This window comes from Streptomyces sp. NPDC005752 (genome assembly GCF_040630715.1).
Classification (GTDB): Bacteria; Actinomycetota; Actinomycetes; order Streptomycetales; family Streptomycetaceae; genus Streptomyces.
In genome coordinates this window covers 1-47,851 of record NZ_JBEXYB010000050.1, presented here as the reverse complement: position 1 = coordinate 47,851, position 47,851 = coordinate 1, and the positions used below count along the sequence as shown (strand labels likewise).

The 47,851-nt window shown below is 68.9% G+C and carries 38 protein-coding genes and 4 pseudogenes; 19 read left to right on the top strand and 23 right to left on the bottom strand.

Annotation, left to right across the window (positions count from 1 at the left end; all coding sequences use genetic code 11):
* The 6 genes from ABZ441_RS30510 to ABZ441_RS30485 form a co-directional block, all read right to left on the bottom strand.
* On the bottom strand, positions 1–293 hold a 293-nt coding region (locus tag ABZ441_RS30510; protein WP_358980078.1), incomplete at its 3' end, for an aminotransferase class III-fold pyridoxal phosphate-dependent enzyme.
* Positions 290–829 carry a diaminobutyrate acetyltransferase gene (gene ectA, locus ABZ441_RS30505; RefSeq protein WP_358980076.1) on the bottom strand — a complete coding sequence of 180 codons (540 nt, stop codon included), beginning with the start codon at positions 827–829 and terminating at the stop codon, positions 290–292. The genes ectA and ABZ441_RS30510, both read right to left, overlap by 4 nt.
* Before the next feature lie 639 nt (positions 830–1,468).
* Positions 1,469–1,960: a hypothetical protein gene (locus ABZ441_RS30500; RefSeq protein WP_358980074.1), complete on the bottom strand. Its 492-nt coding sequence runs from the start codon at positions 1,958–1,960 to the stop codon at positions 1,469–1,471.
* 229 nt (positions 1,961–2,189) lie between these two features.
* Positions 2,190–4,151, bottom strand: a complete 1,962-nt coding sequence (locus ABZ441_RS30495; RefSeq protein WP_358980071.1) for an acyl-CoA dehydrogenase — start codon at positions 4,149–4,151, stop codon at positions 2,190–2,192.
* A gap of 579 nt (positions 4,152–4,730) precedes the next feature.
* Positions 4,731–5,099 carry a hypothetical protein gene (locus ABZ441_RS30490; protein WP_205023348.1) on the bottom strand — a complete coding sequence of 123 codons (369 nt, stop codon included), beginning with the start codon at positions 5,097–5,099 and terminating at the stop codon, positions 4,731–4,733.
* Positions 5,100–5,329: 230 nt separating this feature from the next.
* On the bottom strand, positions 5,330–5,554 hold the full coding sequence (locus ABZ441_RS30485) for a hypothetical protein (RefSeq protein WP_358980068.1): 225 nt from the start codon (positions 5,552–5,554) through the stop codon (positions 5,330–5,332).
* Between ABZ441_RS30485 and ABZ441_RS30480 the strand changes: the two genes are divergently transcribed.
* Complete coding sequence (locus ABZ441_RS30480) at positions 5,538–5,897, top strand: hypothetical protein (RefSeq protein WP_358980066.1); 360 nt, start codon at positions 5,538–5,540, stop codon at positions 5,895–5,897. The two genes, ABZ441_RS30485 and ABZ441_RS30480, sit on opposite strands and share 17 nt — an antisense overlap.
* 167 nt (positions 5,898–6,064) lie before the next feature.
* On the opposite strand, the gene ABZ441_RS30475 is transcribed toward ABZ441_RS30480, so the two are convergent.
* Positions 6,065–6,907 carry a phosphotransferase gene (locus tag ABZ441_RS30475; protein WP_358980064.1) on the bottom strand — a complete coding sequence of 281 codons (843 nt, stop codon included), beginning with the start codon at positions 6,905–6,907 and terminating at the stop codon, positions 6,065–6,067.
* 329 nt (positions 6,908–7,236) lie between these two features.
* Here ABZ441_RS30475 and ABZ441_RS30470 point away from each other — a divergent pair, with 329 nt between their 5' ends.
* Positions 7,237–7,617: a VOC family protein gene (locus ABZ441_RS30470; RefSeq protein WP_358980062.1), complete on the top strand. Its 381-nt coding sequence runs from the start codon at positions 7,237–7,239 to the stop codon at positions 7,615–7,617.
* Between the two features lie 383 nt (positions 7,618–8,000).
* On the opposite strand, the gene ABZ441_RS30465 is transcribed toward ABZ441_RS30470, so the two are convergent.
* Positions 8,001–8,456, bottom strand: a complete 456-nt coding sequence (locus tag ABZ441_RS30465) for a VOC family protein (protein WP_358980060.1) — start codon at positions 8,454–8,456, stop codon at positions 8,001–8,003.
* Positions 8,457–8,792: 336 nt separating this feature from the next.
* Here ABZ441_RS30465 and ABZ441_RS30460 point away from each other — a divergent pair, with 336 nt between their 5' ends.
* Entirely contained in the window at positions 8,793–9,971 is a 1,179-nt protein-coding gene (locus tag ABZ441_RS30460; RefSeq protein ID WP_358980058.1) for a PP2C family protein-serine/threonine phosphatase, read from the top strand.
* 77 nt (positions 9,972–10,048) lie between these two features.
* Here the strand turns inward: ABZ441_RS30460 and ABZ441_RS30455 are convergent, their stop codons facing one another.
* On the bottom strand, positions 10,049–12,280 hold the full coding sequence (locus ABZ441_RS30455) for a serine/threonine-protein kinase (RefSeq protein ID WP_358980056.1): 2,232 nt from the start codon (positions 12,278–12,280) through the stop codon (positions 10,049–10,051).
* A gap of 733 nt (positions 12,281–13,013) precedes the next feature.
* Here ABZ441_RS30455 and ABZ441_RS30450 point away from each other — a divergent pair.
* Positions 13,014–13,607, top strand: a complete 594-nt coding sequence (locus ABZ441_RS30450) for a hypothetical protein (RefSeq protein ID WP_358980054.1) — start codon at positions 13,014–13,016, stop codon at positions 13,605–13,607.
* Positions 13,608–13,857: 250 nt separating this feature from the next.
* Positions 13,858–14,937: a hypothetical protein gene (locus ABZ441_RS30445; protein WP_358980052.1), complete on the top strand. Its 1,080-nt coding sequence runs from the start codon at positions 13,858–13,860 to the stop codon at positions 14,935–14,937.
* A gap of 192 nt (positions 14,938–15,129) precedes the next feature.
* Here ABZ441_RS30445 and ABZ441_RS30440 read toward each other — a convergent pair.
* The 3 genes and pseudogenes from ABZ441_RS30440 to ABZ441_RS30430 form a co-directional block, all read right to left on the bottom strand.
* Positions 15,130–15,493 (bottom strand): annotated as a pseudogene (locus ABZ441_RS30440) (Imm7 family immunity protein).
* A 385-nt stretch (positions 15,494–15,878) separates the two neighbouring features.
* The gene (locus tag ABZ441_RS30435; protein WP_358980050.1) at positions 15,879–16,283 is read right to left on the bottom strand and encodes an FKBP-type peptidyl-prolyl cis-trans isomerase; all 405 of its coding nucleotides are present in this window, start codon (positions 16,281–16,283) and stop codon (positions 15,879–15,881) included.
* Positions 16,284–16,663: 380 nt separating this feature from the next.
* Positions 16,664–17,113 carry an SRPBCC family protein gene (locus tag ABZ441_RS30430; protein WP_358980047.1) on the bottom strand — a complete coding sequence of 150 codons (450 nt, stop codon included), beginning with the start codon at positions 17,111–17,113 and terminating at the stop codon, positions 16,664–16,666.
* Between the two features lie 395 nt (positions 17,114–17,508).
* Here ABZ441_RS30430 and ABZ441_RS30425 point away from each other — a divergent pair, with 395 nt between their 5' ends.
* Together ABZ441_RS30425 and ABZ441_RS30420 are read left to right on the top strand one after the other, a co-directional pair.
* A complete protein-coding gene (locus ABZ441_RS30425) occupies positions 17,509–17,949 on the top strand; it encodes a hypothetical protein (RefSeq protein ID WP_358980045.1) in 441 nt (146 codons plus the stop codon).
* Between the two features lie 476 nt (positions 17,950–18,425).
* A complete protein-coding gene (locus tag ABZ441_RS30420) occupies positions 18,426–18,908 on the top strand; it encodes a hypothetical protein (RefSeq protein WP_358980043.1) in 483 nt (160 codons plus the stop codon).
* 110 nt (positions 18,909–19,018) lie between these two features.
* On the opposite strand, the gene ABZ441_RS30415 is transcribed toward ABZ441_RS30420, so the two are convergent.
* Positions 19,019–19,456 carry a transposase gene (locus tag ABZ441_RS30415; protein ID WP_358980041.1) on the bottom strand — a complete coding sequence of 146 codons (438 nt, stop codon included), beginning with the start codon at positions 19,454–19,456 and terminating at the stop codon, positions 19,019–19,021.
* Positions 19,457–19,520: 64 nt separating this feature from the next.
* Positions 19,521–20,204, bottom strand: a complete 684-nt coding sequence (locus ABZ441_RS30410; protein ID WP_358980039.1) for an ankyrin repeat domain-containing protein — start codon at positions 20,202–20,204, stop codon at positions 19,521–19,523.
* Positions 20,205–20,704: 500 nt separating this feature from the next.
* On the opposite strand from ABZ441_RS30410, the gene ABZ441_RS30405 reads away from it, so the two are divergent.
* Entirely contained in the window at positions 20,705–21,598 is an 894-nt protein-coding gene (locus ABZ441_RS30405) for a MarR family transcriptional regulator (protein ID WP_358980037.1), read from the top strand.
* A 178-nt stretch (positions 21,599–21,776) separates the two neighbouring features.
* On the opposite strand, the gene ABZ441_RS30400 is transcribed toward ABZ441_RS30405, so the two are convergent.
* Complete coding sequence (locus ABZ441_RS30400) at positions 21,777–22,154, bottom strand: nucleotidyl transferase AbiEii/AbiGii toxin family protein (RefSeq protein WP_358980035.1); 378 nt, start codon at positions 22,152–22,154, stop codon at positions 21,777–21,779.
* A 337-nt stretch (positions 22,155–22,491) separates the two neighbouring features.
* Between ABZ441_RS30400 and ABZ441_RS30395 the strand changes: the two genes are divergently transcribed.
* On the top strand, positions 22,492–24,612 hold the full coding sequence (locus ABZ441_RS30395) for an RNA-directed DNA polymerase (RefSeq protein ID WP_358980033.1): 2,121 nt from the start codon (positions 22,492–22,494) through the stop codon (positions 24,610–24,612).
* A gap of 109 nt (positions 24,613–24,721) precedes the next feature.
* On the opposite strand, the gene ABZ441_RS30390 is transcribed toward ABZ441_RS30395, so the two are convergent.
* Positions 24,722–25,354, bottom strand: a complete 633-nt coding sequence (locus ABZ441_RS30390; protein ID WP_358980030.1) for a TetR/AcrR family transcriptional regulator — start codon at positions 25,352–25,354, stop codon at positions 24,722–24,724.
* Positions 25,355–25,921: 567 nt separating this feature from the next.
* Here ABZ441_RS30390 and ABZ441_RS30385 point away from each other — a divergent pair.
* Complete coding sequence (locus ABZ441_RS30385) at positions 25,922–26,455, top strand: EF-hand domain-containing protein (protein ID WP_358980028.1); 534 nt, start codon at positions 25,922–25,924, stop codon at positions 26,453–26,455.
* Positions 26,456–26,592: 137 nt separating this feature from the next.
* Here ABZ441_RS30385 and ABZ441_RS30380 read toward each other — a convergent pair whose 3' ends face one another.
* From ABZ441_RS30380 to ABZ441_RS30365, 4 genes are read right to left on the bottom strand one after another with little or no spacing between them, the layout of a single operon-like run.
* A complete protein-coding gene (locus ABZ441_RS30380; protein WP_358980080.1) occupies positions 26,593–27,525 on the bottom strand; it encodes a class I SAM-dependent methyltransferase in 933 nt (310 codons plus the stop codon).
* A 50-nt stretch (positions 27,526–27,575) separates the two neighbouring features.
* Positions 27,576–28,682 (bottom strand): NAD(P)-dependent alcohol dehydrogenase, encoded by a 1,107-nt coding sequence (locus ABZ441_RS30375; protein WP_358980026.1) that lies wholly within the window; start codon positions 28,680–28,682, stop codon positions 27,576–27,578.
* Positions 28,679–30,088 carry an aldehyde dehydrogenase family protein gene (locus ABZ441_RS30370; protein ID WP_358980024.1) on the bottom strand — a complete coding sequence of 470 codons (1,410 nt, stop codon included), beginning with the start codon at positions 30,086–30,088 and terminating at the stop codon, positions 28,679–28,681. Before ABZ441_RS30370 ends, ABZ441_RS30375 begins: the two co-directional genes overlap by 4 nt.
* 8 nt (positions 30,089–30,096) lie before the next feature.
* Entirely contained in the window at positions 30,097–30,852 is a 756-nt protein-coding gene (locus ABZ441_RS30365; RefSeq protein WP_358980022.1) for a (5-formylfuran-3-yl)methyl phosphate synthase, read from the bottom strand.
* 428 nt (positions 30,853–31,280) lie between these two features.
* Here ABZ441_RS30365 and ABZ441_RS30360 point away from each other — a divergent pair.
* The 4 genes and pseudogenes from ABZ441_RS30360 to ABZ441_RS30345 form a co-directional block, all read left to right on the top strand.
* Positions 31,281–31,394, top strand: a pseudogene (locus ABZ441_RS30360) (hypothetical protein); the annotation flags it as partial.
* 205 nt (positions 31,395–31,599) lie between these two features.
* Positions 31,600–31,950 (top strand): annotated as a pseudogene (locus tag ABZ441_RS30355) (SMI1/KNR4 family protein); the annotation flags it as partial.
* Positions 31,951–31,961: 11 nt separating this feature from the next.
* Entirely contained in the window at positions 31,962–32,282 is a 321-nt protein-coding gene (locus tag ABZ441_RS30350; protein WP_358980020.1) for a histone-like nucleoid-structuring protein Lsr2, read from the top strand.
* A 106-nt stretch (positions 32,283–32,388) separates the two neighbouring features.
* A pseudogene (locus ABZ441_RS30345) lies at positions 32,389–32,632 on the top strand (hypothetical protein); the annotation flags it as partial.
* Between the two features lie 202 nt (positions 32,633–32,834).
* On the opposite strand, the gene ABZ441_RS30340 reads toward ABZ441_RS30345, so the two are convergent.
* Both ABZ441_RS30340 and ABZ441_RS30335 read right to left on the bottom strand, forming a co-directional pair.
* Entirely contained in the window at positions 32,835–36,086 is a 3,252-nt protein-coding gene (locus ABZ441_RS30340; protein ID WP_358980018.1) for a GH92 family glycosyl hydrolase, read from the bottom strand.
* Between the two features lie 793 nt (positions 36,087–36,879).
* The gene (locus ABZ441_RS30335) at positions 36,880–37,302 is read right to left on the bottom strand and encodes a secondary thiamine-phosphate synthase enzyme YjbQ (RefSeq protein WP_358980016.1); all 423 of its coding nucleotides are present in this window, start codon (positions 37,300–37,302) and stop codon (positions 36,880–36,882) included.
* A 73-nt stretch (positions 37,303–37,375) separates the two neighbouring features.
* Here ABZ441_RS30335 and ABZ441_RS30330 point away from each other — a divergent pair, with 73 nt between their 5' ends.
* The gene (locus ABZ441_RS30330; RefSeq protein WP_358980014.1) at positions 37,376–38,458 is read left to right on the top strand and encodes an FAD-dependent oxidoreductase; all 1,083 of its coding nucleotides are present in this window, start codon (positions 37,376–37,378) and stop codon (positions 38,456–38,458) included.
* 100 nt (positions 38,459–38,558) lie between these two features.
* Here ABZ441_RS30330 and ABZ441_RS30325 read toward each other — a convergent pair whose 3' ends face one another.
* Entirely contained in the window at positions 38,559–40,364 is a 1,806-nt protein-coding gene (locus ABZ441_RS30325; RefSeq protein ID WP_358980012.1) for an ABC transporter ATP-binding protein, read from the bottom strand.
* Positions 40,365–40,541: 177 nt separating this feature from the next.
* Here ABZ441_RS30325 and ABZ441_RS30320 point away from each other — a divergent pair, with 177 nt between their 5' ends.
* The 4 genes from ABZ441_RS30320 to ABZ441_RS30305 all read left to right on the top strand — a co-directional run bounded on the left by ABZ441_RS30320 (position 40,542) and on the right by ABZ441_RS30305 (position 47,740).
* The gene (locus tag ABZ441_RS30320; protein WP_358980010.1) at positions 40,542–40,988 is read left to right on the top strand and encodes a MarR family transcriptional regulator; all 447 of its coding nucleotides are present in this window, start codon (positions 40,542–40,544) and stop codon (positions 40,986–40,988) included.
* Between the two features lie 46 nt (positions 40,989–41,034).
* Entirely contained in the window at positions 41,035–43,983 is a 2,949-nt protein-coding gene (locus tag ABZ441_RS30315) for an FAD-binding and (Fe-S)-binding domain-containing protein (RefSeq protein WP_358980008.1), read from the top strand.
* A gap of 122 nt (positions 43,984–44,105) precedes the next feature.
* Positions 44,106–45,962: an ABC transporter ATP-binding protein gene (locus ABZ441_RS30310; protein WP_358980006.1), complete on the top strand. Its 1,857-nt coding sequence runs from the start codon at positions 44,106–44,108 to the stop codon at positions 45,960–45,962.
* Entirely contained in the window at positions 45,959–47,740 is a 1,782-nt protein-coding gene (locus tag ABZ441_RS30305; RefSeq protein WP_358980004.1) for an ABC transporter ATP-binding protein, read from the top strand. The genes ABZ441_RS30310 and ABZ441_RS30305 overlap by 4 nt, the downstream gene beginning before the upstream one ends.
* The last annotated feature ends 111 nt before the right edge of the window (positions 47,741–47,851 follow it).

Here is a 47,851-nt window from a genome sequence, read left to right as displayed (position 1 = left end):
ACGTTCTCGAACGTCTCCAGGAAGGCCCGCTTGGCCGTCGTGGCCATGTCCAGGCCGTGGGTGATGCCGTCGCGCTCGATGTAGTCGATCAGCGCACGTTTCAGCACCGGGTTGTTGTGCCCGTAGTTCAGCGACCCGGCACCGGCGAAGAAGTCCAGGTACGAGTGGCCGTCCTCGTCCGTGAGCCGGGCGCCCTGCGCACGGTCGAAGACCGCGGGCCAGCTACGGCAGTAACTGCGTACTTCCGACTCAAGACTCTCGAAGACACTCAGGTCGGAGGGGGTCCTCGTCATGATGAAACGCTCCTAGTGCGGCGGGATTCCGAGTACTGGGTTCCTGGCGTCGGAGTGGGAGACTCAGCCAACGGTCCGATGCGGTACAGGTGTTCGGACTCGTGGGCGTCGGGGAAGAGTCGTGCGGGAAACAGCGGCTCGCGTTCCACCGACGCCCCGTGTCGCGCGGCGAACGAGTGGAACAGCCGCTGCGACGCCTCGTTCTCAGCGCTGATCGTCGTCTCCATCCGCTGGAGGACACCACGGGACCGCAGGCGGCCGGTCAGGTGATCCAGCATGGCCCCGCCCAGCCCCCGTCCACGCCGCTTGACGTCCACGGCGATCTGCCAGATCACGAGCGTGCCGGGCTGTTCGGGGCGGAAGTACCCCGTCACGAAGGCGGCTGCCGTGCCGCTTTCGTCGCGGGCGACCACGGAGGTCGCCGCGAAGTCACGGCACCAGAGCAGATAGCTGTAGGAAGAATTAACATCGAGCACGTGGGAATCGCGTGCGATTCGCCATACGGAAGCGCCGTCCTCAACGGTCGGCTCTCCCATATTCCCTTCCGACGTCACCATGGGCCCACACCTCCGTCTCGCCACAGCGCACCAGGCGGGAGGACTCCCGCGCGAATCAGATGAATTTCCTCAGGCTGAACGAACAGAATGATCGCGAAACCACGTGTTCACCGAAAAGATGTTCCTGACGGTTCGCATTCGGAAGAGCGGTCCACGTGCCGGAATCGTCATTCCGCTGCAGCTCGGAAGGGCTGCCCGGATTCATGCTAGGCCGACGCTCCCTCTCCGGCCACAGGAGAACTTCCGTACGGGCGGACAGTCACGCCAGCGCGGCAGCTTCTGCTTACGGAGGACTGCCGTTTCCCTCACACAACCGGACGGGCCGCCGATCGGGTGAGTTCCCGTCTCTGCGTACAGCCGGAGCGGACCGGCATGGAAGCTACAGCCGGAACCGCTGCGCGACGCGCTGTTCAGCGCCCCGGCAACCGCGGCGCCGGCGACGGCAGTGGTAGTGCTGATCGGGGTGGTACACCGCAGATCCGTCGCACGGCGTCCCGCACCGCTTCCCACACACCCCGCCGAATAGAGCGAAGGCGCGGGCACCGGGTACGTGGGGGTGGCGGATACGGCGTCGTGACGTACCCGTCCCACTGCGGGGCGACCGACCGGGACAGCAGGTTATTTGCCCCGGACACCGTCAAGATGGGCGGCGAGCCTCGGCTTCTCGCTTTCGATGCGTTCCAAAATGGCTTCCGCCGTCTCCCTGCGCCGGGTACCGAGCTCGCGATAGACGAGCCACAGGCCGGTGCGCGCCGCTTCTCGGCAGCGGTCGCCCAGGTCGGTGTCGCCCAGTGCCGCCTCGCCCTCGTCGGACTCGCCCGTGACGATCTGCCGGAGGAGTTCCAGGACCATGTCCCGGGCGTCCGCAGACAGTTCTCCGAGCAGGCCCGCCAGGAGAACGGAGACCGTGGGCAGCGCGGCGCTGTGCAACTGCCCCTGCACGACCACGACGTTCTCCAGGTCCCAGTAGGCCGCCAGGGCATCGTCCTCGTCAGCGGCCGCGAGCAGACGGCGCAGCGACCCGGGCACCCCGCCGGACCGGTTGCCGAGTGTACGGAAGTCCTCCCACCGTATGCGGGCGATCTCCGTCTCGGCCGGCTGACTGCTCAACGGACTCCTGCCCTCTCCACGCGCGTCGGTGGTGTCACGTCCCGCCGTGATCGTACGTGGCGTCCGTCGGGACCCGGTACCGCAGGTACCGGGTCCGGCACTCGCAGCACACCGGAATCCAGGCCCGGTTGCCCGGCTGCACGTGCCCGGGAGCCTGCCACTCCCCTGGCCCGTGTGTGGGCGGTCCGGCACCGTACCGGTCGCAGCTGCGCGGAGGTCCGCCTTCGGATCAGCCCACCAGATCCGGCGCGCGCAGCATCTCCGGCGGGATGCCCCAGGCGTCGACGAAGTCGACTGCGAGGGGCCGGACCTTGCGGCAGAGGTCGTTCACCTCGCGGCTGATCGCCTTGGAACGCTGGACGGTCAGCCGACCGTGCTCCATGAACCAGGCCCGGTCAGCCTCGATCGTCGACAGGGCGAACAGGTCGCACAGCAACCCGAGCGCCACCTTGTTACCGCTCTCGGGCAGCGCACGCACCTTGTCGACGAACGCCTCGAGCACCAGCCGCTCGACGTGTGCGTGGGCGACCGCGATGACGTGGTCCTGCACCTGTGAGAAGACGACCCCGGGGCTGCGCTTCTGGTCGACCCCGCGCTTGAGTCTGCGGGCGACGCCGGCGAGCATGTGCTCCTCCCGGTAGCGGAGCATGGCGAGCTGGTACTCCGAGTCGAGCAGGCCGGCTTCCTGGTCCCACTCGTCGCCGCCGGGCAGCAGGTCGCGTACACGCTCGAGCAGCTTGTGGACGGACGTCTTCTCTATCACCGTCTCGACGGCCAGGCCGGTGACGTAACGAACGGTGCCCAGCTGGTCCAGGTCCTCGAACTCGCTCGCGTAGTGGGTGAGCAGGCCCTTGGCCACGAGCTGCAGCAGGACGTGGTTGTCGCCCTCGAAGGTGGTGAAGATGTCACTGTCGGCCTTGAGGGCGGCGAAGCGGTTGACGCTGAGGTATCCGGCGCCACCGCACGCCTCGCGGCACTCCTGGACGACCCGCGTCGCGTGCCAGGTGCCGAGTGCCTTGGTGCCGGCGGCCCGTGACTCGAGCTGGCGCCGCGCGTACGCGTCGTCCTTGATGCCGGAGAAGACCTCGTGCAGCTGTGTGCGCACGACGTCCTGCGCGAAGTGCAGCGCATACGTACGGGCGATGAGCGGCAGCAGCCGACGCTGATGCAGACCGTAGTCGAGGAGCAGTTGCTCCTCCGTGTCCGAGGTCGCTTCGAACTGCCGGCGCCGGACGGCGTACTTCGTCGCGATCGCGAGGGCGATCTTGGCCGCGTTGACCCCCGCGCCGCCGACGCTGACCCGGCCCTGCACCAGTGTCCCGAGCATGGTGAAGAAGCGTCGGTCGGGGTTCTCGATCGAGCTCTCGTAGACGCCCTCGGCGGTGACGTCCGCGAACCGGTTCAGCAGTGCCTCGCGCGGCACCCGCACGCCGTCGAAGCGGATCCGGCCGTTGTCCACGCCGTTGAGGCCCATCTTGCGGCCGTCGTCCTCGATGTGGACGCCGGGCGCCACCTCGCCGTCGACGCGGATCGGCACGACGAACGCGTGCACACCCTCGGACTTCCCGCCGACCTCCAGCTGTGCGAAGACGACCGCGAGCTCGCCGTGGCGGGCCGCGTTGCCGATGTAGTCCTTGTACGCCCCGTCGCCGTCGGTGGTGATGACGAACTGCCGGCTGTCGGCGTCGTACCTCGCGAGGGTGCCGAGCGCCTGGACGTTGGAGCCGTGCCCGGTCTCGGTCATCGCGAAGCATCCCATCAGCTGCCCGGTGATCAGGGCCGGGAGATAGGCCTCGTGGTGACGTTCGGTGCCCAGATGCAGGATCGCGCCGCCGAAGAGCCCGAACTGCACGCCGACCTTCACCAGGACCGACAGGTCGCCGAAGGCAAGCGTCTCGAACGCGGCGATCGAGGCCCCGATGTCGCCACCCCCGCCGTACCGGCTCGGGAAACCCATGCCGGTCTGGCCTGTCGCGGCCATCTCGACCACGAGCTCACGCACCCGCTCGCGAAACGCGTCGACGCCGAGTTCCTCTGCGTCCTCGAGAACGGAGGCGTACGTCACCAGGTTGGTCCGGACGAGGTCGCGGATCTCCGCGTACTCGCCGTCGAGCACCTCGGTCAGTGCCCGGACGTCGACCTCGGGCTGGACGTATCCGCTCGCATCAGTGGCGGTGTTCTCTGTGGCCATGCCAGTTCGCTACCCCGCCCGGGGACGATCAAGCGGTGGAAGGGGCCGCCCGGGGGTGTTCTGAGGGCAGAAGGGTCGACATCGGCGAGCGCTCCGGCCTCGCGGACCTCGGTCGGCCGCGACTTCCACCAGGCATGACACGGCCCGCTCGCGGAGGGCGGCCCACCACCGCCTGGCCGGGTTCCCCGTACAGCCGCAGGCCCGTCCCGCACCGGCCCCGGGTGATCGGGATGCGGCCCGGGCTCGGCTCATCACCCGGGGGCCTCCCCGGCCGACGTGGCTCCGCTCCCCCACCGACGGCGGATCGGGCCAGGCCCGGGGCCTCACTCTTTCTGCCTCATCCTCCCTGCACGCCCCTCCAAGCACCACAACCGGCGAACAGCCCGGGCACGAACGCCCGCTGTCTCGCGCCGGTTCCGCGGTCCTGCGCATCCGCCGGGAGGTGCGTGACGACATCCACGAGCCTGCAGCACCTCGGATGCGCCGCCGGCCGGCGACGCCTGAAGCCGTCCCGACCGGGTCCTCACCCGGCCCCGGGCGGCGGCTGACGTACGGATCAGGACCGGGTGCCCCCCGCGCTCACTCGCCCATGCCCCGCAGGGTCTGCGCCAGACCGCCGTCGATGCGGTCCATCGTGGCGGCGTAAGCCTCCGGCATGTCGACATCGAGTCGGTCGGCGAGCACGAAGACCCACCACAGGCATTCGGCCAGTTTGTGCCGCAGTTCGGCGTCCACATCACCGTCGATGCCCCATGTGCGCTCCGCGGCGAGCACCAGGCGCCCGACGTAGGCGGCATCGTTGGTGAAGCCGACCGCGAGTTCCGGCAGCGTCCATGTCCTGCCCAGTACACGCTGCTCGATCTGCTCGTACCTGGCCCGGACCCTCAGGGCCCTGTCGTCAGCCTCGACGAGTCCGGCCTTGTCCTCGCGCTCCGGCGTCTCGCTCATCCGGGGGTTCCTTTCGGGTGGTACTCCGTGTCATCCACGACGCTAGAGGCAGATGCGGACCGTTTCGGTCCTGGTTCGCCCGCGTGGTGATCGGATCTGTCGGCGAATGGATGACGTGTCGCGGACGCTGCCGACGACTCGGGGTTCTGCTGTGTCGTCGGCAGACGGGTATGAGCAGCCTCGCCCCGGCCCGGATCATGCCGACGGCGACGGTGAGAGGGGGCTGACTGTCAGCGGACGAAGGCCTGGGCGGTCAGGCCGTTGATGGTGGTGTCGCCCTGCTGGAATCCGACCATGGTCCCGATCATGTTGTGCGGGTAGTCGAGGGCGGGCGCCGTGAGGCCGTCGAGTTCGGCGATCTGCCCGTCGGAGAGGGTGACGTCGAGTGCCTCGTTCGACTTCGGCGACGACGGTCCGGAGGAATGCGTGTCCGCGTCCATGGGCGATCTGATCACCAGCCACCTCGCCACGGGCATCCCCTCCATCGAGGTGTACGTACAGGCCGGCCGGCCGCTGCCCATCGACCTGGACCTCTCCACGCTTCCTGACGGACCGACGGCGCAGGAGCGGGAAGTGGGGCGCAGCAAGATCGTCGCCGAGGTCACAGGCCGGGACGGCAGCGTGGCCCTCGCCCTGATCGACACACCCACCGGCTACCGGTTCACGCAGCTGTCGTCCGTGGAGATCGCCCGCCGCGTGCTGACCGGCTCCTACACACCGGGCTTCCAGTCACCCTCCTCCGCGTACGGCCCGGAACTCGCCCTCGCGGTGGCCGACACCCGGATCAAGGACCTCTGAGACCTGCCCTGCCACCCATGCGCCCAGGCGGGCGGCCTCGGTTGGTTGCCATGGGCAGGGGACGAGGGAATGAGACGTCCTGTCCGAGCCGGACGAGTTCGACCGGGCTGCGCCGTGCGCCGTGCACGGCGCACGGAATCAGGGCAGAGCCGCCCCCCGTCTCGGGTTCAGCCAGGGTCGCAGCGGTCGAGTGCGGCACGAACCCGGTCGATCCCCACCGTCCTCCAGTGGTCCCGGTCAGGCATCTGGTCGTCCCGGCGCCAGCGCCAGGCCGAGAACATCGCCCAGTTCAGGGCGCGACACCGGCGGATCAGTCCCTGGTCCGCCCCCGCGTAGTGTTCTGCCACTTCTTCGGGCGCGTGGGCGAGGTCGAACTCGACCGGTCCACGGCAGGCCGTGGCGAGGTCCACGAAAAGCGGGCCTCTTCCGGTGTTGAGGAGGTTGCCCGGATGCGGCTCGCCGTGCAGCAGTTGGTCACCGGCCCTGGCCGTGCCGACTGCGGCGCGCAGTCCATCGAGTGTGTCGCCCAGGAGTTTCCGGTCGGCATCGGGCAGCTCGGGGGACTGCTCCCGGTCGTTCACCTTTCTCAGCGCCGCAGCGACTCGATCGGTGAAATGTGGTGCGCCCAGATCGATCCGGCGCAAGGCGGCATGGTGCCGCCGGAGCACGTCCGCGTAGACGGCCGTTGCGATCGCCGGTCCCACAGGTTCGTAATAGGTCCAGAGCGAGATGGCGAAGGCGTCACGCGAGTGGATCCGGGGCTCCACCCGAGGGTCGAGCCCCGCCACCGGAGCCTCGACGTCGGCAAGACGGCGGGCGACCTCCACTTCGAACGCGGAATCGGCCAGCTGCCCCGGAGGCGCGACCCGAGCCAGGACATCACAAGGGACCAGGCGCAGCGCGACACGGTCCGAGTTGTTGATGACGATCGCATCGTCGACCTGAAGGCCCAGCGCCGAAACGGTCGTTCGTCCTGCGTCAACCGCGCGGCGGAGCATTGACGGCTCCATACGTTCTCCCCCTCGTCGAGTGCACATACCCATCCGTAGACGACAGCGGCGCCCTCGATCTCTAGAAGAACACCGTTCGGCGTCCGGAACCGAGCCCGGTCCGGGGCCCGTCGACAAGCACTCGTCAGCTTCCCTGATCCACGGCCAACTGCCCAACTGCCCAACTGCCCAACAGCCCAACAGCCCGGATGCCCGGACAGGGGCGGCGCCGAAAACACATCGCCCGTGCTCGCCCCCTCCGGTACGGTCTCGGAGTTCCCACTGCCGGGAGCCCATGAGGTTCGCGTGTGGCTTGCCGGGCAGTTCCCGGGCTGAAAGCAGGTTTCGTCATGGCGTGTCGTATCAGTGAGCTCGTGCTCGGTTGCCGCGACCCTGAGGTGCTGGCGCGGTTCTGGTGCGAGGTCCTGGACTTCGTCGTGCTCGATCGCGAGGACGACGGCACGCTGGAGATCGGGCCGCGCGAAGGTTTCGGTGGTCCGCAGCCGACGATCATCCTCAGCCGCCGGGACGAACCGGAGCAGGGGAAGTCCCGGCTGCACATCGACGTCAACGCCACCGACCGCGATCAGGGCGCCGAGCTCGACCGCCTTCTGAAGCTCGGTGCGCGCCCGGCCGACATCGGACAGACAGGACAGGAACAGTGGCATGTCCTGACCGACCCCGAAGGCAATGAGTTCTGCCTGCTCAAGGCCCGCCTCAACCCACTCTGACGCTCATCGGCCACGCTCGGCCCCAGGGATTCGGCAGGGCTTCGGAGCCGGGAAGCAGGAGGACCTGCGAAAAACCACCCGGCGGGGTCTGACCGAGCCCTTTGATCATGAACTGGGAAACTTACGCGGCGGGTTCACCACCCAAGCTGCACGTAGCTTTTGGGCAGGGCAGGCCCGCAACCGCAGGAAGCTCGGCTCCCGTGGCTGCCGATCTCGGCGTTTCGATGCGGTGGACCGCCGGGAGCCGTGCGGCCAAGTGCGGGATAAACAGATCAAAAAAGACAGGCCAGTGGCCGCGAGGCAGCGGGCTCCGTCCACTACGAACGACTCCGCTGGTCGCGGTCGTGAGCGGGCGGCAGCGACCCGCACCGCCCTACCGACCCTCAGACGACGTCGAATTCGTTGCCCTCGGGGTCCTGCATGGCCACGGCATAGAGCGCCATCTCCGGCTCGTCCCTGATCCGCGACACGGTGGCACCGGCTTTGACCAGCCGTTCCACCGTAGCCGTGACCCGCTGTGTGCGGACGTCCAGCGGGATGTCACGCCCCCCACCGACCTTCAGGTCGAAGTGCCACCGGTTCTTGGCGACCTTGGACTCCGGAACCTGCTGGAACCACACCCTCGGTCCGCCTCCCGCGGGATCGATGATCGACTCCGGAACATCCCCGGCACCGACCGGCAACTCCGCCTCGGGCACCCCCACCGACGCCCAGTAGGCCCGCCACGTGTCGTGCCCACCAGGCGGAGGCTCAGGCACGTAGCCCAGGGCCCCGGACCAGAAGGTCACCATGCCCTGCGGGTCGGAGCAGTCGATCGTCAGCTGCACTGTCATCTCCATGCCCGAAGCATCGCAGGCGGGTCTGACAAACGACGCACCGTCCCAACTGGTCGCCGAAGCGCGTTGCAGGAGGTCGTGGGGGGCGGGGGTTCCTCTTGCCGGGCCCACCTCATAATGCGGCAGCTCGGGCCGCTGTTCAGGCCCTCCCCCTTTCGGGAATCACTCCCCCCGCGGCGTGGTGAGCCGCTCCCCCAGGCACCGGCTCAGTGGACTCCCGGGCACCACTTCAGCCCTCACCCGGCCGGCCCAGGAGGGAGATCGTCGCCGGGCGTGACGGACGGATGGGTGAGGTTGACGACCCGGGGCATAAGTGGCGACAGACAACGGGAGGTTGCCATGGATGGCAGAGATCTGGAACTTGGCGAGCTTCTGACCGCAGCAGAGTCCGCGCCGCCCGGGGAGTCCATCAGCGTAATTGCGCACGATCTACGCAAACGCTTCGGGGCGGACTGCGTGTCGTTCCTGTTCCTCGATCTCATGGAGGAACGGCTCCTGCGCCTGACCGCTCCCGCCGAGGGTGACATGGAGGACGCCGCGAGACCTATCGACCTGCAAGGCAGCATCTACGACACGGTCCTCCGCAACCAGCGTCAGCACGTGGAACCCGATGGCCAGGGCGGACAGCGCGTGATCTCGCCGGTGAGCAATCGCGGCGACTGCATCGGTGTGCTGGAGGTGACACTGCGGTACGCCGACGACACCGTGCTCGGACAGATCAACGACGCGGCCCACGCGCTGGCTTACATCATCGTCACGGATCGCCGCTTCACGGACCTGTACCACGCCGGCCGACGCACTACTCGGACCAGCCTGGCCGCGGAGATCCAGCACCAGTTGCTCCCCTCGGCCTCCTGCTGCGAGGCGCCTCAGTTCACCCTCGCCGCAGGTCTTGTCCCGGCCGACGACATCGGCGGCGACACCTACGACTACACCCTCGATCGGGACACGCTGCACGTGTCGATCACCGATGCCATGGGCCACGACACCGACTCCGCCCTGTTGGCCACGCTGGTCACCGCCGCGCTGCGCGGAGCCCGCCGCACAGGCTGCGACGCACTCCAGCAGGCCCATCAAGCCCACGAAGCCCTGCTGACCCACACGCGCGGGCTGGCGACCGGACAACTGCTCTGCATCCGCCTCGAAACGGGCACGTGTGAACTGGTCAACGCCGGACATCCCTGGCCGCTGCGTCTGCGGGACGGTGCTGCCGAAGCCGAGGAGGTCCAGCTCGCCGTCAACCTGCCGTTCGGCGTCGCAGCGCCCACCTCCTACCAGCTGCAGGAACTTCAGCTGCACCCCGGCGACCGTCTGGTCCTGCTCACCGACGGCATGCAGGAACGCGGTGCCCGAGCTGTCGACCTGGCCTCCATCCTGGTCGACACCCGCGCCTGGCATCCCAGGGAGCTCGTGCGAGCCCTGACCAAAGCGGTACTGGATGCCTGCCGGGGCAACCTCAACGACGACGCAACGGTCCTCATCCTGGACTGGCACGGCACCAAAGAGCTCGCTCCTTGACCGGTGGTGCGCCACACACGACTCCTGCGGTGTCCGCCTTGCGGCCTCCCGCGGAAGGCGGCCGGCGCCTCCCCCGGTCAGCCGGACTTCGGAGGCTTCTGCGCGTCGAAGGCGAAAACGGTGTTCTCGGCCGCAGCCACGATCACCGCACGGCCCGCGAGGGCCACGCGCGGGCTTGCGCCCTGCTCGCCCGTCAGACCGTCGGCCTGCGGATCTGTCGACCACAGGAGTTTGCCGTCGGACGGCGAAAGGGCGACCACCCGGCCGGTGGCCGAGCTGAAGTACAGCGCGTCGGCTCCGGCAACGGGACCCGACGCGCCCTCCACGCCCGTCTGCCGCGACCACTTCGTCCGGCCGGTCGCAGGGTCGAGCGCTGTGACCAGGCCCACCTGTCCGCTCACGTACACGGCGCCGTTCGCCATGCCTGGCGTTCCCGCGTATGTCTTGGCGAGTCGGGAGTACGTGACCTTCCGCGAGGCCGGGTCGACGCGCGCCACTCCGTCGTAGCCGGTCAACGCCGCTCCCTCCATGTGGCTCCGCAGGAGTACGAGCCGGCCGTCGGCGACGCCCATCGGCACGGCGGGGCCGTCAACCGCGATGGGTGTGCCCAGTGCCCCCGAGGTGCGGTCGACCGTGTACAAGGTGGGGTGGCGTACCTCCAGGGCATCCACCTCCGCATCCGTCGCGCACATGGCGAAGAGCCGCGGGCCCGCCGGGACGGGAGCACACTGCGTGCCCCCGGGGAACGGCGTCGTCCAGTCGACCTCACCGCTGTGCGCGTCCCGGGCCTCGAAGCGGGAGTTGGAGGCGTCGACCGTCACGGCGGCGGAGCCGACCACCACGGCGTCGTGCGAACGTCCCGTGACGGCCATCGACTGGGCGCCTGACGGCACGGACCACAGCTCCCGGCCGTCGCTCGCGTCGATGGCCACCACCTCGCTGGGAGGGTCCTGCGGTGCGTCCTGGGCGGCGAAGCGGTAACCGAGCACCGTGTCATCGGTGACGCCCACCAGATGCAAGCCCTGAACAGGGACGCCCGGGCTCTTCGCCGTCCACACCGGCGAACCGTCCTGTGCCCTGATACGGGTCGCGACAACACCGCCGCCCCCGCAGAACAGCGCGTCGCCGCGCGCGATACAACGCAGCTCGTCGGGGATGTCCTCGCCACCGCCCTGTACGGTCTTGCGCCACGGCGCGAAGCCGTCCGGAAGTGTGGCACCCGGCACCGCGACGCCGTTGCCCTTGTCTCCGCCGGTGTGCCCCCCGACGCCGCCCGCCTTCAGCGCGGCGGCTCCTCCGCCGATCGCTGCCACCGCGACCGCGGCCGCGAGCACAGGGCGCCACCGGCGACGCAGACGGCGGCCGATCCGGGGGCCGGTTTTCCCTGACCCGGGACCGGCCGGGGCAGTCGGCGCAGGGCTCGCCCCCGTCGCGAAATGATGCTGGGTGATCATGTCGCGGGTGCGACCCGCGCCGACTCCGCTCGCACCGGTCCCGCCGAGGTCGGCCGGCAGGTCCCGCAGCAGCACGAGGAGCTCGTCCGCCGAGGGGCGCCCTTCGGGCTCCTTGTGCAGGCACGACTCGACGACCTCACGCAACGCCACCGGCACGGCACCCAGCGACGGCTCGTCGTGCACCACCTGATAGGCCGTCATGTAGGGGCTGTCCGCGTCGAAGGGCCCGTGGCCCGTCGCCGAGTACACCAGCAGAGTCCCCAGCGAGAAGACATCGGACCGCGGCCCCACACCACGCGGCGTCTGCAACTGCTCCGGCGACATGAAGGGCGGCGTCCCGATGACCCGCCCCGTCATCGTCAGCGTCTGCTGGTCCGCGGCACGCGAAATGCCGAAGTCGATGACACGCGGCCCCTCGGCCGAGAGCACGACGTTCGAGGGCTTCAGATCACGGTGGACGACCCCGACCCGGTGGATGTCGCACAGCGCCTCCGCCAGCCCGATGGCGAGCCTCCTCAGCTCCGCTCCGTTCAGCGGGCCGTTCGCGGCGATGCGCTGGGCGAGCGTGTGCCCCTCGATGTAGGTCGTCGCCATCCACGGCTGCTCGGCCTCCGGGGCGGCATCGACCACGGCGGCGGTGAACGCGCCGCTCACCCGCCTCGCGGCCGCCACCTCCTGCCGGAAACGGATGCGGAACTCGTCGTCCCCCGCGAACTGCTGGTGGATCAGTTTGATCGCGACAGGTCGCCCCGAGCTCGTACGGGCCAGAAAGACCGTGCCCATGCCACCCGAGCCGAGCCGCGCCTCGAGCGGATAACCGCCGATCTCTGCTGGATCACCTCCGCGCAGCGACACTCTTCCCGACCTCCCGTCCCCCGTGCACCTCTGCCACCACGGGTTTGCGTACCTGTCCTGCACACAAACTAGCCGCAGGGCAGTACGACAGAGCGAAGCGGGTGACGAACAGGAAGCCAGAAGGCCTGCTCCTGAGCCGCGCGGTACGAAGCCGGCGCGGGAAGCACGGCGGGGTTTCATCGTGTCGTGGGATTGACGGGGGTGGCTTCGTGGCCTCTCAGACGTGCGTCACCAACAGCGTCGATGCCCTGGACCACAAGGGCCTGACCAGCTCCTACTCACTTCACACGGGCCACCCGGACCGCACAGAACTGCCTGGCGGCTCACCCCTGATCGGCACAGCTCGCGGCTCCGGTCGACGGGTGCAGGCCGGTCCTGGTGCCGGAGGACGGGCCGCCCGGTCCCGACCGCCGGGGCCGGGCAAGCCGGTCCCGGAAAGGCCGTGTGACGCGTTCGGTCAGCGCGTCGTCCCGTTGCACGGACCGACGACGTCCACCGCCCGCGAGCACCGCATCATCCTCCTGCAGGAGGCGCGAACGACGAAAGTGAACAAGCACAGGTGTGTACGTGCTGGTGGGGAACCGCACACCCTCGCCTTTGGTCGCGTAGGGGCGCGACTTTCCGGGGCTGCTTCACGCTGGCGTGATCGCAACGATGGTCCGACAGGCGAACGAAGGCCGCGAGCAGGTGGCAGCCGGGCGGCGCAAGAGATGCGAACAGAGGGAGCCACCCCGTGGACACCACGCACCTGCAGGCGGCCGAGCGGTTCATCGTGAGCCAGAAGACGACCGTGATGACCAACCAGTACGTGGTGAGTTCCGCTCATCTGGACGGATCGGCCGGTGAGGTCGTCGCATTCGCCCAGCAGGATCTGATGGCGTTGAAGGAACAGGTGACCATCTACACCGACGAGTCCCGGCACCACGTCCTGTGCACCTTCGAGGCCGACCAAGTCCTGGACGTCGGCGCCGTCTACACGGTGCGGGACGAGGACGGGAGCCCCATCGGTTCGTTCCGTGAGAAGACCATGGTCTCTCTGCTGCGCTCGACCTGGGTCCTTGAGCAGCCGGGGCTGGCGGAACTCACCGGGCGCGAGCGCAACGCGGCGCTGGCTGTGCTGCGCCGGATCTGGGACTTCCTGCCGGCCACCGAGTTCGTACCGTTCGCATGGCCGCGTCACTTCGACTTCGCCGAAGGTGACAAGCGCTGGATGGCGGTCGAGAGGAAGTTCGGGCTGCGCGACCGCTATCTGGTGGACATCGCGAGTGCAGGCCTCGACCGCCGCCTCGCCATTGCCCAGGCCGTTGCACTGGACGCCTTGCAGTGACGTCGGTGGAGCAGGCACCCCGGGCCGCGCCGCCTGCCCGCGGCCGCTTCGGTCACAGCTGAGCGAGTCCTACCGCGCCAGGACGCATCGGGGCGCCGTACCTCACGCACCACACCGGCCGGCGCGATCTCGCCCACCACGCGGCTGGGACCGGGTCTCCCTCGCCGCTGACGGCCACGCCATCGATTTCGCCGCCGGTGTCCGGACCGCTGTATAACGTCGCCACCGACCGCACTTGGAGGGCTCGCTCATGACCCGCACCACCCCGCCACGTCCCCTGGACGTAGAAGCGGCTTTCCCCGCCCTGGCAGCCCACCGCCGCACCACCACGCGGCTGCACCCCCGTCACGGCCTTCCCGGGGTGGGCGAAAGTTCGGTTGCGGGCCCTCTCCTGTGGCCGGCCGACGAACCGTGGCCGGTGTGCACGGCCGTACACCCGAAAGGCACGGGCCACCTGCTCTCCGACGTGCGGCTGAGCCGCAGGATCCAGGAGGACGCCCGTGGGCGGGAGTACACCGAGGAGGAACGGCGGCTGCTCGACGGCATGAGCAGGGGCAACCACGTCCCGGAACTTCGGGACGACGCCCCGGTGCCGATGCTGGCCGTGGCCCAGTTGTACGCACGAGAGGTTCCGGAGCTTGTGGGTCCCGAGGGCCAGGACCTCCTGCAGGTCTTCTGGTGCCCCTTCGAGGTGCACGGCGACGACCGCACCATCGACGTCGTACTGAACTGGCGTCGGTCCGCCGACGTCGGCGCTGTACTCCTGCCGCAGCCCGAGCCGCCGGTGGCCGGTCGGGAGGAATGCGTGCCGAACATGTGCGTCGTGCACCCTGAGCGCGTCGTGGAGCACGAGTACCTCGGCCTGCTGGAGGAGGAACTGCGGGAGGAGATCGACGAGTGGGAGGAGGAACTCCTCGACGAGGACGATGCGGACGAGGACAGCTCCGCTCCACCAGCAAACTATGCGACGTATGAGGAGTACGCAGCGGCGATGGCCATGGCACGGGCGGAGGAGCCGGAGGAGATCAACTACATGAGCGATCTGTCGATCGCTCCCGGTTGGAAGGTCGGAGGCTTTGCTTCATGGCATCTGACCGATCCCGCTCCGGTCGACTGCCAGGTGTGCGGAACGGCGATGCCACCCCTGCTCACCGTGGACATGTGGGAGTGTGACGGGGCCTCACGCAGTTGGCTTCCGATCGAGGACCGGGACTCCGACAACGACCCACGCGTCATCGACCCGGCCGGCGTCTACCTCGGCCGCGGCCTGATGCGCGTGCACACCTGCCCGACTGATCCGGCACACCCGCACCGGCTCAGCTTCCAGTAGGCAGGGTTCTTCCTCCGACGAATGTCTGCCGGCTTGACGTCACTTCAGGATTCAGTCGTAGGGGACCCGCGTGAGCACTGGGCGTCCGCACCATCGCGCCCCACTGCGACTGTCGGGCCTACGGCCTTCCACGGCATCGTCACGGTGGCTGCGATCCGGCTCCGGCCTCGCGCATGATCCGCCGACGACGCCTCAACCCGCGAAGGGATCCTCCACCGTCGGCACGTACGGAGTCAGCAGCGCCTCCGTGTGGTGTGTGACCTTGCCTCGAAGGAGCCTCAGCACGCGTACTTCGTTCTCGCGATCCGGTTCCTCGTCGTCGTGAACATGGAGGAGTCCGTAGGAACCGGGGGCGGACACGGCAACATGCTCGAACAGTCCGACCGCGTCGGGTGATGAGCGGTGATTGGAGAAGCCACCTGAGGTCGAGCAGGTACGGGCTGTCCATCTGGGCGATGTGACGGCGAAGCCCATCGACGATCTGCCGCAAGCGGGGCTCGTCATCGTCATCGGCTGCGGTGTCCGTGATGGTGATCCACCCGTGGTACTCAAGCATCGGACGATCGTAGCGAGATGACCTGTTCCACCACGGACGATCGCGGCCGCGCCCTGCCCGCGCCGTTCCGGTGATGCGCTACTTCACCGCGCGCCCAGTCGAGGCGGGAAAGAGCACCTCGCGCAACAGCGCGACCGCGATCGGACAACGCGCGACCGCTGGCTTGTCAGCTCGGGCGGTACGAGGCCGGCGGTCGCGCCGACGGACCCGGATGACGCTCGGTACCACGAAGCATCGAACTACCGACGGATTGTCAGGGAACGGAACGCCGCCGATGTGGCTCGGTCATGGCCGCTTCGGTTCCGGACCAATGAAGTCAGGTATGGGGTTCCCGGCCCTTCGCCCGATGCCGCGCGGGCGGACTGCCAGGTTCAGGCCGAGCCGGTCAAGCCGACCTCGCTCCGGCGGGCCCGCCCACCACCGTCAGCAGGTCCACGACGAAGATCAGCGTCGAGCCCGCCGGGATCAATGAAGAGGGCGACTGCCTGCCGTAACCGAGACGCGGGGGAACGATGATCTCGCGCCGGCCGCCGACCTTCATTCCCCTCACCCCCCGGTCCCAGCCCTTGATGACCTTGCCGCCACCCACGGCGAACTTGAACGGTCGGTCCCGCTCCCAGGAGGAGTCGAACTCCCTTCCGGACGCGTACGTGACCCCTACGTAGTGCACCTGCACGACCCTGCCCGGCTGCGCCTCGGGTCCGTCTCCGACCACGAGGTCCCGGACCGTCAACTCGGTGGGCGCGTCACCCCCCGGAACCTCGATTCCCGGCTTCGTCAGTTCGCTCATCACGGTCCCATCGCTCGCCACCGGAATCCCGCGCACGGGCCGACCGGACACATGGACACTCCATGCGGCACGGCCGATGACGCTACGGCACTACCCGTGCCCGAGGGGCACCCCGTGCCATAGAGGCGGGCCAAGGACCGATGGATACGAAGTGAAGCGATGCACGCTGCGACTGGCCCGTCGCCGGTCGACCGGCGGAGACGGGCAGAAAACACCACCTGATCTGCGACGGGGAAGGGCGCTCCGCTGCACGCGATTACCACCGCTGCGAACGTCAACGACATCACCTCGAACACCAAGGGCTGGGGCAAGCTCCGCTACATCGTCGAGGAGGCCCGCTGGAGGCGCCGCCGGGGGGCCCATGAACTTGCGCTGCGCCTCTAGGAGTTACGGCTCACGATTGAGTTGCCGTATGACGCGAGATCGTGCACCCAAACCTGCAGGCGCCGTCTCCTGAGCGTGTCCAAGAGCGGGAGGGTATGCCGGTAGGTCGCCGACCAGGTGATGTCGGTGCCGCCGCCATAGGGAGCTCGGACCAGGTCCACATACCCTCGATGAGACGTGAACAGCCCTGCGGTCTGTTCATAGCTGAACCGCTGGTCGGGAACCATCTCGACGACGCGCTCCCGGCAGCACACACCTCCGGTGCGGGAACGGATAGTGCGCGAGTCATCCACGCGTGCCGGTCGGTCGATCCCCGCAGGTACATCCCACTCGACGTCGGCGTAGGCCGACCACGGGGGCCAGGATTCTGCATCCAGGAGCGCCGCGTAGACGAGGGCCGCAGACGCCGATGAGTACGAAGAGGCGGTAACAGTGAGGGACGGCACCCCGACAAGGGTAGACCGCGTCTCACCACGATCGTGCTACGAGTTCTTAGGGAGGCTCGTTGGCCTTCGAACCGACGGGCGACTGTGCGCACCACTCAGCTGTTCGGGACCTTCGAGGACATCCGCAGCCGATGTGACCGGTCGCTGGACCGCCGAACGCCTGGTCTCCGCGGCCAGCCCGGGCAACCAGGCCACCACCACCGGATGCCACATCGGCCCGCACCTCAACAACTTCGACCGGCTGCCGTACTCTCCCACAGCTCTGCCTGACCGCGCCCCGGCCCGCCGTATCCACCTATCGGTGCTGGTTGCCAGACGTTGCTCTGCCGGCCGGTGTTGAGACCTTGCCCGGACCCTGGTACGCGGGATGGCAGCCGGCAGGCTAGTTTGCTCGGATGAGTCTCCTTGATGATGTGGCCGAGCGTGACGGCTGGCGGTGCTGGGTGTGTGACGAAGCGGTCGACCCCCGCGAGTCGGTGAACGACCCGCGGGGGCCCAGTGTCGACAGCCGGACTGCCGACCGGAAGGCCAAGGTCGCCGAACGGCTCGCGCACCGCGGATGCAACACCCGCAAAGGCGCGGTCAAAGTGGTCATTGCCTGGCCGGACCACCTGTACGTGGTCGAGCCCGCGCCGCTGATCACCGTTGCCGGGAGACTGGAGCGCAAGGGGGGCCGCGAGATGGTGGGCCGTTGTCCGACCAAGTCGGACGCCCAAGAGGCGGCGGATTGGCTGGTGGACCGGTTCTCCCGACTGGTACCGGGGCTGCCGGTGACCGCTGGCATCGAGCCGGGCGGCGGTCAGTTCCTCGTCACCCTGACCGCCGGCCGCCGCTGACCAGAAATCACCAGCACGCACTCGCGTGGAGCTGAAGTCGGTTATGTAGGGGTCCCGCTCGGCAGTGCCGGAGATGTGGGGTGGGGAGACGAGGCGGGTGATCCGCTCCCCGGCGCACCACCAGCCGTCCGCTGCGGCTCGTCCGCCGGGTTCTGTTCGGATCCGTACATGGATCCCGGCTCCCAGCACACCGGTGCCACGGCAGGAATGAGGGCACCCGGATGCCGAGATCAACATGATCTCCTTGCGGGCCTGTACATCCGGTGCGCGGAACCAACGGTCCGCAACAGTCTCACCCGTCGACCTCCGGACCGTGCCGGGCCCTCACTTAGGCCCGGCCTCGAACGCGACTAGTACACGTCCCGTGCCGCCTACCGCTCACGGGACCAAGACGCGTCGTCCGGAGAGTCGCAGCCCGGCCTCGAGCAGCTGAAGGCGTATCACGTGCCCGGCAACGGCATGAGTGGAATGAGTTCATGGCTGCGGTGATCGCAATGCTGGAAGAGTTCCGGGGCCTCGCCCCGCTGACTGCCGAGGGCTCGGCGACGCGGTTCTCGGCCCAGGAGTGGACGCCGGGAGGTAAACCCCGTCACGATGTGGAGACGTCGTGGGACAAGGGGCGTGTTGGGGCCTGGATCCAGACGTTCACCAACGGGACGGTCATTGTCTCGTTCGCCGTCTGGATCCGCGAAGTCGACGAGTCGGGCTACTTCGACGACCTGGAAGCCGTCTACGAGCAGGGGAAGCAAGCGCTGGCCGACTTTCTGCCCGAGATCGCGGAGTCCTCTCTCGTCAGTCACCTCGTTGAGGCCGAACAGACTGCGGCGGACAAGGACGAGTTCATCAGCTTGAAGAAGTGGACCCTCGACGGCCGGACCCTGACCGCTGGTGTGATCCAGCAGGACACCGATCTTCCGGTGATGGTCGTGGTGGCGCTGGAGGAGCCCGGCATCGTGTGACCCACCCGGTACCCGGTGGGTGCCCGGGCGGCCCCTTCCAGGTACCGGGGCGACGCCCTGGCGCGCGGGGAGTTCGGCGGGCTGGCATCCGTTGGTCGGTGTCGCGGCGATCACCGCGAGGGACCAACGCCGAAGTCGAAGTCTGCGCTCTGCGTGGCTCGCGTCTCGGCAGGCGGGTGAACCAGATTGCGGTAGGTCCGCAGGAGTGGCGAGGCCATTTTCGCGTCTCGGTCAATCCATCCTGTGGAACGTGGCGAACCCGGTGCTGGTCGAGGAGATTCCCGTACACCTCCCGCACTTGCCGTCAGGTGGGTAGCACAGCGGCTGATCATAGGACTCGACCACGGGCTCTTAGGACTGTCGCTGGGTGACGTGGGCCCCGGCAGGATTTGCCAGGCTATGTCGTTGTAGAGGACGAACAGGATGCCCTGCAGACAGAGCCGGTCCGGCACCGGCCGCGGACCCGGCGACCGTTCCGGCCACGGCGGCAACAACGGCTCGATCAACGCCCACAACTCATCGTCCACGATCCACGGTCGACTACCCACACCTCACGAACGGCCGAATCGTCACACCGGTCACGGCCAACCAGCACACTTCAACAAGATCGTGTTACGAGCTCCATGAGATGTTCCGTGCTCGCTCGATGACCTCCCTGACCAGGGCGAATTCCTCAATGCTGCCACGGCGATTAAAGGAGTACGTCAATTCGGCTCTGTCCATGCCCCTCGTCACAGATTCCAGCACCTCGTCATCCGGCCTTGCGCCTCTTTCTAGAAGAAGCTGCACTGTTTCGAGATGCCCGCTCTCAGCCGCACTGGACAAAGGGCTGTGCCTTGTTGGGATTCCAAGCTTTTCGGCGATACCTTCAACCAATTGCAGTTCTATAACGAGATTGGGCGAGGCTCCCCGGTCCAGCAGCAGCCTTACCATTCCAACATTGCCTTGCGCGGCAGCAAGTATGAGTGGTGTGGTTTGCTCGGCACTGACTGGCCCCTCGGGGCGCGCACCCGCGTCAAGGAGATGTTGAGCAACCTCGTACATGCTTCGTGGTGCGGCGTATCGGAGCGCATACGTCTCGCGGTATTCGCCCATCTTGGCATCAGGGTCAGCTCCGGCGGCCAAGAGAATACGTACTACGTAGGGATGATTGTTCCAGACGGCCTGATCGAGAGCGGTGCGGCTCCTGTCGGTTTCGCGCAGATCGGGGGGAACGCCCGACGCCAGTACGTCAGCAACCTGCTGCGCGTCCCCAGAAGCAGCGGCCTGACATAGCACATGGGTGACATTATTCACTTCCAATTTGCTCTTTTCTGTAAGTGGCGAGTTGTGCTGATTGCGAAACCGGCAAAGGCAAGGGGCTGCCGCCCTGGTTCTCGGGCGCCCCCCCCGGACCCCTTATGCGTCCAGGCTTATTGTGGTCCCGGATACATTGTGATGACTTCGTTGGTGGGGCCGTCCCCGTATTGTTCGACCACCAGTGTCACCTGAGTGACAGCAGCACCGTTACCGTGCGAAGTGGACAGAGTTCCCGCCCCTTCGTAAGCAAACGTCTTCTCAAAGTAGCCTGTACTGTTGAGCTTCCACTTGTCGGCACTTTTCATCCCTGCCTCCCAGATCTTTTGCAGATCGGCATTGGTCAGGTGTGAGTAGAACCGCCCCTTGCTGCTGTCTACCGCGCTTCCTCCATCGAAGTGAGAATCGCGGATGTTTTTGATTGCTCTCAGTGTCAGGAGAGGAATCCGGCCGGAAGGGGGAAGATTGTAGCAGGGAACACGAAGTCCCTGTACGGGCAGTTGGCCGTCGGCAGCGCCCTCAGGGCCCTGATCGTCGCCGGTGTCACCTGCGGCGCGCACAGTGCCGGACCCGGCGAGGGCGAGAGCCGTTGGGTCACTCTCACGTACTGGTCCCGCACCGCCCGGGACAACGAGTGGTGGAACGCCTTCGCGGCGGCCGAGAACACCCGGGTCGCAGTCCACGAAGCAGCAGCACTCCCGGCCGGGCCGCCACTCCCGTGGACCCCGGTCGACACTCCCGCGGAACAGGTCTCCGCAGGGCCGCCGCCCCCGCAGCTCCCCGCTCCCGAGGCCACCGAGGCACCCCCCGCCACGTCCCCCGGGCTCGCCCCACGCCCGGCCCCACAACCGGCCCCACCACCGGCTCCGCAGCCCTCCCCCGCTCACGCCCCGTCCGTGCCGCGACAGCGCACCCCGGAGCCGGTCACGGACGGCCACCCTTCCCCCGCCTACATCGCCCTGGCCCGACTCGGCCTCACCGACCCCCGCCTGGCCCTCTCCGCCGCCGACTGCGCCGCCCTGGAGGACCTGGCTGCCGCCTGGCTGGACCGGGGCGTGAGCACGGACCACCTCACCCACGCCCTCTCCTCCGGCCTCCCCGCGCAGGTCGATTCCCCGGTCGGCTTCGTACGCCGCCGTCTCCGGGACAAGCTCCCCCCGTACCTGCCCGCCACCCCGGCTCCGGCCGCACCGGACGCTCCCGCACGCCGCCTGCTCGTGGAATGCGCCAACTGCGGCAGGCCCGGCCCCTCCGAAACGCTCCCCGACGGCCTGTGCCGCCCCTGCCGCACCCCGGTACCCGAAAGCGCCCCCGCAGACCCCGTGGACCCGCCCGCCGCACGCGACATCCACGCCCTGGTCGGCAACCTCCGCAACCTGATGGGGACTCCGTGAACCGGCCCCCGCATTCCCATCACGGCGGAATCCGTCACGCTCGTTCAAGGGCTCGCCACTGCGGACTGCTCAAGGCTCTGCACACCGCCTCGACCGGACGCGTCTTCCGGCGTGACATGAGAAGGGCTGCACGGACGCCGCGATACGGCCGCGCCTGGTGGAGAGGGGCACGGACTCGTCAGGCGTTCTCGTCGCGCATCCGCGCCCCCAGGTCCTCCGCCCACTCCAGCGCCCACGCTTTGAGCTCTTCGATCTGCCGGGCGGTGAGCCCGTACGCGGCGTAGTCCTCGTCCTCGTGCCAGTCCGCACCGGTGAGCCGGTCACGGAGGTTACCGAGGTCGAACTCGTCATGGGCGCGGCGGCGGTTCGAGGGACTCGGCTCCAGTCCGGCGGTCGACCGGTGGCGGGAGGCGGCCTGGACGTCGATGAGGTCGCGGGCGATGCCCCGGCCGGCGAGAGCGCGGGCCTTGGTGCCGATCACGTCGTCGAGGGAGAGGACGGGGCCACAGGGAGTCTGGGCAGGCGGGGCCCAGTACGCCTCCTTGAGGACGCCCACATCCCTGTCGGAGGCTCGCGGCCGTCATCCATGCTGCCGAACGGTGTGGTGAGCCCGCTGTTCGGTATGTCACCCGGTGGCCTGAACCAACGGGTTCAGATCAACGGCAGGCTACGATCCACCTCAACGCAGTCGGCCGGTCTCAGGAACCCATCCCTTGCGATGGGCCCTCCGGTCCGGGGCACCTCGGTGGTGATCACATCGGGTGCTGGGGATCGGGCCCTGTGCTTGCACAGGGTGGCGGAGGGATACAGCGGACCGCCCGTGGCGTTGCGGTGGAACGACTCAAGGTGAGGCCCGCCGACTGCGTCTCACAGGTGAGGGACGAGGCGGCTCGGTGACAACGGCAGACAACTTCCTGGACCTCGACCCTGCGCAGTTCCTCAAGGCGGTGGCCAGCGGCTCGATCTTCCCGTACACCGAGCACCGGATCCCCAAACACAGCGGCGGAATACGGACCTTGCACGCTCCGGTCCCGCGGTTGTCCATGTTGCAGCAGGGAATTCTGGCACGTCTGGAAACTCTTCCAGCCAGGTTCCAGCCGCACCCGGCAGCGTTCGCCTACCGAGGTGGCCGCTCGGTCGTGGACTGTGCCGCCGTCCACCTACGTGCCCACACCGTGATCCGTCTGGACATCGCCGACTTCTTCGGGAGCATCCGGGAGCGACATGTCCACGCTGCGCTGAAGGACGCCTGGGCTCGCCCGACGGAGCGGGAGTACCGGATCGATCTTGTGGAGGACGGTGACGGCTGCCGGGAGGTCGGCCTGCGTCGTATCGGCCGCACCCTGAGTACGTACACCACCGCCCGGCTGGTCACCGTGTCTCCTCCCGGGCCGAGTCGGACGTGGACGAACCGTGGCACCGGGCGTCGCAGTGTGTCCCTGGAGTCCACTGGGCAGAAGTTCACCGTCAGCCGGCCCGACTTGCTCTATACGGACACCCGCGAGGGGTTCCTGCCGCAGGGCGCTCCTACCAGCGGATATCTGTCGAACATCGTCATGCGGGACGTCGACGCCGCGATCACGCACCTGGCGGAGTCCTTGGGTCTGCGCTACACGCGCTATAGCGACGACATGTACTTCTCCAGCCGGCGGCTCGTTCACCACGGGAACATCGACCGTCTCGTGAGCGGCGTGAAGAAGGCATTGACCCCGCTGGGCATGAGACTCAACACGAAGAAAACCTACGTGGCCCGTCCCGGTGCACGCCGCAGCGTGCTGGGCATCCTCGTCGACGGCCCCACTCCTCGCCTGACGCGCGAGTACAAGCGCCGCATCACCAAACATGTGCGAGGGGCCGCGTCGTTCGGTATCGAGCAGCACAGCCGTCACCAGGGGTTCAAGGGCCTGGCCGACTTGGACGCCCACGTGACCGGGCTGCTGTCGTTCGCGCACATGGTCGAGCCCAGCTGGGCCGGGGAACAACTCACTGACTGGAAGCGGCTGCGCGAGATCCCGTTCGAGCACGAAGAACCGGTGATCACGCAGCACGGGCTCGATTGGTACCGGGACGAGGAGGTCGAGGTCTCGCAGTCGTCAGACCTGGCCAAGGCATCTATCGACGACCTCGTCCGCGGCGCCCAGCGCTATCGCTCGTCCGCGGACTACCTGCAGATGCTCGAGTTCGTGGGCCGGTTCAAGCGGTACGCCCCGTTCAACGCCATGGTGGTCCACATCCAGAAGCCCGGGGCCCGCCATGTCCTGTCCTCCTCGGAATGGATGTCGAAGTACCGGCGCGTGCTCAAGCCCGGTGCCCAGCCGCTGCTGATCTTCCAGCCGCGCGGGCCCTACATGCTCGTGTACGACGTCGGCGACACCGAAGCCCTTCCCGGGGCTCGGCCTTTGCCCAGGACGATCACCGCCCCCGCGTCGGTGTCCTCTCGCGTCGGCGAGAAGGAACTCGTCGAGGTCTGGCACCACACCGGGACGAACCTCGCACCCATGGGAATCCGGCTCACCCTGGTCAATGACGGGGCCTCCTCCTACGGGCGTGCGTATCGCACCAGGTCCGGCGGGTTCGTCGAGCGTTCCGGCAGCAGGCCCGGGGACCGACCGGAGAGGTACCCGACGCTGTTCGAGATCGAGGTCAACCGGAACCTGCCTCTGCTGGACCGGTACGCCACCCTTGCCCACGAGCTCGGCCACCTGTTGTGCGGGCACCTCGGCGCGGGCCCCGGGGGCTCCTGGCCGGACCGGCAGTTGCGGCCCCTCTCGGACGAGGAACGCGTCACGGCCCATGCCCGCAATGAGGTCGAGGCCGAGTCCATCGCCTACATGGTCCTCAAGCGCCTGGACCCGGATGTCCAGATGGGCGACTACATCATCGGACACCTCGGCCTCGACCAGCAGGTACCGGAGAGCGTTGCCCTCAACCTCACGTTCAAGGCCGCCGGCCTGATCATCGAGATGGGCGGAAAGCGCCTCTCTGCTACCAAGCTCCAGAAGCCCAAGAAGTAAACCGGTCCGCCGCCCGCGCCGGTGAGCCGGTCACGGAAGTCGACGAGGTCGAACTCGTCAAGCATCGAGAAGATGACACGGTCCGCTGTCGCAGAGGTCGGCCGGGTGATCAATCCGGGGTGCGCGCATCGGGCGGAGGCAGAGGCGATCGCCCGAGCGAGGCCAGGAAGTCGTCGAGCATCACGGTCTGTACGTCGGCAGGGAACCGGTCGGGGTCGAAGAGCGCCTGCACGACCAACCCATGCGTGAACGCGACTGCCGCAGCCGCCAGTTGTTCGGCGTCGGCAGCCGCGTCGCCCAACTGTCCCAGTCGGCTGGCCGCTTCGAGATGCGGCCGGACCATCCCCCGCAACCGCGCGTAGCGCCCGGCCTGCTCGCCGGCCAGCCCCTCGTCGGCAAGTGCGAGGTCCCAGGAGCTGACCCAGATGCGGTTGCGGGCGGTGTCGTCCGGCGTCAGCGGCAGGATGCCCAGCAGTATGGCGCGCACCGACGGCAGCCCCTCGGCGGGCCGTGCGCGGCGCGGGCGTTCCGCGGTACGCACCTCCAGCAGGTCCAGCGCGTGCGCGATCAGAGCGCGCTTGGTCGGGAAATAGTGCATGAGCATCCCCGTCGAGCCGTTCATCGCGGCGGCGACGGCTCGCAGGGTCAGCCCGCCGAACCCCTTGTCGGCGAGCACGGCCCACACCGCCTCGGAAACGTCCTTGCGGCGGGCTTCACGGTCTCCGGGTGCGGGTGGCGGCATGCTGCTCGCTTACGTACCGAACGCTCGTTACGTACCCCGCAGCATCGAACCGAGGTCCCCGTGTTCATACTCCCGAAGAGGTCGCAACCAAGCACCCTGAGGTCGTCGTCTCCGTCAGCACCACAAGTCAGCATGCTCTGTTCGCCGAGGCGCCCTGGGCTGACAGCTTGACTGATACTGGGCCGGCCATCCATCCGATGGACTCTGCCGTTTTCGTAGCGAGCCCGCTGGGCGGCCCTCTCCCTGGTACTGCCGGGAACGACCCCTACAGTCGTGTAGCTCCTCGGAGCTACCCAAGGAATCACAGCCGCACCTGCCCTACCTCCCTGGAATCGATTCCGACCCAGCGCACGGCCTCGCCCGTGCGGCGCCCAGGGTGTCACGCAGAATTGCGCCTCGCTCGGATCCCGTAGGCCGGTTCGACCGTACGAACTGGTTGTCGGCGAACTCACTCCTTCTGGTAGCGAAGGTCTGTTCATCGTCACGCTGCTCCCTCTACGCGGTTACGTAGGAGCACTCATTGAGCCGAGTCCGGGATCGACGGACCGTAGGAGACAGGTGACGGACATGCGAACTGAGGCCACCGAGAGGGTCGAGCTGGTCTTCTCCCTCTTCGACGCCAACGGCAACGGAGTCCTCGACTCCAACGACTTCGACCTCATGACGGGACGTGTTCTGGATGCGGCGGTCACGTCGGACGACGGCGCCAGGGAGGCCATCCGGACAGCGTTCCGCCGTTACTGGACCACACTGGCCACGGAGCTGGACGCCAACGGCGACGGTGTGATCTCCCTCGATGAGTTCCGTCCGTTCGTGCTCGACCCCGAGCGCTTCGGTCCCACGATCACCGAGTTCGCCGACGCGCTCGCCGTACTCGGCGACCCCGACGGGGACGGCCTGATCGAGCGCCCGCTTTTCGTATCGCTGATGACGGCGATCGGCTTCACCGAGGCCAACATTCATGCGCTTTTCGACGCGTTCGGCCCGGACGCCGACGACCGCATCACCGTGACCACGTGGGCCAGGGGCATCGAGGACTACTACGCGCCGGACATGGGCGGAATTCCGGCTGACCAGCTGGTGGCTGTCCGGGCCGTTTGACAAGGCCCGGACATGAGCGTTCTGTGAGGGCGCGCTGTCCCAGGACGCCGCCGGTCGGCACGGACCTCGGCTCGCCCCCCACACGAGCGGGCGCCGGCCCCCCGTGAGGTCACGGCGGTGCCGGGCCCGTGCGGACGTCAGGGTCGGAGCTTGTGCGCAAAGACCCACCGGTTCCCCTCCAGCGCGTCGTTCGGCTCGGGAAGGGGACCACGTCCCTGCAGACGGGTGAAGTCGAAGGGCGTGTGCATCGAGGTGGACCAGCCCTTGGCCGCCAGGTCGCCCACGGAGTCGGGGCGCGGCCCCCTGTCGAAGAGGTCGAGCAGATCGATGCCGATCTGTTCCCGCGTTGCCGTGTAGATCGGGCTGTCGCGGTACGCCAGCAGGTCCTTCTCCAACTTGGCCTCGAAGGCCAGGGCGCTGCCCCCGGCAGTAAGCCGATCCACCGTGTCGATGAGGTATGTCTCGGCGGGGCCAGGCAGGTAGAAGAGCAGTCCTTCGGCCAGCCAGACACTCGGGGCGGCCGGGTCGAAGCCGACAGAGGTCAGCGCGGTGACCCAGTCAGCGCGCAGGTCGACCGGTACCGGGACCCGCTTCGTCTTCGGGGCGGCCGACAGATCCGTAAGAACCTGTTGCTTGAAGGCCAGCACGCCCTCTCTGTCGATCTCGAAGACGACGCAGTCGGCCGGCAGGTCCAGCCGGAAGGCGCGGGTGTCCAATCCCGCCCCCAGCAGAACCACTTGGCGGACGCCTGTAGCGACCGACCGGTGGAGGAAGTCGTCGAGGACTCTCGTCCGCAGACCGAAGTAGCGGGCGAACCTCCCCCACAACGGGTTGCCGTCCCCGTCCGGGACCTGTTGGATCCTCACCGGCCAGTCCGTGCAGGCGGGGGCAGCGCGCACGAAGTGCTCCGCGTAGACGTCCCGGGCCAGGCTGTCGTGGCGGTGGGTCTCGATCGCCCGTGCGGCGGCGACAAGGAGGGCGGTCAGTCCCACGCCTGCGTCCACACCTTCCGCGCCGGTCCGCCGCGTCGCTGTGGTGGTCGTGTCACCTTCGGTTGGAGCGAAGAACATGGAAGGGTCGCTGGTGGGATGGCGGGGGTCTCCGGTGGTGGACGTTTCACTCATCGGTCTCTTCTTTCCGGCAGCAGCACGGGCTTGATAACGCGTCCGGCGTCACAGTCGCGTTCGGCCTCGTTGATGTCGGCCAACGGATAGGTTCGGATCAGTTGGTCGAAGGGGAAGCGACCGGCCTGCCACAGACCGATCAGCCGGGGTATCAGCAGTTCGGGTACGGCGTCCCCCTCGCAGATGTGCCGGATGCTGCGGCCCCCGTCGAGCGTGCCCGGTTCGAGCGGCAGTGCGGTGTGGAGGCGTGCCACGAGACCGAGGGTGCCGGTGGGGCGCAGCGCGCGGAGTGTGTCGTTGATGAGCAGGGCGGAGGCCGTGGTGTCCAGGGCGTACTGCGCGCCGCCGTCGGTGTGCCGACGGATGCGCTCGGCCAGTCCGGCCGTCACAGCGGGTAGCGGGACCGCGCCGTACCGCTCGGCCAGGTCCAGGCGCCCGGGATGCCGGTCGACAGCCACGGTCCGTACGCCGGCGGCAGTGGCCGCCATGACCGCGGCCAGGCCCACCGCTCCCGCACCGAGTACGACGAGGGTGTCACCGGGACCGGCACGAAAGGTGTTCAGTACGGCTCCGGCACCGGTGAGGGCGCCGCAGCCGAGCGGACCGAGCAGTTCGAGCGGCAGGGCGGGGTCGACCCGGACGGCGTTGCGCGCCGGGACGAGGGCGTATTCGGCGAAGGAGGACTGGCCGAACCACCGAAAGGCCAGCGCTCCCCCGACGGCGTCGGTGAGCCTTGACGCACCCTCCTCGCGTCCCCCGAAGAGGTTGAGTGAGGCGAAGGAGTCGCAGTAGGCGGGGGCCGCGCCGCGGCAGTTCCGGCAGTCTCCGCAGGAGTCGAAGCTCAGCACGACGTGGTCACCGACGCCGATCGCACCGTCCGGGCCATCGCCCGACGCCACCACGACTCCGGTCCCCTCGTGGCCGAGGATCGCCGGCAGCGGGGTGCGACCGGCGGATCGCCGGACCGCGAGATCGGTCCGGCACATTCCGCATCCGGCAATCTCGACGAGGATCTCACCGGCGGCCGGGCCGGTGCTCAGGACGACCTCCTCGATCGCGAACGGGGTCTCGTTCGAACGCAGCACGGCGGCACGGAACCTCATCGCTCTTCCTCTCGCGGCCGGTGCACGACGAACGGACGGAGGTTGCCGTAGAGGCCCCACGGGCCACCCGCGACACCGACCCCGCTGTCCTTGATGCCTGCGAAGGGTTGGGCAAGGGAGAGTTCGGCGTGGTGGTTGATCCAGGCCGTGCCGCATTCGAGCCGGTCGGCGGTCGCCGTCGCCCGGTCGAGATCGGTGCCCCACACGGAGCCGCCCAGCCCGAAGCCGGTGCCGTTGGCCGCTTCGATGGCTTCGTCGAGGTTTCGGTACGGCAGCACCGGCAGGACCGGTCCGAACTGTTCCCCGGTCACCACCGGGTCCTCGGGAGGGACGTCCGTGAGGATCGTGGGAGCAAAGAAGTAGCCCGGTCCGTCGAGCCGGTGACCGCCGGTCGCCGCCCGGGCGCCGGCCGCCAGAGCCCGCTGCGTGACCCGCTCGACCCGGGCCAGCTGGGGGGCGTTGTTGACCGGCCCGAGCCGGGTGCCCGAGTCCAGGCCTGGCCCGACGACGACGGTCTTCGCGCGGTGTGCGAGGGCCTCGACGACCTCGGCGTGGAGCCGGGCCGGTGCGTAAACGCGTTTGACCGCCATGCAGACCTGCCCGCAGTTGCGGAAGGCGGCCCAGAACAGCCGGTCCGCGATCCGCTCCACGTCGACGTCGTCCAGGAGGACGGCTGCGTCGTTGCCGCCCAGTTCCAGGGTGACACGGGCGAGGGAGTCCGCCGCGGCTCCGGCGACGGCCCGCCCGGTCGGCACCGAGCCGGTGAAGGTGACGTGGCGGATGGCCGGGTGGGAGACGAGGCGGGCACCGAGGGGTTCCCGGCCGGTGACGACGGTCAGGACATCCTCGGGAAGGGCCGTGGCGAGGACGGCACCGAGCAGCCGGGTGGCGAGCGGGGTGTATGGGGACGGTTTGAGGACCACGGTGTTGCCGGCCGCGAGTGCGGGCGCGAACTTCGCCGATGCGAGCTGGAGGGGGAAGTTCCACGGCACGATCGCGGCAACGGGTCCGAGAGGGCGCCAGCGGATCTCGCTGTGCACGGGTCGGCCGTCGTCGATCCGGCGGGTGTGGGGAGCCAGACCGGCGAAGTACCGCAGCCGGGCCGCGGTACGGGCGACCTCGGCGTACGACTCAGCCAGGGGCTTGCCCTGCTCCCGGGTGAGCAACGGAGCGAGGTCGTCTCCGGCAGCCTCCACGGCGTCGGCGGCGGCGTTCAGTCCGGTGGTGCGGGCGGCCGGGTCGGCGCGCCATCCGGTCCAGGCGCGCCGGGCCCGGTCGATCGCGTCGTCCAGTTCGTCCGCCTGCTCGTCTGGGATCTTGTCGAAAGTCTCCCCGGTGGCCGGGTCGATGACACCGAGGCAGGGGGTACGGTGCCCGGGGGCGCAGCTGGCTTCCGGTGTCGGCATCCCGGTAGTCAGTTCAGGGCCGGGACGTCGGCAGCGTGCTCCCGGGCCTGCCGGTCCATCTCCGCCCGGAAGGCGGCGACCAGGTGCGGCTGGATCCTTCCGGCATTGCGGTCACCGCCCGAGCAGACCGCTCCCCGCACGCCCACGATGTCCGTGCCGATACGGGTCAGCGGACCGAGGTCGGCCTGCTTGATACTGCCCGCGAGGGCGGCGAGCAGACCGGACGCGTGGGCGCGGCGGACGAACTCGGCGCAGACGTCCGACGGAACGTGGTCGAACAGCCGCGTGCCGTCCTTGATCGCGGTGTCCAGCATGGCCGCGTCGGCACCGGCGCGGGCTGCGATGTCGGGCAGGGCGAGCGGATTGACACAGCCGACGCGGTGCGCGTCGGCGTAGCCCGAAGCGACGACGAACGCGTCCGGCCGGTGGTCCTTCACCGCCCGGACCACCGCCCGCATGACCTCGACGCCCTGCTCAGGAGTCGTGCATCCGTACAAGCCCACCTTGATGTACGTGGCGCCGGAGACGGCCGCGCCAAGCGCAGCCTGCGCCACGGTGCCGGGCTTGTACGGCACGTCGCCCACGGTGGCGGACACCGGTTTGTCCGCCGGTACCGCGTCGCGGATCTCCCGGATGACCCAAGGGAAGTTGGCACCGAGAGAGCCCTCATCGGGCTTCTTGACGTCGACGATGTCGAGGTGCTCCGCCGCTTTCGCGCAGGCCAGCGCTTCCTCGACGCCGTCCGGGGAGATGAGAAGCAACACCGTGAACTCCTTCCGCCGCGAGTCCGCCCGGCCGGGGGACGGGGAACTGCGGATCACTGGTTCATGTGCGGTGTGCTCATCTTTTCCATTGCCCGCGCGCACCGGTAGGGCGTGCGGAGTTCCCCGGGCGGCGCGTGTACGCACGCGTATGACTCCGTGTGTACCGGCGCGAATCAGATCCTGTTGAGTCGCGCCGAAACCGACCGCCCTCATGGGTGCGCCCGGCGCGCTTGCGTGCTCCGGTGCTCGTGTCCGTACCTTCGCAGGGTTCGTGAAGCGCCCGTCCGTTGGACCCTCGATGAACATGACCGTCCGTATGAGATGAACGCAATCGTGGCCCCGGAACATGCTCGATGAGGGCACCGATGCACGGAACACCATCATCCCGCCGGGCTACCAAATAGGGTGTGGGACAGGCCTGCGGGCACATGCTGGCCAATCAACTCGGCAGTTCTGGGGATGAATGGAAGAATCTGTTCACCATCTCGCAGAACCCGACGAACACGCCGTGGATGAGCCTGTTCGAAAAAAGGGTGTATGACGCTGTCGATGATGGTGACGTTGTCACATACAGCGTCTACCTGGAATACGCGAATGATGCCCCGGACTCACCGCCGAAGACAATTCATCTCAAGGCTTTCGGCCACCGGAAGGGGACCGGATGGCAAGCTCGGGTTCGACGAAGAAGACATCCGCCCCAACCCAGCTCACGACGAGCCTCGCCCCTGACACTCCCACGGAGTCACCATGACCGCCCTGACCAAAATCTGCCCACCCCCCGCGCCCCTCCCCTCGGCCCCCGACTGGAGCCGAGTCGAGACCGACCTCGGCATGCGGCTGCCCCAGGACTACAGGCAACTCATGGCCACATATGGTCCTGGCGAGTTCTGCAACTTCCTCTCTCTGTACTATCCGCACGCCCCTCGCGCAGGGGCAGATCTCACCGGGCCTATGCCCGCCCGACTTCGGCAGCAGATCGTAGAAGTCAGGCACAACGCCCGGCAGTCCTGGCCTCTGCCCCACCCCCCGGAGCAACTCTTCGCCATGGGGGTCACCGGGAACGGTGACCACCTCTTCTGGGTCACCCAGCCCTCGAACAAGCCAGACGGGTGGGATGTCGCGGTCAACCAGGCTCTGCGCGCGCCCTGTTACACCTTCACCGGAACGCTCACCGAGTTCCTCCTCGCAGTCGTCGGCGGCCGACGCACGTCCCCTTCTTTCCCGAAGACCTCCTCGACAACGGGACTACGTTCGCCCCCGCCCGCCCAACCGTTGAGCCGACCACCCCAGCCGACCATCAGGGCTCCATGAATCCAGCCGAGATCCGCGCATGGGCCCGCGCGAAAGGCCATCCCCTTCCCGACCGCGGCCGCATCGCCATCGAGATCATCGAGGCATGGAAGCGGGCCAACTCTGTCTCCGACTACTGAACCGACTGCCACCCGTACCAGCGAATCTAGTCACACGCACATGTCCATGAAACCCCTCGAACACGACCGCCGGTACGGCGAACTGGACCAGGTGATGCACGCGTAACTGGGACAGCCGGCCGCAGACACCCAGGAGCGGCGCAGCCGCGCCCTGAGCGCGTATCTCCGTCACACCTGGCACACTCGCCCCTCGCCCCTCGGCCATCGCGGAGGCGGAGCGGCAGCTGCGCGAGTACAGCCGCAACCCTCCGGGCCGCATCCGTCAGGACCTGGGCGAGTTCTACGCGGTCCCGGACACCGGGAAGCCGCAGTCGGAAATCGGCGGCTGGCTGTTGCTGCTGGCCGACCACTCGTACCCGGAGATGCCGACGGCACGGCAGCCGTGACCGCCCCGTTCGGGCAGGCGTCGGCGCCCATTGGACGGTTGGCCGGATCCCGGGGTGGGCGAGTACGCGAAGGGCCCCGGCGCTTTCGCGCCGGGGCCCTGATGAGAGGGGTGCGTCGATCCGGAATGACGCACCGCCGGCTGGGTTTCGGCGGTCCGCCGTCCCTCTAAACGAGCGTCATAGCATAGATCTCGACGCGGGAGTCGTCCGGCAGGGAGACCGAACGGACCGTCTTGCCCCCATCGAGCTCGGCGGCCGTGCCGAAGAGCCGAATGGACGGCCCGTCGACACCGGTGCCCCGCTTGATGCGGTGCGGCATGTCGAGGAGGACCGTGCTGCCGTTCGGCGCGGAGCCCGCCCAGTCGCCGAACGTCACCGGTGCCTCCGTGCTGCTGCCGTCCGTGTAGTGCACGGTCAGTGTGGTGGTCACAGGACCGTTGTGCGCCGATCCGACCAGCCGCAGCGCACTGTGCTGTCCGGCGGGCAGCAGGAGGGCCTGCCCGCTTGCTTCGAGGAAGTTGTTCGCCGTGCCGGTGGGGTCCGGCGCGTCGTACGTCACCCCGTCCCAGGTGACCGGCCCCGCCTTGGGCAGGAGGTCGCCGTCATAGCTCCAGCCATGCCCGTCGAAGTCGCCCTCGTCGGAGTTCGCCACCGTGGCCGTGCCGTCATGGCCGAGGTCTGCGCGCAGGTCCACTGCGCACTGCCCGTTCGCCTCACTCGCGCAGGTCGTGGCGGCTCCCACCGTGACGGTGGCCTTGCGGGTGACCGAGTTCGTCCCTCGGCCCGCGACCTTCACCTCCACCGGGTAGGACCCGGCCGCGACGCCCGGGGGCACGGTGATGTCGAGCGACACCTTCTTCTGGACCGGGAAATGACCGGAATCGATCACGAGTGGTGAACGCTGTGCCGTCGTGGCCTTCCAGCCGCTGGGCACCTTCGCCGTGACCGACACGGTCAGCTTGCCGGGAGCCTGCCCGAGGACGTCCAGCGTGAACTTCGCGGTCTGTGCGGCGTCACCCGTGGGGACGACCGCCGAGGCGGGACGCAACGACGCGTCGACGTGCTTACGGCTGTCGGGGGATGCCTGGTTGACGGAAGGCGGCTGGGCGCCCTTGCCCGTGCCCCAGGAGGAGGGGGAGGTCCCGAGCCGGTGGGCAAGGGTTCCGCCGTGCGCGAGCTTGTTCCAGCTCAGCCAGGTCTGGGGTACGTCCCGGCCGTTCAGGGCCACGCTCTGCACGTACCGCTTCGTGTCGCTCGCTCCGGGTGCTTCGATCGTCAGCGTGCCGCCCTGGCCCTTGGTGCCGGACGCCTTGGGATAGCTGCCGATCCGGACGGTCGCCGATTCGAACTGCGGGCTGGACACGGCCAGGAAGTCGCCGCCGCTCATCGTCGGGTAGAGGCCGAGGGAGGAGAAGACGTACCAGGCCGACATGGTGCCCAGGTCGTCGTTGCCCGTCATCCCGTCCGGCCCGTTGGTGAACAGCGTCATCGCCGCACGCACCACGGTCGCGGTCTTCGCCGGGGCGCCGACCCAGTTGTACATGTACGGGGCGTGCAGGTCCGGCTCGTTGTTCGGGTTGTACGTCGGCTTGCCGTAGTAGTCGTACGGCTGCGAGATCCAGTCATTCCGGGCGGTGCCCGCCGGGTCGGTGAGCAGCTTGTCGTGGACGAAGAAGGAGTCGAGCCGCTTCTCGGTGGCGCTCCGACCGCCCATCAGGCTGACGAGGCCGGCCGGGTCCTGCGGTACCAGCCACTGGTACTGGTACGCGCCGCCCTCATGGAACTGGTGCGCCGCCTCGACCGGGTCGTAGGGCGTGAGCCAGGTGCCGTCGGCCGTCCGCGGCCGGAACTGCTGGATCGAGGAGTCCCACAGGTTCCGGTACCACTGGCCGCGCGCGGCGAACATCTTGGCGTCCGACTTGTGTCCGAGCCGGTCGGCCATCAGCGCAAGCGACGCATCGGCGGCGGAGTACTCCATCGTCGCCGACGCCGGGTGCTTGCAGTCGTTGTCGCCGCCCTTGTCCGCGCAGTCCTTGCCGAGCTCGAGACCTGACGGGATGTAGCCGCGCTCGGTGTAGTGGTCCGATCCCGAGCGTCCGTTGTACGGCGAGTCGGCGGGCGGGGTGCTGGTCGCGTTCTTCTTCAGCAACGCGTAGGTCTCTGCCTCGTGTCCGGCGAGCAGACCCTTTGACCAGGCCTCTACGAGGAAGGGCGTGACCGGGTCACCGGTCATGATGTTGGTCTCGCTGTTGGCGAGCGCCCAGCGGGGCAGCCAGCCGCCGTCCCGGCCGGCCGCGACGACCGACAGCGCGACATCCCGGGCGACTTTCGGCTCCAGCATCTGCAGAAGCTGGTTCTGCGGCCGGTAAGTGTCCCAGAGCGAGAAGTTCTGATACGGCGTGTAGTCCTTTGCCGTGTGCGTCTTGTTGTCGAACCCCTGGTACATGCCGTCGACGTCACCGGCGAGGTTCGGGTGCAACTGGCTGTGGTAGAGCGCGGTGTAGAAGGCCTTCTGCCGGTCCGCCGCGCCTCCGCCGACCCGGATGGAATTCAGCTGCTTCTTCCAGGTGTCCTGCAACGCCACACGCGTGGCGTCGAAGTCGAAGGACTCCTTGGTCTCCGCGGCCAGGTTCTTACGGGCGCCCTCCACACCGGTGTAGGACAGCCCCACCTTCAGGACGGCGTCCCGGTCGGTGGTCGCGTCGAAGGTCACCCAGGCGCCGTTCTGGCCGCCTCCCTCCGCGTCGCGGGTGCCGGGCTCGGGGTCTGCGCCGTCCCACGTGCCGTAGGCCTTGAAGGGCCGGTCGAAGGTGGCGCTGAAGTACACCGTGTGCTCGTCGTGTCCGGCACAGAAGCCCCCGGCGTGCACCCGGCCCTCGATGGTGCGGTCACCGACGACGTGCACCTCGGAGTCCAGCACGGACTGGTTGGCCTTGCCTGTGTTGAACAGGACGTTGGCCGAACCGGTGGAGGGGAAGGTGTAGCGCTGCCACCCGGTGCGCTCGGTGGCGGTGAGTTCCGCGTCGACGTCGTACTTCTTCAGCCCCACCCGGTAGTAGCCGGGACTGGCCTGCTCGTCGTCGTGGCTGTACGGGGAACGGTAGGCGTTCGGGTCCACGGAGTCGACTGCACCCGTGGTCGGCATGATGGGCAGCTCGCCCATGACGCCGCAGCCGACGCCGGACAGGTGCGTCTGACTGAATCCGTAGATCGAATCCTGCTTGTAGTCGTAGCCGCCCTGGCCGCCGGTGTCCGGACTGACCTGGACCATGCCGAACGGCGCGCTCGCCCCGGGGAAGGTGTTGCCGAAGTTCTGGGTTCCGACGAACGGATTGACCAGATCGATCGGTTCCGCGCCCGCGGCGGCGGCGGGCTCGGCGATGCCGACCACTCCGCCACTCACGAGTACGGCGGCCATCAGACCGGCTGTTATACCGGAAGCACGGGGACGGAACGGTCTGAAAGCAAACCGCATGGGGTATTTCCCTTCGAGTCCTGCACTGACAACGTTGTCACTCTGTTCGTTCGCACCATAATCCCCGGCCGCCCCGGATGTCACTGGGTGAGCGGTGGCCAATTCTGACGCGCTGCATCGATTCTCCAGAGTGGGGCGTCGACAAGCGACCTGCCTGCCTTGGCGCGCGGCCTGCGGGGCGAATGCGCCACCCAACGGCCCACGGAGATGGGCCAAACCCTCGCGGCCGGAGAGGAACCGCGCGACGGCTTGGGCCGAGACCTCGTCGGGCACGTCGAGGCACAGGGTGGAATGGAATCCCCAGGCCCGGAGCGCCAACCGGTAGCCGCTGGCGAGCGGAACGATCACGTGACACGTGACACCCGAGATCCGGCTCCGCCGGCTGCTGAACGCGCATCCGAGCCAAGTCGGCGGAAAACGGAGTGGGTTGAGCAGCTGCCGCTGCCAGGTTTGAAGTGCACTCCAGGTCAAGCGTTCCGGGGCTCCCCAGGGACGAAATCCCCGGGCGCCCCGGCGGCGGACGTCAGCCCACTGCCAGCAATGGCCTGACAAAGGTCAGGCCCAGGCATTGTCGGTCAGCACGCGTTCGATGCGGGTGATGCCGAGTCCCCCGCGGATGACATCCGCCCCAGGCGCACATCGCCGCGCAGCACCGCTCATCCAGCCCTGCCCAGAGCTGGGCCTCTCTCACTTGGTGCGGCCGGACATCACTCCTACAGTGACGGCAGACGCAGCCCTACCCGAAAAATGACAGGCGGACCTGACGGTTTGCATTGTCGCGATTTGTATCGACCAGACAGACGGACTGCCACGTCCCCAGCTCCAGCCTCCCCCCGATCACCGGCAAAGTGGCATGCGGCGGTACGAGTGCCGGGAGCACATGGTCGCGGCCGTGGCCTGGACTCCCGTGCCGGTGGCGCCAGCGGTCGTCGGCCGGGAGGAGGGTCTGCAGGGCGCTGAGGAGGTCCTCGTCGCTGCCCGCGCCGGTCTCCAGGATCGCGATCCCGGCGGTGGCGTGGGGTACGAAGACGTTGAGCAGGCCGTCTCTGCCGTGAGCCGCGCGGGCGAGGAACTGGGCACAGTCCTCGGTCAGGTCCATGACCGTCTCGGTCCGTCCCGTAGCGAGGCTCAGCAGGTGGGTGGCGAAGGTGTCGGACATGGCCCCATTCTCTCCTCGCCCGCGCGGATCGTGCGCCGGGAAGATCCGGGGCGCAGCCAGGGTTGGTAGAAGCGTGAACAACTTGGGGACGCGTGAACTGGACGTGGTGGTCATCGGCGCCGGGCAGGCGGGGCTGTCCGCTGCCTACCACCTGCGGCGCGCCGGCCTGGAGCCCGACCAGGACTTCGTCGTGCTGGATCACGCGCCCCGGCCCGGCGGCGCATGGCAGTTCCGCTGGCCCACCCTCACGTACGGCAAGGTGCACGGCATGCACGCCCTGCCGGGCATGGAGCTGACCGGTGCCGACGGCAGCCGTCCTTCGTCCGAGGTGATCGGCGCCTACTTCGACGCGTACGAGCGCCGGTTCGACCTGCGGGTGCACCGTCCGGTGGACGTGGGCGCCGTGCGCGAGGGTGAGGGGAACCGGCTGCTCGTCGAGACCACCGAAGGCACCTACGCCACACGCGCGCTGATCAACGCGACCGGCACCTGGGACCGGCCGTTCTGGCCCCGCTATCCCGGCCAGGAGACCTTTCGGGGAAGGCAGTTGCACACCGCGGACTACCCGGGGCCTGCGGAGTTCGCAGGCCTGAGGGTACTCGTGGTCGGCGGCGGCGCATCAGGCACACAGCATCTGATGGAGCTCGCCGAGGTGGCGGCGGAGACGTACTGGGTGACGCGCCGGCCCCCGGTGTTCCGGGAGGGGCCGTTCGGCGAGGAGCAGGGGCGGGCCGCTGTGGCCATGGTGGAGGAGCGTGTACGCCTCGGGCTCCCGCCGCAGAGCGTGGTGAGCGTGACCGGGCTGCCGCTCAACGACGCCGTCCGGAACGCGCGCGAGCAGGGCATTCTCGACCGGCTTCCGATGTTCGAGCGGATCACACCCGAGGGTGTGGCCTGGTCGGGCGGCCGGACGGTCGAGGTCGACGTGATCCTCTGGGCGACCGGCTTCCGGGCCGCCGTCGATCATCTCGCGCCGCTGAAACTCCGCGAGGCAGGTGGCGGCATCCGTGTCGACGACACCCGGGCCGTGCGGGACGCCCGCGTCCACCTCGTCGGGTACGGCCCTTCCGCCAGCACGATCGGCGCCAACCGGGCCGGGCGGGCGGTAGTACGTTCGGTCGGTCGGCTGCTGAACGGCGTCGGCACTCCGGCCTGACCCCCTGCCCCTACCTCCGCCCTGCCACTGCCCTGCCTCGTGACCGCATGGGTGGCGGTCACTCCGCGCCCCCGGCCGGACCCGCAGCCGGGGCGGCACCTCAGGTGGCCGCCGGGGCGAGATGGCCGTCGCGGCGGACGAGGGCGGCATAGCGTCCGTCCTGTGCGAGCAGTTCCTCGTGCGTGCCTCGCTCGGCCGCACGTCCTTCGTCCAGGACGACGATCTGGTCCGCGTCCCGGACCGTCGAGAGCCGGTGGGCGATGGTGAGGGTGGTGCGGCCCTTCGACAGGGCGTCGATGGCTTGCTGTACGGCGTGCTCCGTGCGGGTGTCGAGGGCGCTGGTCGCCTCGTCGAGGATCAGCACGGGCGGGTCCCTGAGGATCGTGCGGGCGATGGCCAGTCTCTGCTTCTCGCCGCCCGAGAACCGGTATCCCCGCTCGCCGACGAGGGTGTCGTACCCGTCGGGCAGGCCGGCGATGTGGTCGTGGATCTGCGCGGTGCGGGCCGCGGCCTCGATCTCCTCGTCGGTGGCGTCCGGTTTGGCGAAGCGGAGGTTCTCGGCGACCGAGGCGTGGAAGAGGTACGTCTCCTGGGAGACCACGCCGACCGCCCTGGCGAGCGTGTCGAAGTCCAGGTCACGCACGTCGATCCCGTCGAGCGTGACCCGGCCCCCCGTGACGTCGTACAGCCTCGGCACCAGATAGCTGAGCGTGGACTTACCCGATCCGGTGGGTCCCACGACGGCCAGGCTGTTCCCGGCGGGCACGGCCACGTCGATGCCGCTCAGGGTGGGCCCGCTCTTCTCCTCGTAGCTGAAGGTGACGTCCTCGAAGGCGATCTCACCCCGGATCTCGTCCAGCCGGACGGGCTTCTCGGGCTCGGTGATGTCGACCACGAGATCGAGGTACTCGAAGATGCGGGCGAACAGGGCGAGGGACGTCTGCATCTGCACACCGGTGGAGAGCAGGCTCACCGCCGGGCGGAACAGTCCCTGCTGGAGCGAGACGAATGCGACCAGCGTGCCGATGGAGACGGCTGTGCCACCGGACTGGAGGGTGAGGCCCGCCGCCCAGTAGATGACGGCCGGCATGGCGGCCATCACGATCCCGATGGTCGACATCCTCCAGCGCCCCGCCATGTTGGAGCGCACTTCGAGGTCGACCAGTCGCTCCGACTCCTCGGCGAAGCCCTTGGTGAGGGAATCCGAGCGGCCCATGGTCCGGCCGAGCAGGATGCCGCTGACCGAGAGTGACTCGGTGACGGTGGCCGCCATCGCGGCCATCTGCTTCTGACGCTGGGTGGTGATCCTCTTGCGCTCTCGGCCGACACGACGGCTGATCCAGACGAAGACGGGAAGCAGGAGCAGCGAGACGACGGTGAGCCGCCAGTCCAGCGCGAGCATCGCGACCACCGTGGCGATGACGGCGGTGAGGTTGGAGACCAGGGAGGTCGCAGTGGAGGTGACCGTGGCCTGCATTCCGCCGATGTCGTTGGCGATGCGGGACTGGACCTCGCCCGTGCGGGTCCGGGTGAAGAAGGCCAGCGGCATCCGCTGCAGTTGGGTGTAGACCGCGGTGCGCAGGTCGTGCATGACGCGCTGGCCGACCGTCGTGGAGATCAGGGTCTGCAGGACACCGAAGACGCTGGTCATCACCGCGGTGAGGATCATGCCGAGAGCGAGAAGCGTGAGCAGTCCCGTGCGCCCCTGGGGGATCGCGGTGTCCAGGATCTCGCGGAGCAGGAAGGGGGAGGCGACCGACACCAACGAGGAGGCGCCGACCAGCAGCCCTACGACAGCGAGCCGGCCGCGGTAGGGACGGAACAGCCGGAAGATCCGGCGCAGCTCGGCGGGCGGCTGCCCGGCATCTGCGGCTGGAGGTGTCCAGGTGGGTTCGTCGGGTTTCATGGGCTCCTTCGAGGGCGTGCGACGGAGAGGATGCTCGGACTCGCCGCGGCGGGCGCGATCAACACAGCGGACCGGATCGGCACAGGCGGCAGGGAGCTGGCGGGTGGGCCGACTTTGGAGAGCCTAGCTCATTGTTACCTCTATTCACAATGAACCAGGTCCTGATATTGTTCCCCCATGGACTCCCCCGACTCCGACGGCATGCTCGCCGAGCAGTTGCTGCGGCTCACGCGCCGGCTCCAGCGCATCCAGAGCCGGCAGCTGGAGCCGATAGGCATCACCCCGGCCCAGTTCCGCCTGCTGCGCACCACCGCGCACTACGACGGTCCGCCCCGGATGGCCGATCTCGCCGAGCGCCTGGACGTCGTCCCACGGGCGGTGACCACCCTGGTCGACGGTCTGGAGGCCGGCGGCCGGGTGCGGCGCGCCCCCGATCCCGCCAACCGACGGGTGATCCGTATCGAGATCACCGAGGAGGGCCGGGCGGTGCTCCGTTCGATGCGCGACGCGCGGAAGGCCGCCGCGGAGGAGATCCTGGCTCCATTGACCGCCGCCCAGCGTGAGGTGCTCGGCGGTCTGCTCACCGCTCTGGTCGACGGGATGCCGGAGCGCCGCCGCTGCTGAGACAAGCGGTGCGGACGCCGCACCGCGCCGTCGAGGGGATCGTGACATGCCGCTGCTGGAGCCGGATCCGAAAGCCCTGCGTCCGCGTACGCCACGTATGCCGTCCCCCGATCGGGTGCCGGGCTGGAAGGCGTCGGGGACCCCGGCGGAACTGCGGGCGGGCCTGACCGCCCTGCTCGGTCCGGAGAAGGTGCTGTGGAAGATCTCCGACCTCGTGCGGTACGCCTCCGACGCCAGCCCCTACCGCTTCCTGCCGCAGGTCGTGCTGGTCCCCGAGGACCTCGACGACATCTCCGCGATCCTCTCCTACGCACACGGCAACGGCCGCGGGGTCGTCTTCCGGGCCGCCGGCACCAGTCTGAACGGCCAGGCGCAGGGTGAGGACATCCTCGTCGACGTACGCCGGCACTGGACGGGGATCGAGGTACTGGACGACGGCGCCCGGGCCAGGATCCGGCCCGGGACCACCGTCATGCGGGCCAACGCCGCTCTCGCCCGGCACGGACGGACCCTGGGACCCGATCCCGCCAGCGCCATCGCCTGCACCGTCGGCGGGGTCGTGGCGAACAACGCCTCGGGCATGACCGCGGGAATCACGAGGAACTCCTACCGTACGGTCTCCTCGCTGACGTTCGTCCTGCCGAGCGGCACGGTCGTCGACACGGGCGAGGCCGATGCCGACGAGCTCCTGCGCCACGCGGAACCGCGTCTGTGCGACGAGCTGCTGGCGCTCAAGGCGGAGATCGAGGCAGACACGCGGCTCACCACCCGGATCCGCGCCAAGTACGAGATCAAGAACACCAACGGTTACCGTCTCGACGCGTTCCTCGACGGATCGACACCCGTGGAGATCCTGCGGGGCCTGATGGTCGGCTCGGAGGGAACCTTCGGATTCATCTCCGAGGTCGTGTTCGACACCCTGCCCCTGGACCGTCACGTCTCCTCCGCGCTGCTGTTCTTCCCTTCGCTGACGTCGGCAGCGGCGGCCGTGCCGCGCTTCAACGAGGCGGGAGCGATCGCCGTGGAGCTGATGGACGGCAACACCCTGCGCGCCTCGGTCAGGGTCGAGGGCGTCCCCTCGGACTGGGCGGCACTCCCTCGGGGGACGGCGGCCCTCCTGGTGGAGTTCCGCGCCCCGGACGAGAGCGCACTGGCCGCCTGCGAGCAGGAGGCGGCCGCTGTCGTCACGGGTCTCGATCTGGTGGCTCCCGCCCCATCGGTGACGAACGCGTTCACCAGGGACGCCGCCACCGTCTCCGGGTACTGGAAGGCGCGTAAGGCGTTCGTCACCGCCGTCGGCGGCTCCCGCCCCTCGGGCACGACGCTGATCACCGAGGACTTCGCCGTTCCGCCGTCCCGGCTCTCGGATGCCTGCGAGGCGTTGCTCGCGCTCCAGGCCGCCCATGGCTTCGACGCCGCGGTCGCGGGGCACGCGGCGCACGGAAACCTCCACTTCCTCCTCGCCTTCGACGCCGCGAAACCGGCCGACGTCGACCGGTACGCCGCGTTCATGGACGAGTTCTGCACGCTCGTCGTCGAGCGCTTCGACGGATCACTGAAGGCGGAACACGCCACCGGCCGCAACATCGCCCCCTTCCTGGAGCGGGAATGGGGCGCCGCCGCGACCGAGCTCATGTGGCGGACGAAGCAGGCCGTCGACCCCGGCGGGATCCTGGCACCCCGGATCGTCCTCGACCGGGACCCGACGGCGCATCTGCGTGGCCTCAAGACCATTCCCAGGGTCGAGCCGGTCGCCGACCCGTGCATCGAGTGCGGGTTCTGCGAACCGACCTGCCCCAGTGAGGACGTCACCACCACTCCGCGTCAACGGATCGTCCTGCGCCGGGAGATGATGCGGCAGCCGGGCGGCTCACCGGTGGAGGCAGGGCTGCTGGACGCCTACGGTTACGACGCGGTGGACACCTGCGCGGGCGACTCCACGTGCAAGCTCGCCTGTCCGGTCGGCATCGACACCGGCGCGATGATGAAGGACTTCCGCCATCACCGGCACTCCGCGCGTGAGGAGCGGGTCGCGGCTGTCACCGCGCGGCACTTCGGGATCGTCGAGGCCTCGGCTCGGGCCGCCCTCGGCATGGCCGACGTCATCTCCCGCCATGGCGGCGACCGGCTGCTCGGGGCCGTGACCCGACTCGCCCGCAAGGCCGTTCGGCCGGACCTGGTTCCGGAATGGCTGCCCGAGACCCCCGGCGCCGCTTCCCGCACACTGCCGCCCACCTCACGGGCAGGCGCCCAGGCCGTCTACTACCCGGCCTGTGTGAACCGCATCTTCGCCGGCCCCGCAGACGCGGGGGCGCTGTCGCTGGCCGAGGCCGTCGTCTCCTTGTCGGCGCGGGCCGCCAGGCCGGTATGGATTCCCGAGGACGTCGGCGGGACCTGCTGCGCGACGATCTGGCACTCCAAGGGGTACGACGTCGCCAACGCGGTCATGGCCAACCGCATCGTGGAGGCCGCCTGGGGCTGGACCGGTGGTGGCGCGCTGCCGGTGGTCGTCGACGCGTCGTCGTGCACGCTGGGCCTGGCGCACGAGGTGGTGCCGTATCTCACCGAGGACAACAGGGCGCTGCACGAGGAACTGACCTTCGTCGACTCGCTCGTCTGGGCCGCCGACGAACTGCTCCCCCATCTGACGGTGTTCCGCCGGGCAGGAACGGCCGTCCTGCATCCCACGTGCTCGATGGAGCATCTGGGTGATGTGGCGCATCTGCGCACGCTGGCCGAAGCGTGCGCCGAGGAGGTGGTTGTGCCCGACGACGCCGGCTGCTGCGGGTTCGCGGGCGACCGCGGCATGCTGCACAAGGAACTCACCGACTCGGCGACCGCCAAGGAGGCGGCGGAGGTCAACATCCGGCACTACGACGCCTATCTGTCTGCGAACCGGATGTGCGAGATCGGCATGGACCGGGCGACCGGCCACCACTACCACTCGGCACTCATCGAGCTCGAACGGGCGACCCGGCCCGTCATCCGGCCCTGAGCGGTCGGGCGGAATAATCGGTTGCCCCGGACGGGGTCAGGAAGCGAACCTTGCACGGTTTGGTCCCCCCACTGTTCCGCGGGATCGACCACTGGTCTTCGCTTCCGATTCTTTGGGACGTCATGCAGATTCGCGATCTTCCGTACTCGGATCCCGGCGATCCCGATGTTCGGTCAGGCCCCCGTTTCCTGTTCTGGCTCGGGCGGAGTCAGCTCGGCGGCCAGGTCAAGTCCCTTTGCTGGGGGCTGCTTCATCACTGTGCGATCGCGGGCCTCCCGCTCGCCGTGGGCCTTGCGGTGCAGGCCGTCATCGACCGCTCCGGCCGGGATCTCGCGCTCGCCGGGGTCCTCCTCGTCGTCCTCGGCGTCTTCATCGCCCTGGGCGACACCATGCTCCACCGGACGGCGGTCACGAACTGGATCACCGCTGCGGCCCGGGTGCAGCAACTGCTGGCGCGCAGGACGGCCGAGCTGGGTTCGGCGCTCACCCGGAGGGTGGCGGCCGGAGAGGTGGTCGCCGTCTCCACGGGCGATGTCGAGAAGATCGGCTGGTTCGTCGAGGCGTTGTCGCGTTTCCTGGCCGCCGCGACCGCGCTCGTGCTGATCTGCGTCGGACTGGTGCTCTACCTGCCGTCGCTCGGTGTGCTGGTCGCCGTCGCCACCCCGGTCCTCGCGCTGGCCGTCCTGCCGCTGCTCCCCCGGGCCACCCGCCGGGCGGACCTGCAGCGCGAGAAGGCGGGACGGGCGACGGAGCTGGCCTCCGACACGGTCGCCGGACTGCGGGTGCTGCGCGGTATCGGCGGCGAGGAACTGTTCCTCGGGCGTTACCGGCGCGCCTCCCAGGAGGTCCGCGAGGCCGCGGTGCGCAGCGCCCGGATGTGGGCGGTCATCTCGGCGATCCAGGTGTTCCTGCCGGGAGTTCTGCTGATCTCGCTGGTCTGGTACGGCGCGACGCTGGCCCGGGACGGCCGGATCGACGTCGGCCAGCTGGTCACGGTGTACAGCGCGGCGACCCTGATGCTGTTCCCGCTGCGCAACGTGGAGGAGATCGCCATGGCGTACTCCTTCTCACGCCCGTCCGCGCAGCGCGCGGTCCGGGTGCTGTCCCTACGTCGCACCACCCGCCCTCCGACGGAGGACGGCGCGACGCCGCGGGGGGACCTCTACGACCCGGTGACCGGGCTGATGGCGCCGCAGGGCCTGTTCACCGCCGTGGTCTGCGGCGACCCCGACGAAGCGGGGAGGCTGGCGGAACGGCTCGGCGGTCACGCCGAGCCGGATGAAGCGTCCGGGCCGGACGACGCGTCCGCACCGGTTCCCTCGGTACTGCTCGGCGGTGTACCACTGGACGAGCTGCCGCTCGCCTCGGCACGGTCCGCGGTACTGGTGCAGGACAAGGACCCGGTGCTGCTCTCGGGGACGCTGCGGGAGCTGCTGGACGTCCCGTCCTCGGGGGGTGTGACGGCCGAGGACGCACTCGCCGCCGCGCGGTGCGGTGACGTGCTGGACGCGCTGGCCCAGGCGTCGGCCGAGACCGACGGCGACCCGATGAACACACGGATCACCGAGCGCGGCAGGTCCCTGTCCGGTGGCCAGCGGCAGCGGCTCGCCCTGGCACGCTCGCTGGTCACCGACCCGGAGGCGCTCGTCCTCGACGAGCCGACGTCCGCGGTGGACTCGCACACGGAGGCGAGGGTCGCCGCAGGCATCGAACAGCTGCGACGGGGCCGTACGACGGTGGCGTTCGCCTCGTCCCCGCTGCTGCTGGACCTCGCCGACCGCGTCGTGCTCCTGCACGGAGGCACGGTCGCGGCGGTGGGCACGCACCGCGAACTGCTGCGGGGCGAACCGCGCTACCGGGCGGTCGTGACCCGTGACACCGAGGCCGAGGCCGCCGCGCCGGCCGCACACGACGGGCTCACCGCGGTCGACGGCCTCCGGCCGGGCCGGGCGGTCGAGGAAATCGAGGAGACGGCATGACCGGCCTGGCACGACCTGAGTACGACCCGGCCGCACCGGAGTCGGCGACGACTCTGCCGGTCGGTACGCCGACGACCGTACGGGTGTACGTGAGCGCTCTGCTGCGGCGTCACCGCAAGCCCTTCGCCGTGCTCATCGCGGTCAACGCGGTCGCGGTGATCGCGTCGATCACCGGGCCCTACCTGCTGGGCGGGCTCGTCGAGGACCTCTCCAACGGGGTGACGGACCTCCATCTGGAGCGCACGGCCGCCGTGTTCGCCGTGGCGCTGATCGTGCAGACCGTCTTCACGCGGACGATGCGGCTGCGCGGGGCCATGCTCGGCGAGGAGATGCTCGCCGACCTGCGCGAGGACTTCCTCGTCCGGTCGGTCGGGCTGCCGCCCGGCGTCCTCGAACGGGCCGGCACCGGGGACCTGCTGTCCAGGATCACGACGGACATCGACCGGCTGGCCAACGCGATGCGCGAGGCCGTCCCGCAGCTGGCGATCGGTGTGGTCTGGGCCGGGCTGCTGCTCGGCGCGCTGACCGTCACCGCCCCGCCGCTGGCGCTGGCCGTGCTGATCGCGCTTCCGGTGCTGGTCACCGGCTGCCGCTGGTACTTCAGGCGGGCGCCCTCCGCGTACCGTTCGGAGGCAGCGGGGTACGCGGCGGTCGCGGCCGTGCTCGCCGAGACCGTGGATGCGGGACGTACTGTCGAGTCCCACCGGCTGGGGGCCCGCAGGGTCGCGCTGTCGGACCGGCGGGTGAGGGAGTGGACGGCCTGGGAGCGCTACACCCTGTTCCTGCGCTCGGTCCTGTTCCCGGTCATCAACACCACCTACGTGACGATCCTCGGCGCGGTGCTGATGCTCGGCGGCTGGTTCGTGATCGAGGGCTGGATCACCGTCGGACAGCTGACGACGGGGGCGCTGCTGGCGCAGATGATGGTGGATCCGATCGGCCTGATCCTGCGCTGGTACGACGAGCTGCAGGTCGCCCAGGTGTCGTTGGCGAGGCTTGTCGGCGTACGGGAGATCGAGCCCGACGCGGGTGACGACCTCGTCGGTCCCGACGGTCGGGAGGTCAGGGCGCAGGAGGTGCGCTTCGGCTACCGCGCGGGCGTCGACGTCCTGCACAAGGTGTCGCTGGACGTCGCCCCGGGCACACGGCTGGCGCTGGTCGGGCCGTCCGGTGCGGGCAAGTCCACCCTGGGCCGGCTGCTGGCGGGCATCTACGCTCCCCGGGAGGGCTCGGTGTCGCTGGGAGGCGCCGAGCTGTCCCGGATGACGGCGGAGCGGGTCCGGAGCCATGTGGCTCTCGTCAACCAGGAGCACCACGTGTTCGTGGGCTCCCTGCGTGACAACCTCCTGCTCGCGCGCACGGACGCCGAGGACGCGGAGCTGTGGGCCTCGCTCGCCGCCGTGGACGCGGACGGCTGGGCGAAGGCCCTGGAGAAGGGACTGGACGCGGAGGTCGGCTCGGGCGGCCTGGCCCTCACCCCGGCGCAGGCGCAGCAGATCGCCCTGGCGCGTCTCGTCCTGGCAGACCCGCACACGCTGGTGCTGGACGAGGCGACCTCGCTGCTGGACCCTCGGGCCGCCCGTCATCTGGAGCGTTCGCTGGCACGGGTGCTGGACGGCCGCACGGTCGTGGCGATCGCGCACCGGCTGCACACCGCGCACGACGCGGATGTGATCGCGGTGGTCGAGGACGGCCGGATCAGCGAACTCGGCAGTCACGACGAACTGGTGGCGGCGGACGGCGCGTACGCGGCGCTGTGGCGTTCCTGGCACGGCTGAGCCGCCCCACCGGTCCGCTGCTGGAACAGCGGCTCGTTGCCGAGGCGGCGGGCGGAGTCACCGGTGCACTTCTCGTCGCCGCCCATGATCGCGAACTTGACGCCCGCGATG

What these genes read in the sequence shown, in the direction of transcription:
- ABZ441_RS30435 (WP_358980050.1), bottom strand. Translation starts at nt 16,283, where the DNA reads ATGAGCGAACTGACGAAGCCGGGAATCGAGGTTCCGGGGGGTGACGCG.
- ABZ441_RS30465 (WP_358980060.1), bottom strand. Translation starts at nt 8,456, where the DNA reads ATGGAGATGACAGTGCAGCTGACGATCGACTGCTCCGACCCGCAGGGC.
- ABZ441_RS30335 (WP_358980016.1), bottom strand. Translation starts at nt 37,302, where the DNA reads ATGTCCGACACCTTCGCCACCCACCTGCTGAGCCTCGCTACGGGACGG.
- ABZ441_RS30475 (WP_358980064.1), bottom strand. Translation starts at nt 6,907, where the DNA reads ATGGAGCCGTCAATGCTCCGCCGCGCGGTTGACGCAGGACGAACGACC.
- ABZ441_RS30370 (WP_358980024.1), bottom strand. Translation starts at nt 30,088, where the DNA reads ATGCCGACACCGGAAGCCAGCTGCGCCCCCGGGCACCGTACCCCCTGC.
- ABZ441_RS30490 (WP_205023348.1), bottom strand. Translation starts at nt 5,099, where the DNA reads ATGAGCGAGACGCCGGAGCGCGAGGACAAGGCCGGACTCGTCGAGGCT.
- ABZ441_RS30460 (WP_358980058.1), top strand. Translation starts at nt 8,793, where the DNA reads ATGGATGGCAGAGATCTGGAACTTGGCGAGCTTCTGACCGCAGCAGAG.
- ABZ441_RS30470 (WP_358980062.1), top strand. Translation starts at nt 7,237, where the DNA reads ATGGCGTGTCGTATCAGTGAGCTCGTGCTCGGTTGCCGCGACCCTGAG.
- ABZ441_RS30380 (WP_358980080.1), bottom strand. Translation starts at nt 27,525, where the DNA reads ATGTTCTTCGCTCCAACCGAAGGTGACACGACCACCACAGCGACGCGG.
- ABZ441_RS30310 (WP_358980006.1), top strand. Translation starts at nt 44,106, where the DNA reads ATGCAGATTCGCGATCTTCCGTACTCGGATCCCGGCGATCCCGATGTT.
- ABZ441_RS30375 (WP_358980026.1), bottom strand. Translation starts at nt 28,682, where the DNA reads ATGAGGTTCCGTGCCGCCGTGCTGCGTTCGAACGAGACCCCGTTCGCG.
- ABZ441_RS30325 (WP_358980012.1), bottom strand. Translation starts at nt 40,364, where the DNA reads ATGAAACCCGACGAACCCACCTGGACACCTCCAGCCGCAGATGCCGGG.
- ABZ441_RS30390 (WP_358980030.1), bottom strand. Translation starts at nt 25,354, where the DNA reads ATGCCGCCACCCGCACCCGGAGACCGTGAAGCCCGCCGCAAGGACGTT.
- ABZ441_RS30340 (WP_358980018.1), bottom strand. Translation starts at nt 36,086, where the DNA reads ATGGCCGCCGTACTCGTGAGTGGCGGAGTGGTCGGCATCGCCGAGCCC.
- ABZ441_RS30385 (WP_358980028.1), top strand. Translation starts at nt 25,922, where the DNA reads ATGCGAACTGAGGCCACCGAGAGGGTCGAGCTGGTCTTCTCCCTCTTC.
- ABZ441_RS30495 (WP_358980071.1), bottom strand. Translation starts at nt 4,151, where the DNA reads ATGGCCACAGAGAACACCGCCACTGATGCGAGCGGATACGTCCAGCCC.
- ABZ441_RS30305 (WP_358980004.1), top strand. Translation starts at nt 45,959, where the DNA reads ATGACCGGCCTGGCACGACCTGAGTACGACCCGGCCGCACCGGAGTCG.
- ABZ441_RS30320 (WP_358980010.1), top strand. Translation starts at nt 40,542, where the DNA reads ATGGACTCCCCCGACTCCGACGGCATGCTCGCCGAGCAGTTGCTGCGG.
- ectA (WP_358980076.1), bottom strand. Translation starts at nt 829, where the DNA reads ATGGGAGAGCCGACCGTTGAGGACGGCGCTTCCGTATGGCGAATCGCA.
- ABZ441_RS30420 (WP_358980043.1), top strand. Translation starts at nt 18,426, where the DNA reads ATGGCTGCGGTGATCGCAATGCTGGAAGAGTTCCGGGGCCTCGCCCCG.
- ABZ441_RS30425 (WP_358980045.1), top strand. Translation starts at nt 17,509, where the DNA reads ATGAGTCTCCTTGATGATGTGGCCGAGCGTGACGGCTGGCGGTGCTGG.
- ABZ441_RS30315 (WP_358980008.1), top strand. Translation starts at nt 41,035, where the DNA reads ATGCCGCTGCTGGAGCCGGATCCGAAAGCCCTGCGTCCGCGTACGCCA.
- ABZ441_RS30445 (WP_358980052.1), top strand. Translation starts at nt 13,858, where the DNA reads ATGACCCGCACCACCCCGCCACGTCCCCTGGACGTAGAAGCGGCTTTC.
- ABZ441_RS30480 (WP_358980066.1), top strand. Translation starts at nt 5,538, where the DNA reads ATGGGCGATCTGATCACCAGCCACCTCGCCACGGGCATCCCCTCCATC.